52 protein-coding genes, 2 tRNA genes and 2 pseudogenes (1 of these 56 running past the window's edge) are annotated in these 55,443 nt (G+C 71.2%); 26 read left to right on the top strand and 30 right to left on the bottom strand.

Features of this window, described 5'->3' with window-relative positions; translation table 11 throughout:
• Nucleotides 1-114 precede the first annotated feature (114 nt).
• The 4 genes from AXA68_RS13120 to carB all read left to right on the top strand — a co-directional run bounded on the left by AXA68_RS13120 (nt 115) and on the right by carB (nt 6,768).
• Nucleotides 115-2,337 carry a CDC48 family AAA ATPase gene (locus tag AXA68_RS13120; RefSeq protein WP_066417625.1) on the top strand — a complete coding sequence of 741 codons (2,223 nt, stop codon included), beginning with the start codon at nt 115-117 and terminating at the stop codon, nt 2,335-2,337.
• A gap of 80 nt (nt 2,338-2,417) precedes the next feature.
• A complete protein-coding gene (locus AXA68_RS13115; RefSeq protein ID WP_066417623.1) occupies nt 2,418-2,951 on the top strand; it encodes a DUF5815 family protein in 534 nt (177 codons plus the stop codon).
• Nucleotides 2,952-3,073: 122 nt separating this feature from the next.
• Nucleotides 3,074-3,280: a hypothetical protein gene (locus AXA68_RS13110; protein WP_066417621.1), complete on the top strand. Its 207-nt coding sequence runs from the start codon at nt 3,074-3,076 to the stop codon at nt 3,278-3,280.
• A 263-nt stretch (nt 3,281-3,543) separates the two neighbouring features.
• Nucleotides 3,544-6,768 carry a carbamoyl-phosphate synthase large subunit gene (carB, locus tag AXA68_RS13105; RefSeq protein WP_066417618.1) on the top strand — a complete coding sequence of 1,075 codons (3,225 nt, stop codon included), beginning with the start codon at nt 3,544-3,546 and terminating at the stop codon, nt 6,766-6,768.
• Nucleotides 6,769-7,456: 688 nt separating this feature from the next.
• Here carB and AXA68_RS13100 read toward each other — a convergent pair.
• From AXA68_RS13100 to AXA68_RS13090, 3 genes are all read right to left on the bottom strand, one after another.
• The gene (locus AXA68_RS13100; RefSeq protein ID WP_066417615.1) at nt 7,457-7,870 is read right to left on the bottom strand and encodes a DUF7124 domain-containing protein; all 414 of its coding nucleotides are present in this window, start codon (nt 7,868-7,870) and stop codon (nt 7,457-7,459) included.
• Between the two features lie 399 nt (nt 7,871-8,269).
• Nucleotides 8,270-10,477, bottom strand: a complete 2,208-nt coding sequence (locus AXA68_RS13095) for a PAS domain S-box protein (RefSeq protein WP_066417612.1) — start codon at nt 10,475-10,477, stop codon at nt 8,270-8,272.
• 118 nt (nt 10,478-10,595) lie between these two features.
• Nucleotides 10,596-11,834 (bottom strand): NAD(P)/FAD-dependent oxidoreductase, encoded by a 1,239-nt coding sequence (locus AXA68_RS13090; RefSeq protein WP_066417610.1) that lies wholly within the window; start codon nt 11,832-11,834, stop codon nt 10,596-10,598.
• A 172-nt stretch (nt 11,835-12,006) separates the two neighbouring features.
• Here AXA68_RS13090 and AXA68_RS13085 point away from each other — a divergent pair, with 172 nt between their 5' ends.
• Nucleotides 12,007-12,603, top strand: coding sequence for a DUF6149 family protein (locus AXA68_RS13085; protein WP_066417607.1), 597 nt, complete (start codon nt 12,007-12,009; stop codon nt 12,601-12,603).
• Nucleotides 12,604-12,627: 24 nt separating this feature from the next.
• On the opposite strand, the gene AXA68_RS13080 is transcribed toward AXA68_RS13085, so the two are convergent.
• Both AXA68_RS13080 and AXA68_RS17610 read right to left on the bottom strand, forming a co-directional pair.
• Entirely contained in the window at nt 12,628-14,052 is a 1,425-nt protein-coding gene (locus AXA68_RS13080; protein WP_066417604.1) for an FAD-dependent oxidoreductase, read from the bottom strand.
• Between the two features lie 98 nt (nt 14,053-14,150).
• Nucleotides 14,151-14,788, bottom strand: a pseudogene (locus tag AXA68_RS17610) (GNAT family N-acetyltransferase); the annotation flags it as partial.
• Nucleotides 14,789-14,996: 208 nt separating this feature from the next.
• Here AXA68_RS17610 and AXA68_RS13070 point away from each other — a divergent pair.
• A complete protein-coding gene (locus tag AXA68_RS13070; protein ID WP_066417599.1) occupies nt 14,997-15,590 on the top strand; it encodes a class I SAM-dependent methyltransferase in 594 nt (197 codons plus the stop codon).
• 16 nt (nt 15,591-15,606) lie between these two features.
• Here the strand turns inward: AXA68_RS13070 and AXA68_RS13065 are convergent, their stop codons facing one another.
• Nucleotides 15,607-17,037, bottom strand: coding sequence for an ATP-binding protein (locus tag AXA68_RS13065; RefSeq protein ID WP_066417596.1), 1,431 nt, complete (start codon nt 17,035-17,037; stop codon nt 15,607-15,609).
• A 108-nt stretch (nt 17,038-17,145) separates the two neighbouring features.
• Here AXA68_RS13065 and idi point away from each other — a divergent pair, with 108 nt between their 5' ends.
• Both idi and AXA68_RS13055 read left to right on the top strand, forming a co-directional pair.
• The gene (gene idi, locus AXA68_RS13060; protein ID WP_066417592.1) at nt 17,146-17,742 is read left to right on the top strand and encodes an isopentenyl-diphosphate Delta-isomerase; all 597 of its coding nucleotides are present in this window, start codon (nt 17,146-17,148) and stop codon (nt 17,740-17,742) included.
• Nucleotides 17,743-17,771: 29 nt separating this feature from the next.
• Nucleotides 17,772-18,527 carry a DUF2064 domain-containing protein gene (locus AXA68_RS13055; RefSeq protein ID WP_066417589.1) on the top strand — a complete coding sequence of 252 codons (756 nt, stop codon included), beginning with the start codon at nt 17,772-17,774 and terminating at the stop codon, nt 18,525-18,527.
• A gap of 23 nt (nt 18,528-18,550) precedes the next feature.
• Here the strand turns inward: AXA68_RS13055 and AXA68_RS13050 are convergent, their stop codons facing one another.
• The 5 genes from AXA68_RS13050 to AXA68_RS13030 all read right to left on the bottom strand — a co-directional run bounded on the left by AXA68_RS13050 (nt 18,551) and on the right by AXA68_RS13030 (nt 24,115).
• Nucleotides 18,551-20,536 (bottom strand): molybdopterin biosynthesis protein, encoded by a 1,986-nt coding sequence (locus AXA68_RS13050; protein ID WP_066417587.1) that lies wholly within the window; start codon nt 20,534-20,536, stop codon nt 18,551-18,553.
• Nucleotides 20,533-21,798, bottom strand: a complete 1,266-nt coding sequence (locus AXA68_RS13045) for a molybdopterin molybdotransferase MoeA (RefSeq protein ID WP_066417585.1) — start codon at nt 21,796-21,798, stop codon at nt 20,533-20,535. Before AXA68_RS13045 ends, AXA68_RS13050 begins: the two co-directional genes overlap by 4 nt.
• A gap of 94 nt (nt 21,799-21,892) precedes the next feature.
• Nucleotides 21,893-22,789, bottom strand: a complete 897-nt coding sequence (locus tag AXA68_RS13040) for a CehA/McbA family metallohydrolase (RefSeq protein ID WP_066417583.1) — start codon at nt 22,787-22,789, stop codon at nt 21,893-21,895.
• Nucleotides 22,790-22,852: 63 nt separating this feature from the next.
• Entirely contained in the window at nt 22,853-23,779 is a 927-nt protein-coding gene (locus AXA68_RS13035; RefSeq protein WP_066417581.1) for a DUF7139 domain-containing protein, read from the bottom strand.
• Nucleotides 23,780-23,884: 105 nt separating this feature from the next.
• The gene (locus AXA68_RS13030) at nt 23,885-24,115 is read right to left on the bottom strand and encodes a hypothetical protein (RefSeq protein WP_066417580.1); all 231 of its coding nucleotides are present in this window, start codon (nt 24,113-24,115) and stop codon (nt 23,885-23,887) included.
• A gap of 184 nt (nt 24,116-24,299) precedes the next feature.
• On the opposite strand from AXA68_RS13030, the gene AXA68_RS13025 reads away from it, so the two are divergent.
• From AXA68_RS13025 to AXA68_RS13005, 5 genes are read left to right on the top strand one after another with little or no spacing between them, the layout of a single operon-like run.
• Nucleotides 24,300-24,518, top strand: a complete 219-nt coding sequence (locus AXA68_RS13025) for a zf-TFIIB domain-containing protein (protein ID WP_066417579.1) — start codon at nt 24,300-24,302, stop codon at nt 24,516-24,518.
• A gap of 3 nt (nt 24,519-24,521) precedes the next feature.
• Nucleotides 24,522-25,310, top strand: a complete 789-nt coding sequence (locus AXA68_RS16840; RefSeq protein WP_066417578.1) for a hypothetical protein — start codon at nt 24,522-24,524, stop codon at nt 25,308-25,310.
• Between the two features lie 3 nt (nt 25,311-25,313).
• Nucleotides 25,314-25,670 carry a hypothetical protein gene (locus AXA68_RS13015; protein ID WP_066417576.1) on the top strand — a complete coding sequence of 119 codons (357 nt, stop codon included), beginning with the start codon at nt 25,314-25,316 and terminating at the stop codon, nt 25,668-25,670.
• Nucleotides 25,671-25,694: 24 nt separating this feature from the next.
• On the top strand, nt 25,695-26,150 hold the full coding sequence (locus AXA68_RS13010) for a nucleoside deaminase (protein WP_066417572.1): 456 nt from the start codon (nt 25,695-25,697) through the stop codon (nt 26,148-26,150).
• Nucleotides 26,147-27,181, top strand: coding sequence for a carbohydrate kinase family protein (locus AXA68_RS13005; protein ID WP_066417565.1), 1,035 nt, complete (start codon nt 26,147-26,149; stop codon nt 27,179-27,181). The genes AXA68_RS13010 and AXA68_RS13005 overlap by 4 nt, the downstream gene beginning before the upstream one ends.
• A gap of 556 nt (nt 27,182-27,737) precedes the next feature.
• Here AXA68_RS13005 and AXA68_RS13000 read toward each other — a convergent pair.
• Nucleotides 27,738-28,565 carry a BtpA/SgcQ family protein gene (locus AXA68_RS13000; protein WP_066417563.1) on the bottom strand — a complete coding sequence of 276 codons (828 nt, stop codon included), beginning with the start codon at nt 28,563-28,565 and terminating at the stop codon, nt 27,738-27,740.
• Between the two features lie 129 nt (nt 28,566-28,694).
• Between AXA68_RS13000 and AXA68_RS12995 the strand changes: the two genes are divergently transcribed.
• From AXA68_RS12995 to AXA68_RS12975, 5 genes and pseudogenes are all read left to right on the top strand, one after another.
• Complete coding sequence (locus AXA68_RS12995) at nt 28,695-29,045, top strand: 4a-hydroxytetrahydrobiopterin dehydratase (RefSeq protein ID WP_066417561.1); 351 nt, start codon at nt 28,695-28,697, stop codon at nt 29,043-29,045.
• 76 nt (nt 29,046-29,121) lie between these two features.
• A complete protein-coding gene (locus AXA68_RS12990) occupies nt 29,122-29,610 on the top strand; it encodes a hypothetical protein (protein ID WP_066417558.1) in 489 nt (162 codons plus the stop codon).
• A gap of 122 nt (nt 29,611-29,732) precedes the next feature.
• A complete protein-coding gene (locus tag AXA68_RS12985; protein ID WP_232745118.1) occupies nt 29,733-30,467 on the top strand; it encodes a hypothetical protein in 735 nt (244 codons plus the stop codon).
• A gap of 242 nt (nt 30,468-30,709) precedes the next feature.
• A complete protein-coding gene (locus tag AXA68_RS12980; RefSeq protein ID WP_066417547.1) occupies nt 30,710-31,024 on the top strand; it encodes a hypothetical protein in 315 nt (104 codons plus the stop codon).
• A gap of 1 nt (nt 31,025) precedes the next feature.
• Nucleotides 31,026-31,746: pseudogene (locus AXA68_RS12975) on the top strand (DUF4382 domain-containing protein).
• Between the two features lie 532 nt (nt 31,747-32,278).
• Here AXA68_RS12975 and AXA68_RS12970 read toward each other — a convergent pair.
• The 3 genes from AXA68_RS12970 to AXA68_RS12960 form a co-directional block, all read right to left on the bottom strand.
• Entirely contained in the window at nt 32,279-32,953 is a 675-nt protein-coding gene (locus tag AXA68_RS12970) for a TVP38/TMEM64 family protein (protein ID WP_066417546.1), read from the bottom strand.
• A gap of 78 nt (nt 32,954-33,031) precedes the next feature.
• Nucleotides 33,032-33,574, bottom strand: coding sequence for a hypothetical protein (locus AXA68_RS12965; RefSeq protein ID WP_066417543.1), 543 nt, complete (start codon nt 33,572-33,574; stop codon nt 33,032-33,034).
• A 145-nt stretch (nt 33,575-33,719) separates the two neighbouring features.
• Nucleotides 33,720-34,541: an NAD(+)/NADH kinase gene (locus AXA68_RS12960; RefSeq protein ID WP_066417541.1), complete on the bottom strand. Its 822-nt coding sequence runs from the start codon at nt 34,539-34,541 to the stop codon at nt 33,720-33,722.
• A 117-nt stretch (nt 34,542-34,658) separates the two neighbouring features.
• Between AXA68_RS12960 and AXA68_RS12955 the strand changes: the two genes are divergently transcribed.
• A complete protein-coding gene (locus tag AXA68_RS12955; protein WP_066417539.1) occupies nt 34,659-36,038 on the top strand; it encodes a KaiC domain-containing protein in 1,380 nt (459 codons plus the stop codon).
• A gap of 604 nt (nt 36,039-36,642) precedes the next feature.
• Here the strand turns inward: AXA68_RS12955 and AXA68_RS12950 are convergent.
• Nucleotides 36,643-36,713 (bottom strand) — tRNA-Gly (locus tag AXA68_RS12950).
• Nucleotides 36,714-36,844: 131 nt separating this feature from the next.
• On the opposite strand from AXA68_RS12950, the gene AXA68_RS12945 reads away from it, so the two are divergent.
• Nucleotides 36,845-38,248 carry a M28 family metallopeptidase gene (locus tag AXA68_RS12945; RefSeq protein ID WP_066417537.1) on the top strand — a complete coding sequence of 468 codons (1,404 nt, stop codon included), beginning with the start codon at nt 36,845-36,847 and terminating at the stop codon, nt 38,246-38,248.
• Between the two features lie 82 nt (nt 38,249-38,330).
• Here AXA68_RS12945 and AXA68_RS12940 read toward each other — a convergent pair whose 3' ends face one another.
• Nucleotides 38,331-39,335: an NAD+ synthase gene (locus AXA68_RS12940; RefSeq protein WP_080505258.1), complete on the bottom strand. Its 1,005-nt coding sequence runs from the start codon at nt 39,333-39,335 to the stop codon at nt 38,331-38,333.
• A gap of 300 nt (nt 39,336-39,635) precedes the next feature.
• Between AXA68_RS12940 and AXA68_RS12935 the strand changes: the two genes are divergently transcribed.
• Nucleotides 39,636-40,205, top strand: a complete 570-nt coding sequence (locus tag AXA68_RS12935; RefSeq protein WP_066417535.1) for an Rrf2 family transcriptional regulator — start codon at nt 39,636-39,638, stop codon at nt 40,203-40,205.
• Here the strand turns inward: AXA68_RS12935 and truA are convergent.
• The gene (gene truA, locus AXA68_RS12930; RefSeq protein WP_066418618.1) at nt 40,202-41,092 is read right to left on the bottom strand and encodes a tRNA pseudouridine(38-40) synthase TruA; all 891 of its coding nucleotides are present in this window, start codon (nt 41,090-41,092) and stop codon (nt 40,202-40,204) included. The genes AXA68_RS12935 and truA overlap by 4 nt on opposite strands.
• The gene (locus tag AXA68_RS12925) at nt 41,092-41,529 is read right to left on the bottom strand and encodes a universal stress protein (RefSeq protein WP_066417532.1); all 438 of its coding nucleotides are present in this window, start codon (nt 41,527-41,529) and stop codon (nt 41,092-41,094) included. Before AXA68_RS12925 ends, truA begins: the two co-directional genes overlap by 1 nt.
• A gap of 80 nt (nt 41,530-41,609) precedes the next feature.
• On the opposite strand from AXA68_RS12925, the gene AXA68_RS12920 reads away from it, so the two are divergent.
• Nucleotides 41,610-42,176: a peptidylprolyl isomerase gene (locus tag AXA68_RS12920; protein WP_066417529.1), complete on the top strand. Its 567-nt coding sequence runs from the start codon at nt 41,610-41,612 to the stop codon at nt 42,174-42,176.
• Nucleotides 42,177-42,185: 9 nt separating this feature from the next.
• Here the strand turns inward: AXA68_RS12920 and AXA68_RS16835 are convergent, their stop codons facing one another.
• Both AXA68_RS16835 and AXA68_RS12915 read right to left on the bottom strand, forming a co-directional pair.
• Nucleotides 42,186-42,350 (bottom strand): hypothetical protein, encoded by a 165-nt coding sequence (locus AXA68_RS16835; protein WP_157884839.1) that lies wholly within the window; start codon nt 42,348-42,350, stop codon nt 42,186-42,188.
• A gap of 515 nt (nt 42,351-42,865) precedes the next feature.
• Nucleotides 42,866-43,315, bottom strand: a complete 450-nt coding sequence (locus AXA68_RS12915; RefSeq protein WP_066417526.1) for a universal stress protein — start codon at nt 43,313-43,315, stop codon at nt 42,866-42,868.
• A gap of 118 nt (nt 43,316-43,433) precedes the next feature.
• Here AXA68_RS12915 and AXA68_RS12910 point away from each other — a divergent pair, with 118 nt between their 5' ends.
• The gene (locus AXA68_RS12910; protein WP_066417523.1) at nt 43,434-45,050 is read left to right on the top strand and encodes an amidohydrolase; all 1,617 of its coding nucleotides are present in this window, start codon (nt 43,434-43,436) and stop codon (nt 45,048-45,050) included.
• A gap of 48 nt (nt 45,051-45,098) precedes the next feature.
• Here the strand turns inward: AXA68_RS12910 and AXA68_RS12905 are convergent, their stop codons facing one another.
• The 6 genes from AXA68_RS12905 to AXA68_RS12880 form a co-directional block, all read right to left on the bottom strand.
• A complete protein-coding gene (locus tag AXA68_RS12905; RefSeq protein ID WP_066417520.1) occupies nt 45,099-45,770 on the bottom strand; it encodes an aminodeoxychorismate/anthranilate synthase component II in 672 nt (223 codons plus the stop codon).
• Nucleotides 45,767-47,479 (bottom strand): anthranilate synthase component I, encoded by a 1,713-nt coding sequence (gene trpE, locus AXA68_RS12900; RefSeq protein WP_066417518.1) that lies wholly within the window; start codon nt 47,477-47,479, stop codon nt 45,767-45,769. The genes AXA68_RS12905 and trpE overlap by 4 nt, the downstream gene beginning before the upstream one ends.
• Nucleotides 47,476-48,120 carry a phosphoribosylanthranilate isomerase gene (locus AXA68_RS12895; RefSeq protein WP_066417513.1) on the bottom strand — a complete coding sequence of 215 codons (645 nt, stop codon included), beginning with the start codon at nt 48,118-48,120 and terminating at the stop codon, nt 47,476-47,478. The genes trpE and AXA68_RS12895 overlap by 4 nt, the downstream gene beginning before the upstream one ends.
• A complete protein-coding gene (gene trpD, locus AXA68_RS12890) occupies nt 48,120-49,202 on the bottom strand; it encodes an anthranilate phosphoribosyltransferase (protein ID WP_066417512.1) in 1,083 nt (360 codons plus the stop codon). Before trpD ends, AXA68_RS12895 begins: the two co-directional genes overlap by 1 nt.
• Before the next feature lie 135 nt (nt 49,203-49,337).
• The gene (locus AXA68_RS12885; protein WP_066417510.1) at nt 49,338-50,054 is read right to left on the bottom strand and encodes a universal stress protein; all 717 of its coding nucleotides are present in this window, start codon (nt 50,052-50,054) and stop codon (nt 49,338-49,340) included.
• Between the two features lie 96 nt (nt 50,055-50,150).
• Nucleotides 50,151-51,434: a tRNA pseudouridine(54/55) synthase Pus10 gene (locus AXA68_RS12880; RefSeq protein ID WP_066417508.1), complete on the bottom strand. Its 1,284-nt coding sequence runs from the start codon at nt 51,432-51,434 to the stop codon at nt 50,151-50,153.
• 127 nt (nt 51,435-51,561) lie between these two features.
• On the opposite strand from AXA68_RS12880, the gene AXA68_RS12875 reads away from it, so the two are divergent.
• Nucleotides 51,562-51,942, top strand: coding sequence for a DUF5830 family protein (locus AXA68_RS12875; RefSeq protein WP_066417505.1), 381 nt, complete (start codon nt 51,562-51,564; stop codon nt 51,940-51,942).
• Between the two features lie 23 nt (nt 51,943-51,965).
• On the opposite strand, the gene AXA68_RS12870 is transcribed toward AXA68_RS12875, so the two are convergent.
• Nucleotides 51,966-53,264 carry a DUF7115 domain-containing protein gene (locus AXA68_RS12870; RefSeq protein ID WP_066417503.1) on the bottom strand — a complete coding sequence of 433 codons (1,299 nt, stop codon included), beginning with the start codon at nt 53,262-53,264 and terminating at the stop codon, nt 51,966-51,968.
• A gap of 181 nt (nt 53,265-53,445) precedes the next feature.
• On the opposite strand from AXA68_RS12870, the gene AXA68_RS12865 reads away from it, so the two are divergent.
• Together AXA68_RS12865 and AXA68_RS12860 are read left to right on the top strand one after the other, a co-directional pair.
• A tRNA-Met gene (locus AXA68_RS12865) sits at nt 53,446-53,599 on the top strand.
• A 112-nt stretch (nt 53,600-53,711) separates the two neighbouring features.
• A complete protein-coding gene (locus AXA68_RS12860) occupies nt 53,712-54,692 on the top strand; it encodes an NAD-dependent epimerase/dehydratase family protein (RefSeq protein WP_066417501.1) in 981 nt (326 codons plus the stop codon).
• Between the two features lie 81 nt (nt 54,693-54,773).
• Here AXA68_RS12860 and AXA68_RS12855 read toward each other — a convergent pair whose 3' ends face one another.
• Together AXA68_RS12855 and glmU are read right to left on the bottom strand one after the other, a co-directional pair.
• Nucleotides 54,774-55,268: a metal-dependent hydrolase gene (locus AXA68_RS12855; RefSeq protein WP_066417494.1), complete on the bottom strand. Its 495-nt coding sequence runs from the start codon at nt 55,266-55,268 to the stop codon at nt 54,774-54,776.
• Between the two features lie 18 nt (nt 55,269-55,286).
• Nucleotides 55,287-55,443, bottom strand: partial view of a bifunctional sugar-1-phosphate nucleotidylyltransferase/acetyltransferase gene (gene glmU / locus AXA68_RS12850; RefSeq protein WP_066417488.1) — the end only. It continues 1,028 nt past the right edge of the window; the window shows 157 of its 1,185 coding nt (coding positions 1,029-1,185); the start codon falls outside the window, past its right edge; the stop codon is at nt 55,287-55,289.

Here is a 55,443-nt window from a genome sequence, read left to right as displayed (position 1 = left end):
GGCACACCTCATCGCGGACGGACCACGGACCGTCCGATCGACGGGAGGGACCCCTCGGAGCAACAGGCTTATTCCCGAACCGGGTGCAGGTACGGCTATCCCCCGCGAGGAACCATGAACGAAGTCCAACTCGAAGTGGCGAAGGCGTACCCGAACGACTCGGGGCGCGGCATCGCGCGGCTCGACCCCGACACCCTGCTCCACCTCAAGCTCTCGCCCGGCGACATCATCGAGATCGAGGGCGCGGAGACGACCGCCGCGAAGGTGTGGCGCGCCGACCGGCAGGACTGGAACACCGACACGGTCCGCGTCGACGGGTTCACCCGCCAGAACGCCGACGTGGGCATCGGCGAGCGCGTCACCATCCGGAAGGCCGAGGCGGAGAAGGCTGACAAGCTCGTTCTGGCCCCGCCCGAGGAGGCGTCCGTCCAGTTCGGCTCGGACGCCGCCGGCATGGTGAAACGGCAGATCCTCAAGCGCCCGGTCGTCGAGCGCGACATCGTCCCCGTGATGTCCTCGACGAACCACCCGTTCATGCGCTCGCCGGGCCAGGCGATCCCGCTCATCGCGGTCGAGACGGAGCCCGACGGCGTCTGTCTGATCACGGAGGACACCGAGGTCGAACTCCGCGAGGAGCCGATCTCCGGGTTCGAGAAGACCGGCAGCGGGATCACCTACGAGGACATCGGCGGACTCCAGTCGGAGATCCAGCGCGTCCGCGAGATGGTCGAGCTCCCGATGAAACACCCGCAGATCTTCTCGAAGCTCGGGATCGAGCCCCCGCAGGGCGTGCTCCTTCACGGCCCGCCGGGCACGGGGAAGACCCTGCTCGCGAAGGCGGTCGCCAACGAGACCAGCGCCTCGTTCTTCTCGATCGCCGGCCCGGAGATCATCTCGAAGTACTACGGCGAGTCCGAACAGCAGCTCCGCGAGATCTTCGAGGACGCGAAGGAGGAGTCGCCGTCGATCGTCTTCATCGACGAGCTCGACTCCATCGCGCCGAAACGCGAGGACGTGACGGGCGAGGTCGAGCGCCGCGTCGTCGCCCAGCTGTTGACGATGATGGACGGGCTCGAGACCCGCGGGCAGGTCGTCGTCATCGGCGCGACCAACCGCGTCGACAGCGTCGACCCGGCGCTCCGCCGCCCCGGCCGGTTCGACCGCGAGATCGAGATCGGCGTCCCCGACGAGGTCGGCCGCAAGGAGATCCTCCAGATCCACACCCGCGGCATGCCGCTGTCCGACGACGTCTCCTTAGACCACCTCGCCGACGAGACCCACGGCTTCGTCGGCGCGGACGTCGAGAGCCTCACCAAGGAGGCCGCGATGAAGGCGCTCCGGCGGTACCTCCCCGAGATCGACCTCGACGAGGAGGAGGTCCCGCCGAGCCTCATCGACCGGATGATCGTCAAACGCGACGACTTCGCGGGCGCGCTCACGGAGGTCGAACCCTCCGCGATGCGGGAGGTGCTCGTCGAGCTCCCGAAGGTCTCTTGGGAGGACGTCGGCGGGTTGACCGACGCGAAACAGCAGGTTCAAGAGTCCGTCGAGTGGCCGCTCACGACTCCGGAGAAGTTCGAGCGGATGGGCGTGGAGGCCCCGAAGGGCGTGCTGTTGTACGGCCCGCCGGGGACCGGCAAGACGCTGATGGCGAAGGCGGTCGCCAACGAGACGAACGCGAACTTCATCTCGGTCCGCGGACCGCAGCTGCTCTCGAAGTGGGTCGGCGAGTCGGAGAAGGCGATCCGGCAGACGTTCCGGAAGGCCCGGCAGGTGAGCCCGACCGTGATCTTCTTCGACGAGCTCGACAGCCTCGCGCCCTCCCGTGGCCAGGAGATGGGCAACAACGTCTCCGAGCGGGTCGTCAACCAGCTGCTGACGGAGCTCGACGGGTTGGAGGAGATGGGCGACGTGATGGTGATCGGCGCGACCAACCGCCCGGACATGATCGACCCCGCGCTGATCCGGTCGGGCCGGTTCGACCGGCTCGTGATGATCGGCCAGCCGGACCAGGAGGGTCGCGAGCGGATCCTCGAGATCCACACCGACGACACCCCGCTCGCGCCCGACGTCAGCCTCCGGGAGGTCGCGGAGATCACCGACGGTTACGTCGGCTCCGACCTCGAGGGGATCGCCCGCGAGGCCGCCATCGAGGCGCTTCGGGACGACGACGACGCGGAGGAGGTGGAGATGAAACACTTCCGTCGGGCGATGGAGTCGGTCCGGCCGACGATCACCGAGGACATCATGTCCTACTACGAGGAGGTCGAACGCGAGTTCAAGGGCGGCGGCCGCGACGCGCTCCGGGACACCGGCGGCCGCGTCGGGTTCCAGTAGGGGTCCCGGCCGTCCTCCCCTGTCAACGCGGCCCGTCCCGCTTCCGCGCCTTTTAACCGCCGCAGCGGCCAAGACGGGACATGGCCCAGCCGCGCGTTCCCGGCGACGACGACCACGCGCTCGAGCTCCCGTGTGGCGAGACCGTCGGTCTCGGCGAGTTGGACCTCGGGATGCGGGAGTTCGAGTGCGCCTGCGGCGAGACGCACGCGGTCGTGATGGACGTCCACCCGCCGGAGCGCTTCCTCCCCGAGTTCCTCGTCGACGTCCTCCGGGAGGCGATAGAGACGACCAGCGAGGAGATGCCCGAGTTCGACACGCCGCACCTCCTCGGGGTCGTCCTGGAGGAGTTCCCCGAGTCGGTCGTCACACACGACGCCAGCGGCGACGGCGAGGTCGGCTACGCGATGGTGTGGGTGTCGGACTTCGACTCCCGTCGGCTCCACGAGGTGATCGTCGAACTCGTCGTCGAGCTGATGGAACACGCCGTGAGCCACGCCGAGGACGACGACGCCCTCTCGGAGTTCGAGCGGGAGATGATGGAGTTCGACGTGAGCGAGTTCGTCGAGCAGTATCGCGCGGAACGCGACCTCGAAGCCGAGGACCCGTACGCTTGATCCGCCTCGGAGCCGGCGGCAGCGAACCGAACGGATTCCGCGGTAGCGAGTCCCTGTGTCGGACGTGCGTCCGACTCCTGTCTCACTGAAACCTATACCCTCGGCGGCCGTACGTAAGACACATGCACACCCACGAGTACGAGCGGATCCGCGGTGTGCTCGCCGACGCCGAGGAGCCGTTGACGGCGCGGGAGATCCTGGCGCTCTTGGAGGAGACCGAGGGGATCGACAGCCCGCATCGGGTCGCGACCGTGTTGGGACGGTGGGCGAAACGCGGCGAAGTGGACGTGATAGCCGGGCAGCCGTACCGCTACGAGCTGAACACGTAGCGGTCGGCTCGCCCCACGGACGATCCCGGACGACTCCACACGACTCCGGACGACTCCACACGACCGGGAGCGGCGGCCACGGGAGTTCCGCGTGTCCGTCGCTCACTCGTCAAACGGCCCGTCCGCGCCCGATCGACTCGCCGGCACCGATCGAGACGATACCATGGAGTATGTGGACGCGTGTCTTGCGAAAATCGCAGATCACCTGCGAGATTCGTACTTTATCGTCGGCCTTATTACGATGAGCGTACTCGGTCGCGATAATGAGCGAGGACCGGACCATACTGCTCATCGGTAGCGGACCGATCCAGATCGGACAGGCGGCGGAGTTCGACTACTCCGGGGCGCAGGCGTGTCGCGCGCTCCAGGAGGAGGGGGCGCGAGTCGTCCTCGTGAACTCGAACCCGGCGACGATCATGACCGATCCCGAGACCGCCGACCGGGTGTACATCGAACCCATCACCCCCGAGGCGATCGCGGAGGTCGTCCGGATCGAGGAGCCCGACGGCGTCATCGCCGGCCTCGGCGGACAGACCGGCCTCAACGTCACCGCCGAGCTCGCGGAACAGGGCATCCTGGAGGAGTACGACGTCGACGTGATGGGGACGCCGCTCGACACCATCTACGCGACGGAGGACCGCGACCTCTTCCGCCGGCGGATGGAGGACCTCGGCCAGCCCGTCCCGAAGTCGACGACCATCTCGCTCGACGAGGGCGAGTCGGTCGCCGCGCTGACCGAGGCGGACCTCGTCGACCGCGTCGAGGAGGCCGTCGACGCGGTGGGCGGCCTCCCCGTCATCGCCCGGACCACTTACACCCTCGGCGGCTCCGGCTCCGGGGTCGTCGACGAGTTCGACGAACTCGTCGAGCGCGTCCGCAAGGGGCTCCGGCTCTCGCGGAACAGCGAGGTGCTGGTCACCGAATCGATCTCCGGGTGGGTCGAGCTGGAGTACGAGGTGATGCGCGACGCGGACGACTCGTGTATCATCATCTGTAACATGGAGAACATCGACCCGATGGGAATCCACACCGGCGAGTCGACGGTCGTCACCCCCTCGCAGGTCATCCCGGACGACGGCCACCAGGAGATGCGCGACGCGGCGCTCGAAGTGATCCGGGATCTCGGCATCCAGGGCGGCTGTAACATCCAGTTCGCCTGGCACGACGACGGCACGCCCGGCGGCGAATATCGCGTCGTCGAGGTGAACCCGCGCGTCTCCCGCTCCTCCGCGCTGGCCTCGAAGGCGACCGGCTACCCGATCGCCCGCGTCACCGCGAAGGTCGCCTTGGGCAAGCGGCTCCACGAGATCGACAACGAGATCACCGGCGAGACGACGGCCGCCTTCGAGCCCGCCATCGACTACGTGGTGACGAAGGTGCCGCGGTGGCCCATCGACAAGTTCGACGACGTCGACTTCGAGCTCGGCACGGCGATGAAGTCGACCGGCGAGGCGATGTCGATCGGCCGGACGTTCGAGGAGAGCCTCACGAAGGCGCTCCGCTCCTCGGAGTACGATCCCGCCGTCGACTTCGCGAAGGTCTCCGACGAGGAACTGGAGACGGAGTACCTCGAGCGGCCGAGCCCGGACCGCCCGTACGCGATGTTCGAGGCCTTCGACCGCGGCTACGGCGTCGACGACGTGGTCGAACTCACCGACATCCACCGCTGGTACGTCGAGCGCTTCGAGAACGTCGCCGACGCGACCGCGGCGGCCGCGGAGGGCGATTTCACCGCGGCCGCGATGGCCGGCCGGACGAACGCCGAGATCGCCGCGGTCGCGGGCGACGGCGGGACGGCGGCCGAGATCGGCGACGTCGAATCGACGGTCCCCGATCGCACGTTCAAGCAGGTCGACACCTGCGCGGGCGAGTTCGAGGCGTCGACGCCGTACTACTACTCCGCCCGGCTCCCGGAGTTCCTCGCCGGAGCGGACACGGCCGGGGCTGCGAACGAGGTCCGCGTCGACCCCGACGTCGAGAGCGTCGTCGTCGTCGGCGGCGGCCCGATCCGGATCGGACAGGGCGTGGAGTTCGACTACTGCGCGGTCCACGCGGTCCGGGCGCTCCGCGAACTGGGCATCGACGCCCACGTCGTCAACAACAACCCGGAGACGGTCTCGACGGACTACGACACCTCCGACGGGCTCTTCTTCGAGCCCATCTCCGCGGAGGAGATCGCCGACGTGATCGAGACCACGGGCGCGGACGGCGTGATGGTCCAGTTCGGGGGACAGACCTCCGTCAACGTGGGCGAACCCCTCAAAGCGGAGATCGAGCGTCGCGGGCTCGACTGTTCGATCCTGGGCACGAGCGTCGAGGCGATGGATCTGGCCGAGGACCGCGACCGCTTCAACGTCCTGATGGACGAGATCGGCGTCGCCCAGCCGGACGGCGGCACCGCGACGAGCCGCGAGGAGGCGCTCGATCTCGCCCATCGGATCGGCTATCCGGTGTTGGTGCGCCCCTCCTACGTGCTCGGCGGCCGCGCGATGCGGGTCGTGGAGGACGACGCGGAGCTGGAGGAGTACATCGAGGAGGCGGTCCGCGTCAGCCCGGACAAGCCGATCCTGATCGACCAGTTCCTCGCGGACGCGGTGGAACTCGACGTCGACGCGGTCGCGGACGGCGAGGACGTGCTGATCGGCGGCGTGATGGAGCACGTCGAGAGCGCCGGCGTCCACTCCGGCGACTCCGCGTGTATGATCCCGCCGCGCTCGCTCGCGGACGACACCCTCGAACGGGTCCGCGAGGTGACCGAGGACATCGCCCGCGCGCTCGACACCGCCGGGCTGCTCAACGTCCAGCTCGCGGTGACGGGGGTTCACGATCCCGAATCGGACGCCGAGGTGTACGTCCTCGAGGCGAACCCCCGCTCCTCGCGGACGGTGCCGTTCGTCTCGAAGGCCACCGGCGTCCCGATCGCCAAGCTCGCGGCGAAGGTGATGACCGACGACGTGACCCTCGCCGACCTCGACGTCGACGAGCAGATCCCGGAACACCTGAGCGTGAAGGAGGTCGTCCTGCCGTTCGACCGCCTGCCGGGCTCGGACCCGCGTCTCGGCCCCGAGATGAAGTCGACCGGCGAGGTGATGGGCACGGCTCGCTCGTTCGGGAAGGCGTACGACAAGGCGCAGGACGCGACCGGCAAGCCGATCCCCGAGTCGGGCACCGCCGTCGTCGACCTCTCCGCGGAAGAGTTCCCGGACCCGGACACGACGGAGGGAGAGGCCCTCGTCGACGGCTTCTCCGAGCACTTCCAGCTGTCGACGGCGACGGACCTCATCGAGGCGGCGCGTCGCGGCGAGATCGACCTCATCGTCTCGCGCCAGCGGGACCTCCTCGAGGTCGCTGTCGAGGAGGAGATCACCTACTTCTCGACGCACGCGAGCGCGAGAGCGGCGCTCGAGGCGATCGACCACGCGGGCGACGACCTCGACGTGATGGCGGTGTCGGACCGGCCGAAGCGCGTCGAGAACTGGGGGAAGTAGCGTCGCTGGCGAGGGTCGCGTCGCTGGCGCGGTGACGGACCGGTTGGCGAACAGGCGGCGCGGTTCCGATCCCGTGGCGGGTCGCCACACACCCGTCTCGACCGCCGCGGGGCGGCTCTCAGGTCACGTCGGGTGTTGACGCGTCATCCCGTTTGAATCGTCGTCCAGGCTCCGTCGACCGGATCCGATCGAGAGTCCCTCGGGCACGGACGCTTCCGAAACGGCTGCGCTATCTCGCGTGCCAGTGATACGGATGTTTCGATGGAGACTGGGACGAGTAGAAGGGGATCGTTGCTGGGGCGGTGAACTCGAGTGCGGAGAACGTCTCCAAAGCCCCAGTCGCGAGGGCTCGCGCGGCTCGCTGTGCGCTTCAGTCGCTCGTTTCACTCGCTCCTTCCAGTGCTTGCTTCGCCGGGCTTCGCCCTCGCGACTGCCCCTTTGAGTCCCACTCCGCACAGCCCCGCACCTCACGCCTCCCCAGCCTCGCGGTTCGCACTCTCCGAGTGCTCACCGCGTCCCTCGCGGGCGGTTCGCGGGTGCTGTCGCACCCACTCACCGGCGCGCCACCGCTCGGGCGATCGCTCACTCCTTCGCCTGTATTGAGCGACTCCTCCGTACGCGTGAAAGGCCCTCCGCGATGCTCTGCCCGTCGCGGTCGGCACTGGCCCTCCTGACGGAGAAAAGCGATTCAGGGCCAGTCGTCTCGGGAGGGTTCCTCGGGCTCTTTGGCCTCCTCCGGCGTCGCGAGGGTCCATCCGGCGGCCTCCGCGGCGTCCTCGACGTGGAGGAACTCCCAGCCCGTCGCCTCCGCGACCGCGACGTCCTCGTCGTCGACGCCGACGAAGACGTGCCGGTCGGTATCGAACTGGCTCTTGATGTTCTCCAGGCTCTCCTCGACGCCGCGCGGCCCGGAGAAGAAGTCCTGGCGCACGCGGTGTTTCCGGGTGAAGTTCGTGACGACGTACGTGGGCTTCTCGCTTACGACCCCGACGTACTCCGTCCACTGCCGAGCGCCGCTGAACACGGCGTTCGGGTCGGCGAGTGCCTTCAGCGCCTCCAGTTCGAACGCCAACGTCATGTCGCTTGATCCGCCGCTGTCCATGCGTGACGTTTCGCGTCGCGGGCGAAAACGACTTCGCTTCTCACGCGAACCGCGGGCGGCGGGCGGCGGGTGGCGGGCGGCGAGGCGACGAGGAGGACAGCGAGGCGACCGCCGAGTCAGCGGGCGCGGATCCGGTAGTAGTCGGTGAACTTCACCACGTCACCGTCCTCGAGGTCCGCCGACTCCGGGGCGGTCCGCGGCCGACCCGCCAGCTCGGCGACGGCGGTCTGCGTCGCCTCGTCGAGTTCGTCGTAGTGACGGACCCGCGCGTCGGGGGGTATCGGCCGGTGCGACGCAGCCGCATCCGTCGTCCTTCCTCTCGAAGCGCCATATGTTATTATTTAACATGGTATTTGTTAACTCTTTCGAGCGGCTCCCGCGGGGATCACGATCGGCGGGTCACGGGGCGGCCGTGCGGTCCGCGGGACGCGGCAGCGTGACCGTCACGACGGTGCCGCGGGGCTCGGCGTCCGCGACCGTCGCGGAGCCGCCGGACTGCTGGAGCACCCAGTACACCAGCCACAGCCCCAGTCCGCTGCCGTGATACAGGGCGTCGACCGCGCGCCCGGTCTCCAACACGTCGCGGTTCATCCCGGTCAACCCGGGACCGTCGTCGACGACCGAGATCGTCACCGTCTCCGGCGACGTCTCCACGGAGACCTCGACCGACGGCCGGTCGCGGTCGTGATGGACGACCGCGTTGTGGATCAGCTCCTCTATCGCCCGGTCGATCCACTCCGTCGCGGACGCGACCGCCTCGCCCGTCGCCGGCGTCGACGCCGAGATCGCCGCCTCCGGGAACTCCGCGGCGGTCGCCGCGACGATCCGGTCGACCGTCCGGCCGACGTCGACCGGCTCCGTGTTCGGCGGATCGCCCAAGACCTCGGTGATGTGGTGGGCCTTCTCGCTCGTCGTCAGGAGCTCGTCCGCGCGCGAGACGATGTAGGAGGCGGCCTCGGCGAGGTCGTCGCCGTCGCCGTCGATGTCTGCGGCCCTCCCCGCGTCTCTCTCGACGATCTGTTCCGCCCGTCCCCGGATCACGGTCACGGCGTTCCGGAGGTTGTGCTGGAGCACCCGGTCGACGACCCGCAGCTGCGTCGCCCGGTTCTCGCTGTCGGTCACGTCCCGGAGGACGCCGACGACCCCGGCCACCCCGCCCTCCTCCTCGGTGGCCTCGAGCGGGTAGTAGCGCACGTCGAACGTGCGGGTTCCCCGATCCGGGTGGGTCCGCGTCGTCCGGTACTCGACCGGCTCCCCCCGGAGCGCTCGGTCGATGTGGCGTTTCACCTCCGGGTACCGCTCGTCGTCGACGACGTCGCCGACCGTGAGCCCGTTCACGTCCGCCTCGTCGATGCCGTGGTACGTCCGGTACTGCCGGTTGGCGAACAGGAACCGTCCCTCCCGGTCGACGGCGGCGATCAGGTCCGTCGCGCCGTCGATGGCGTGCTCGAACCGCTCCAACTCCCGCTCGCGGGCCTTGATCTCCGTCACGTCCCGACAGATCGCGAACGTCCCCGCGAGCTCGCCGTCCTCGTCGTAGTAGGGGTACCGCCGCGTGCTGAAGGTCGCCTCGCGCCCGCTCGGCTCGAACGTGGGGGAGACCTCGTACTCCGCGGGCTCCTCCGTCTCGAGCACCTCCTCCCGGTGCTCGTCGATCGTCGCCGCCGTCTCCGGGTCCATGAACGCGAACTCGTCGGTTCCGTACAGCTCCGCGCGCGGCACGCCCGCGAACTCGCTTACCGCCTCGTTGAGCAGCTCGAACTCGCCGTCGCGGTTCTGTAACAGGATCGGCTCGTCGAGCCGCTCGACGATGTCCCGGTACTGTTTCAGTCTGCCGACGGCCGCCTTCCGCTCCGTGACGTCCGTCTGGATGGCGACGAACCGCGAGACGGCTCCCGTCTCGTCCAGTACCGGCGCGATGGTCTGATGGGCGTGGTACGGCTCGCCGTCCTTGCGTCGGTCGACGATCTCCTCTTCCCACACCTCGCCCGCCCGGATCGTCTCCCACAGCGACGCGAAGTAGTCCTCGGACATCTCCCCGGAGTTGAGGATCGCCGGCGTCTCCCCGACCGCCTCCTCGGCGTCGTAGCCGGTGTGTTCCGTGAACGCCGGGTTGACGTACTCGATCGTTCCGTCGGTGTCGGTGACGTAGATCGCGTGACCCGCCTGTTCGACCAGGTTCCGGAACGTCCGGAGCTCCCGTCCCCCGCTACCTTCGCTGTGCTCCCGGAAGCTGCCGGTGTAGACGCGCCGATCCCCGCTCTCGTGGTCGTGAAACCGTACCGAGAAGGTGTGTTCGTCGCCGTCGGCGGCCGCGAGCGGGACCGTGACGTCTCCCTGGCCGACGAGCCGTTCCGGACGTTCGAGACGGGCACGGAGGGACCGCGCGCGCTTCTCGACGACCGTCGCCGGGATCAGAGACGAGAGCCGGCGACCGACGAGGTCCTCCGGGGCGTACCCCAGCGTCGATTCGACCGCCGGGTTCGCGTAGACGACCGTCCCCTCGGCGTCGAGCGAGATCACCGGATCCGCGCTGCCCTCCACGAACGACGCGAGAAACCCGTCGTCGGGGGGGTTCGGCGGCTCGTCGACGGGGTCGCGTGACATTACTGATCCGTCAAGCGAGGGCGACGTGAAAAGGTACTGGCTCCTCCGGACCGCTAGGAAGGCGGCGTCGGGGGAGACGGGATCGGGATCGGGGGTCGGTGTCGGGACGACCGGCCGGTCAGTGCTCGGTCGAGGCGGCGAGGTCGTCGACGGAGAAGCCGGGCTCCATGAGGAGTTCCGTCTGGCCGCTCACGTCGCGCTTCTCGCGCATCAGCTGTTTGAACGCCGACTGCGGCGAGAGGTCGCCGATGAGCACGCCGCCGACGACCCGCCCGTCCTTCAGCGCGACGCGCCGCCACTCGCCGTCGGCGGTGGTGGCCTCCACCGAGTCGTCGCCGAGCGTCGGGTGGCCGAAGGAGAGGAAGGGGAAATCGAAGTGCGTGATCGAGTACGAGGAGACCCACTCGAAGGGTTCGCTGCCGTGGTCGATCATGTTGTGTGCGGCGATCGTCCCCTGCTCTTTGGCCGATCCCCACGCGCCGTTCTGGGCGCGCTCGCCGAGGACCGTGTCGTGGAACTCCGTGATGTCGCCGGCGGCGAACACGTTGTCGACGTTCGTCCGCATGTACTCGTCGACGATCACCCCGTCGTCGGTCTCGATCGGTGTGTCCTCGAGTATCTCCGTGTTGAAGTCCAGCCCGATCGCCACGCCCGCGAAGTCGCACTCGTACCGCTCGCCGTTGGGGTCGACGGCCGCCTCCACGTGGCCGTCGTCGTCGACCTCGAAGCGGTCCACGCCGGAGTCGAAGACGGGTTCGACGCCGCGCTCGCGCATCGCCTCGTGCATGATCTCCGCGCCCTCGTTCGAGAGGGCGTAGCGCCACCAGGAGTCGCCGCGCATCAGGTACTTCGCCTCCACGTCCTGTTCGCCGCAGATCGCCGCGAAGTCGATGCCGAGCAGCCCCGCGCCGACGATGACGCCGCGGTCGGCGTCCTCAACGCTCTCCTTGATCTTCCGGGCGTCCTGGAACGTCCAGAAGTGGTGGATCCCCTCGGCGTCGGCGTTCTCGACGGGGAGCTGTTGGGGCGTCCCGCCGATCGCCAGAAGCAGAGAGTCGTACTCGATCGTCTCTTCCTCGTGGGTCCGGATCGCGTCGTTCTCGACGTCGACGTCGACGACCAGCGTGTTCAATCGGAGGTCGACGTCGTGGTCGTCGTACCAGGACTCGTCGTGGATCGAGATGGGCGCTTCCGGGAGCTTCCCCTTCGCGAACTCCTTTATCAGGATCCGGTTGTAGAGGGACTCCCCCTCGTCGGTGATGACCGTGATCTCGGCGTCAGGCGCTTCCTCGCGGAGGGTCTCGGCGGCTGAGGCCCCCGCGATCCCGTCCCCGACGATCACGTACGAATCGCTCATGGGCGGCGTTTCGGATTGGGGGTTAATGTGGATTGTCATCCGCGTTCAGAACCGTGATAGTCTCTCGCTACCCCGCCGCTTCGACGTTCCCGACCGGCCGATCCGGCGGATCGACCGTCGGATCGCCCCGTCGCCGCCACAGATTCAAGGCCGTCGCCGCCCAACGATGCGTATGAAGATCCGGCAGAACATCCGCCACTGGGCCGCGAAAAAGGCGCTTACGACCCCGGTGGTCGGTGACGTCGCCAACGACAAGCTCGTCGACCTCCACACGAGCATCTTCCTCAACAAGGCCGACGAGGAGCGCCGAGAGGAGCGCAGAGGCCACCTCGACGACTTCTTCGACGCGACGATGGACGCGTACGTCGCCGCCCTCGAGGCCGGCTTCCCGGAGGCCGAGGCCCGCGAGATCACCCACGTCCAGGCCAACTTCGACTTCTTCAACCACGGCTGGACGGAGATGATGGAGATCCCCGGCGACGAGCTCGAGGAGCACTACCGGCGGTACGAGTCGTTCTTTTCGGACCACGGGATCACGATCGACGACCCGCTCGGCGAGTTCCGCCCGGTAGGTGGGATCGCGGACGCGCCCGAGACCCTGGAGCGACTCGAGACGGCGGAGTACGAGAACGCGCTCGCCGGGTTCGCCGACGACGTCTACGTGGAGACCGACGACGGCGAGACGGTCGTCGGCGGCGACACCGAGGAGCCCGAGGAGGTCGATCCCGCCGCCGCGCCCGGTCTCGACGAGGACGAGGCCAGCGCCTGACGGGCGGAAACGGTTCCGCCGCCTTCACCCCCACTCGAATCCGGATCCCTCTCCGAACGCTCCCGTCCCGGCGTCCGCCACCGCCTCCGCGGCCGCGACCCCCGCGGCGACCCGCGCCCCCGGCGAACCTCCGAACCGGTCGAGCCGGCTTCCGGGCCCGGCGTACGCGACGCCCGGAAGCCCCGCTTCGCCGAGGTCGATCGGGACGCGCTCGCCGGGACGCGCCGCGACGGTCGCGGCGGGATCGCGTGCGATCCGGAACGACCGAACCGCCTCCGGGGAGAACGCCGGAAACAGATCCTCGAGCGCAGACAGCCATCGATCTCGGACCGTCCCCTCGCTTCCGTCCTCCGCGCCGTCCACGTCGCCGACCGATCCCCCGCGACCGACCAGATACGTCAGGTGATCGCCCCCGTACCGGTCGGGCGGGACCAGGTTCGTGTGCGCGAACAGCGTCCCGAACGGGGCGTCCTCGCCCGTCGAGAGTTCCCCGGGTTCGACCGTCACCCGCCACGCGTCGACGATCGGCTCGTCCGTCGCGACGAGCGCGCACGTTCCGGGGACGGCGTCGACGCCGGGGTCGACCCCCGTCACGTTCCGAAGCGTCGCCGGGCCGGCGGCGACGACGACCCCCTCGCAGTCGACGACCCGGCGATCGTCGGGCGTCTCGGGCGTCTCGAATGTCTCGACCGTCACCGAGACACCGTCGCCGTCCCCGTCGCGGTCGACGCGGGAACTCACGTCGGCCACGCGGCTCCTCGTCCGGATCGCCTCCTCTCCGATCGCCTCGACGAGCGCGTCCGCGAGACGGGACATCGAGCCGTCGAGGTAGCCGACCGCGGCCCCGCGGCGGTCGCGGTCCTCCCGCGAGCGAAGCCACTCCGCGAGCCACGCCGCGGAGACGCCGTCGGCGCGGTCACCGAACTCGGCGCGGAGGACCGGCTCGACGTATCCCTCGTAGGTCGCCCGCGACGCGCGCTCCGTGACGAACGCCTCGACGGTCACCGCGTCGAGGTCGGCGGCGGCGTCGGTTCCGGCATCGTGCCCGTCAGCGTCGTCGTGGCCCTCGTCAGCGTCGTCGAGGCGGCGAACCGCGCGGACGAGACGCCCGGCTCGAGCCGCGTCGACGAGGCCGGTTCCCGGATACGCCAGCCGCTCCCACGGGGCGTCGAGCGGGTGGACGACCCCGTCGCGGTAGCGGGCGGTTCGGCCGCGTCGCCACGCGATCCGACCGTCGAGCCCGTGATCGGCCGCGAGCGACGCCAGGGCGTCGTCGCCGCGCGAGAGGTAGTGCGGGAACCGCTCCACCGGGTCGCCGGCGGTGTCGACCGCGCGCGCCCGCCCGCCGACCGCGTCCGTCGCCTCGAACAGCCGCACCGGGCGGCCCGCCTCGCGGAGCCGGGCGGCCGCCGCGAGTCCCGCGAGCCCGCCGCCGACGACGCCGTACATACGGGCTAGGAGGGGTCCTCGTCGGTAAGTGTGTTGCGGGGATCGGACGCGTCGACGGGATCGGACGGATCTGCGGGGTCGGACGCGTCGACGGGATCGGGCGAGTCCGGCGGATGAGGCGGGTCGGCGGGGCCGTCTCCCCCGTCCCCGAGGCGATCCGCGAGGAACCGGCGAACCGCCTCCGGGGGTCGTCCTCGCGGTCGCGGAAGACGGCCAGCCCGGCGCGGTACCGCTCGGCGTCGTCGCGGGTCGGCGCGGGCGCGTCGGCGGGTCGCTCGAGTTCCAGTTCCGCGAGTCCCGTTTGCTGCCCGGTGTAGGCGAACCCGCACTTGTAGAGCGCCTCGTAGGCGAACGGGTTGTTGACGGCGATCCGGACGCGCTCGTACCCCGCGTCGGCGAGCCACGAGACGGTCCGCCGGACCAGGTCGGGACCGAGCCCCTCGCCGCGGCGCGCGGCGTGGACGGTGACGTAGCGGAGCCGACAGCACGCGGGGTCGGTGCGGTCCGGCGAGAAGGAGACCGCCGCGAGCACGTCCGTCTCGAACGCGTCCGGGTCGACGGTCTCGGGGAGCGGCTCCGCGGGCTCCCACTCGGGCACCGCGTCGGCGCCGTCGACGGTCCGCAGGAGCGCCTTGCCCGTGTCGCCGACGACGAACTTCCCGGCGTACGCGAACGCCCGGTAGTCGAGCCGGCAGGTCGCCCCCTCGCCCGGCGCGCCCGCGACCGTGAACTCGATTCGATCCGACGCCATGGGCGTCGCTACGGGCGGAGAGACGTAAACGGTCCGGGCGGTCGCGGCGGGACGCGGACGGGGGCGATCGCGGCGGGACACGGACGGGAGCGATCGCGGCGGGACGCGAACGGGAACGTCCGCGACGACGACCGGGAGCCGCCGGCGGCCGTATGATCCGGACCTATAACTCCGCGCCGGCCGCAGGGCCGCCATGTACGGCCTCGGCGACGTTCGCTTCTTCGACCGGATCGCGCCGCTGTACGACCTCGTCATGCCGCCCGCGAGCGGCGCGGCGCTCGCGGCGGGGTTCGACCGCGCGGAGCGACCGATCGACCGACTGCTCGACGTCGGCGGCGGCTCCGGGCGCGCGGCGGCCGCGCTGACGGGACCCGAGGTCACGGTCGTCGACGCCTCCCTCGGCATGCTCCGGCGCGCTCGCGAGGCCCGCGGGCTGTCGGCGGTCGCCGGCGACGCGGGTCGCCTCCCGTTTCGGGACGGAAGCGTCGACGCCGCCATGGTCGTCGACGCGTTCCACCACCTGCCGGACCGGCAGGCCGCCCTGCGGGAGGTCGCGCGAGCCCTCGCGCCCGGCGGCGTCCTCGTCGTTCGCGAGTTCGACCCCGCACACCCGCTCGGGCGGCTGCTCGTCGCCGGCGAGCACGCGATCGGCATGGGATCGCGGTTCTCGACGCCCGACGCGCTCGCGACCGACATGGAGGCGGTCGGACTCGACCCGGCGGTCGTCGACCGCGGCTTCGGCTACACCGTCGCTGGAGTGCGCCTCGATCGGGACGAGACGGCCTAATTCCGGACGGGACGGCCTAGTCCTGGGGATGTCCGTGTGCGTGGTCGCTCTCCTCGCCGTGATCGTGGGCGTGATCGTCGCCCTCGCCGTGGTCGTGACCGCCGCCGTGGTCGGCCCCGCTGTCGTCCGTCTGGCCGAGCACCTCCGCGCCCTCGCCGTCGATCATGTCCATGTTCTTGAGGTTGTCCCGCTCCTCGAAATCGGCGACGGCCTCCATCACGTCGGCCTGGGTGATGGTCATGCGGTCCTCCGTCAGCGCGCCGAGCACGGCCTCCCGAAGCACCATCCGGAGGTCCGAGCCCGTGAGCCCGGTGGTCCGGTCGGCGACCTCCGCGGGGTCGAAGTCGGCGATCTGCATCTCGCGGGTGACGACCCGGAGGATGTCCGCGCGCATGTCGCGGTCGGGCTTGGGGAAGTTGACGATCTCGTCGAACCGACGCCAGGCAGCGGCGTCGAGCTGGTCGGGGTGGTTCGTCGCGCCGATGAGGAGCACCTCGTCGCGGACGAGCGACACCTCGTCGATCGACTTGAGCAGCGTGTTGACGGCGCGTTTCAGGGCGGCGTGTTCGTCGGACCGGCGCGTCTTCGCGACGGAGTCGAACTCGTCGATGAAGAGGATGCACGGCGAGAGCCGCTTTGCGACCTCGAAGGTCTTCTCGACGTTCTTCGCCGTCTCGCCGAGGTACTGGCTCGTGATCATCGACATCTTCACCTCGACGAGCGGGATGCCGAGCTGGTGGGCGAGCGCCCGCGAGACGGTGGTCTTGCCGGTGCCCGGCGGGCCGACGAACAGCAGCTTCCCGATCTCGCGGAGCCCGATGCTCGCGAGGTACTCCCGGTGTTCGATCGCCTTCACGATCTTCTGGATCTCCTCCTCCTGATCGCCCGTCAACACGAGGTCTTCGAGCGTGGTCTCGATCTCCTCGGGCGCGCGGACGTTGACGAGGTCGAGCATCTCGCCGTCCTCGTCCTCGTCGAAGTACTCCTCGAGGAGCGCGTCGATCCAGACGCGGTCGGCCTGGATCGGCCGCACGTCCTCGCGCGCCTCCTCGCGGGAGACGGGGGCCTCGAGGCCGTCGGCGGCCTCGAGCGCCGCGACGAGCGTCGGGTTCGAGGCGATCCGGTCGGCGTCGGCGTGGTCGCGGTACCACTCCAGTCCCATCTCGGGCTGGGTGAGCGTGATCTCGCCGGAGAACTCGGTGTGTTGGGTGAACAGGAGGTCCGAGACCGCGTCCCAGGGCCGCTCGACGCCGGTCGCCGTTCGGGTGCTGGCGTCGGTCGCCTTCAACGGGCGCTCGACGCCGCCGGGAGCGTCCTCCGCGGCGTCGGCCGACCAGAACACCCGCCTGAACCGGGGCGGGAGGTCGTTCTCGTCGAGGTCGCGGTTCTCGCTGTAGAAGTGGGTGGTCAGAACGAACTCGACAACGTCGAGCGCCGGGTCACTCATCCCCGTTAGGTAGCCGTGGCACGCGTTTAAGCGCGTCGAACCGTGATCGGCTTCGACCTCCTCGCGCCGTATCGAACCCTTATTAGTCTCGGTGTGAGACGGGGAGGTATGAGTTCCGAGGACGCCGAGGCCCCCGATCCCGCCGGCGGGGGCGCGGACGCCGACATCGACCACGAGAACGCCACCCAGGACGTCGTCGCCGTCGACCCCGACGACGCCCCGCAGGGCACCGTCAACCGGCTCGACGCCCACACCGGAGACGGGATCCGCCACCGGGCGTTCACCTGCCTCGTCTTCGACGGCGACGGCCGGATCCTGCTGGCGCAGCGCGCCCCGACCAAGCGGCTGTGGGACGGCCACTGGGACGGAACCGTCGCCTCTCACCCCGTCGAGGGGCAGTCCCAGGAGGACGCCACCGAGACGAGACTCGAGGAGGAGCTGGGAATTACGCCCGACCAGTACGACGACCTCCGGGTCACGGACCGCTTCGAGTACAAGCGCTACTACCCCAACGAGGGCGTCGAGTGGGAGGTGTGTGCGGTGTTGAAGGTCACGCTCTCCGACACCGACCTCGACCCCGACCCCGCGGAGATCGGCGGCCGGATGTGGGTCGACTACGAACACCTCCACGAGAACCCGGCGCTGTACCGCCAGCTCCGCCTCTGTCCCTGGTTCGAGATCGCGATGCGGCGCGACTTCGCTTAGTTGAAGGCGGAGCCGCGACTCCCTCCGGTATGACCGTCGTCGTCGTGTTTGCGAACCCGCCCCGCGAGGGGCTCGTCGCGACCGGGCTGGCGGAGTCGACCCCGCTCTCGACCGCCGAGGCGGCAGATCTGTACGAGGCCGCCTTCCGGGACGCCGTGCTCGCCGTCGACCGCTCCGGCGGCGACCTGCTCGTCAACTACCCCGACGAGGAAGCGATCCCCGAACCGCACCGGACCGACACGCCGCCGGAGGCCGAGCTCCGCACGATCGTCGCCGACACGCTCGGCGGGACCGGCGACGTCCGGTTCGAGCGGCAGGTCGGCTCGTCGTTCGGCGCGCGCGCCGGCAACACCGTCACGCACCTGCTGCGCGAGGAGAACGCCGATTCGGTCGCGGTCGTGACGCCGACCGCGCCGCTGCTCTCGCGGACGGTCGTCGACTCCGCGGCGATGAAGCTCCGGACGAACGAGGTCGTGATCGGCCCCTCGACCCGCGGCCGGGCGTACTACGCCGGCTTCGCCGAGCCGATCGACTTCGAGGGCGCGTTCGACGCCCCCACGCTCCCGACGCTCGCCGCCCGCGGACGCGACGCCGGGCTCGACGTGGAGTTCGTCGGGTCGCTTCCATCCCTCGAGACCCGCGCTGACCTCCTCGACACGGTCCCGCTGCTGCGGGCGCGCTTCTCCGCCGAGCGGATCGTCCCCGACTACACCGCCGCGTTCGTCCACGAGCACGGCCTCGACGTCGTCGTCGAGGACGGCGAGGAGCGGATCGTTCGGGACTGAGTCGGGAGTCTTTCGCCGTCCCGTCAGGCCGAGTAGCCCGCGAGCCCCGCGAGCAGCCGATCGATCCCGTCGCCGTCGAGTTCCGCCGCGAGCGACGCGACAGACTCGCGGTCGACGCGGTCGGCCGCCGCGCGGACGGCGACCCGCTGGTCGCCGAGCGGAACGAACGCACAGCCCAGCCGCTCGGCGGTCTCCCGGAGTCCCACGCCGACGTCGGCGTCGCCCGCGAGCACCCGCCGGACCGGGCTCTCGAACGCCCGGAGCGTCAGCCCGTAGCCGTCGATCCGCTCGGTCAGATCGGCCCTGGCGGCCGAGCGCTCGTCGGCCAGCTCCGCCAGCGCGTCGTCGAGGCTCCGGCGGAGCCCCGTGCCGGTCGGCCGGTTGACGAACCGGAGGTCGCGGTCGACGAGGTCCACGAGCCCCTCGACGCCCTCCGGGTTCGCGTCGGGCACGACGAGGCCCCACTCGCGGTCCCACCCGCCGAGGACGACGTCGTCGACGTCCCGGTCGGTCGGGCCGGCGACGACGGCGACGTCCGGGACGCCGTCGCGGAGTCGCCGGTAGCCCTCGCGGGAGCCCACCGGGAGGTACCGCGGGTTCGCGAGCCGGTCGAGCAGTCGGTTGACCGCCGGATCGTCCTCGCCGACGCCGAGCAGGGTCGGCGGGCGGACGTCCGGCGAGAACAGTTGAACCGTGACGGGTTCGCCCGCTTCCAGATACTCGGTGTCCGGGTCGACGGCGACGACGCCGTCGGCCTCGACGAGGCTCGTCGTCGCGCCGGAGCCCTTGTCGACCGGGTAGACGATGGGGGCCGTCGAGTCCCCCGCCGGCCCGTCCGCGGCCGCCTCGTCCGCGACCCTCCTGTCGGCCGCGCCGGCGTCGCCCAGATCGAGTAAGCCGACCGGCATCAGCCGGAGCCGCCCCTCGGCGTAGCGCTCGCGGACGGCCATCCGTCCCTCGACGGTCGCGGTTCGCGGCTCCGGGAGCCCGGCGGCCTCGCGGACCGCCGGCGCGACGAACGTCCGGAAGATCGTCAGCGCCGAGACGGGATAGCCGGGGAGCCCGACGTAGGCGGACTCGCCGCCGTCGGCGCGGTCGAGCCGCCCGATCAGCATCGGCTTGCCGGGCTTGACGGCGACGCCGTGGAGGAGGAGGTCGCCGCGCTCCTCGATCACGCGGTAGATCACGTCGACCGCGCTCGCGGAGGTCGACCCCGACGAGAGCACCAGGTCGCACTCGTCGGCTGCCTCCCGGAGCAGCCGCTCCATCTCCGCGTAGTCGTCGCCGGCGTGGGGGTAGAGGACGGGCTCGCCGCCTGCCTCCGTCACCCCCGCCGCGATCGTCGTCGAGTTCACGTCGTATATCTCGCCGCGGGAGGGGTCGAGGTCGTCGCCGGGGCGGACCAGCTCGTCGCCGGTGGAGACGATCCCGACCGTGGGTCGTCCGCGGACGGGGACCTCGTCGACGCCGAGCGCCGAGAGCAGCCCGATCTCGCGGGGCGTCAGCCGGGTTCCCGGCCCGAGCGCCCGGGCTCCTGCGGCGATGTCCGCGCCCGCGGCCATCACGTGGTCGCCCGGCGCGACCGACGTGCGGAACGCGATCCGGTCCGATTCGTCCCCTTTCGCCGGCCGCTCGTCGGTGCGCTCGACCATCACCACCGCGTCCGCGCCGTCCGGCATCACCGCCCCGGTCGACACCTCCGCGCAGGTGCCGGGGTCGACCGTCACCTCCGGGGTCTCCCCGGCGTGAACCCCGCCGACGAGATCCAGCTCGACCGGGTCGGCCTCGTCGGCCCCGAACGTGTCGCGGGCGCGGACGGCGTAGCCGTCCATCGACGCGCGGTCGAACCCGGGGACGTCGATCCCGGCGTCGACCCGCTCGGCGAGCACCCGCCCGCGGGCCTCGCTCAGGGGGACGGACTCCGGCTCCGGAGAGAGGTCCAGCGACGCGATGGCGTCGCGGGCGGCGTCGGGCTCGGCCAGGTCGCGGAACTCCTTGCGCTCCGTCATTCCGTCACCTCCCAGAGCTCGACGTCGACGACGTCGCCGGCGTCGAGCCCCTCCCGCGGCTCCGGCACGACGACCCAGCCGTCCGCGAGCGCGACGCTGGAGAGGACGCCGGAACCGCTCGCGCGGGTGGGCGTCGCGACGAAGGGCGCGTCGTCGTCGGCGTCGACTCCGTCGCCATCCTCGGTGTCGTCCGCCCGCGACAGCCTCACCCGGGCGAACGTCCGGGTGCCGGGCTCGCTCGCCACCTTCCGGTCGAGGCGCGCGCGCCGGGTCGGGAGCGGGTCGGCGGTCGTTCCTCCCGCCAGTTTCTGGACGGGTCGGAGGAACTGGACCGCGTTGACGATACAGGCCACGGGGTAGCCGGGCAGCGAGACCACGGGCGTCCCCTCGACCCGCCCGAGACACACCGGATGGCCGGGCTTGAGCGCCACGCCGTGGACGAGCACCTCGCCGAGGTCGTCGACGACCTCCGGGAGGAGGTCGCGCTCGCCGACGGAGGAGCCGCCGGTGGTGACGACCACGTCGGCGTCGAGGTCCCGCTCGATCGCGGCCGCGAGCGCCTCCTCGTCGTCGGTGACGACCTCGCGGTACCGCGGCTCGCCGCCCCAGCGCTCCACGAGCCGGGAGACGGTGAGTCCGTTCGTCTCGATCACCTCACCGGGGTCGGGGTCGGCCTGGACCAGCTCCTCGCCGGTCGGAATCACGGCGACCGCGGGGCGCTCGCGGACGACGACCTCCTCGAGGCCGACCGACTTACACAGCCCCAGGTCGGACGGGCGGAGCGTCTCGCCCGCCTCGTAGAGCCGCTGGCCCTCCGCCACGTCCTCGCCGGCCGCGCCGACGTTCTCGCCGGCGGCGACCGCGTCGAACGTCTCGACCTCGTCGCCGACCGCCTCGACGTGTTCGATCATCACGACCGCGTCCGCGCCCTCCGGGAGCGCGCTCCCCGTGTGGACGCGGACCGCCTCGCCGGGCGCGACCGACCCATCCTCGTGCTCTCGCTCCCGCAGGACGGTCGGCGACCGGTCGGACGCGCCGAAGGTGTCCTCCGCGCGGACCGCGTAGCCGTCCATCGCCGCCCGGTCGTAGCCCGGCACCGGCGCGGGCGCGTCGATCGGCTCGGCGAGGACGCGCCCGTCGGCGTCGGCGAGGGGGACCGTCTCGGTCCGGCCGTGGGGCTCGACGGCGTCGAGCAGCGTCGCGCGCGCCTCGGCGACGCGGGTCCGCCGTTTGAACCCGGCCTCGTGTCTGTCGTGGCTCATGGCCGGTCGTTTCGCCTCCGCGGCCAAAAACCCCGCCTCCCCGGCGGCGTCGCCGACTCCGCACCGCGCCGGCCGCCCTCCCGGAGCGCCGGATCTACCGGAACCACGAGAGCGCCCGCCCGAACCGGTGGACCCCCTGTGAGAGGCCGACCCGCGTCATCGAGACGGCCTCGCTCGCGGCGCGAACCGCGGCGGTCGTCCCCCGGTCCGCGCCCGTCCGGGCGTAGTAGCCGGACTTCCGGCCGGCGGCGATCAGGTAGTGTCTCGCCGCCATCGGAACCGGCGCGCGCTTCCCGCTCGCGCTCGTCGTCCCCTCGCGGATCGCGGCGAGCACGTCCTCGGCGGTCACGTCGTCGACCGACGAGCGGCCCCGGACCGTCAGCTCCGTGAACGCCCGGCCGACGTAGTTCAGGTGGTGGGCGTCGCTGGCGGCGACGCCGGGATAGCCGTGGAGCGCCGCGAACCGCCTCGCGCGTCGGTTGCGGTAGCCGGTGAACAGCCAGGCGTTGAACACCTCGATGGCGTCGACCTCGTCGACGGCGTCGCCGCCCGCGGCTGAGTCGCCGCTCGCGGCTGGGTCGCCGCCAGCGTCCTCGCGGTCGTCGGACTCGGGGAGGGGGATGTCGCGTCTGCGGACGCCGTGACGCGACCGCTGGAAGGGGTGGGGAACGATCGCGACCCCGCCGCGGTCGTGGATCCACGACACGGTCGCCGCGTACGACTCCCCGCGCGGCGGCATCCGGTCGACGCCGATCGCGAGCAGGTGGCCGTCCGCGGTCGACACCTCGACGCCGGGGATCCCGACCAGCCCGTACTCGGGGGCGAGTTCGGCCGCCCGCTTCGACTCGCCCATCGTGTCGTGGTCGGTGATCACGACCGCGTCGAGGCCGATGTCCGCGGTGTGTTCCAGGATCAGCTCGACCGGCTCGTGGCCGTCGTAACTGTCCTCGGAATGGACGTGCGGGTCGATCCTCACGGTGACGCTGGACACGCCCCCGGATAGGCGGCCGACGATATATAAGGATCCGATGCGGGGACGCGACCCGCCCGGGGTCTATTCGAACAGCCCGCGGATCCGGTCGACGACCGACGACTCCTCGGCCTCGGCCTGCTCCTCCGCTCGCTGCTGCTCGCGGAGCTCGCGCAGCGCGGCGGCCTGGTCGTCGGTCCCCTCGCCGCTCGCGGTCTTGGTCTCGCCGCCCTGGAGCCCCTTGAGCTGGGAGACCGCGTCGTCGACGGTGCCCGAGGTGGTCCGCGTCTCGGTCGCCGATCCCGAGAGCGCACCGCTGTCGACGTCGGCCTCGTCGACGGCGGTGGTGTTCAGCTCCAGCCGGCGGCCCGTCGGACGCTCGACGCCGCCCCAGGTGAGCTCCGCGTCGTCGAGCTCGCGCTCGATGTCGGCGCGGACCTGCTCGTCGGTGACGGTTTCGGCTCCCGATCCGCCGTCTCCGCCCGAACCGGCGTCGTCGGACGCGGAGCCGGCTCCGCCGGCGGCCGCCGCGCCCGACGCCTGTTCGACGCGGTGGGCGACGAGCGCCGCACCGGTCGCGCCGATGACGGCGACGAGGCCGACGCTGTACAGCGCCACGACCTGCGCGCTGTAGTCCGGCGGCTCGGCGACGTTCCAGTCGTGCGGGTACACGCGAACGAACCACGCGACGGCGACGAGACACACCGCGGCTCCGCCGCTCCCGAGGTACAGCATGCGGCGGTCGACCGGGAGGAGGACGACGACGCCGAGGAGCAGCCCCGGAAGCCCGAGCGCGGCGGCGACGGCGGCCACCTGCCGGACCGAGTACGTCGAGAGGGTGTTCGGCGGCAGCGTCGCGCTGTAGAGGAACACGGCGATGCCGACGACGCCCAGGCCGAGCCCCACGAAGAAGAGCCCGAACCCGGCGTACACGTCGACCGCGCGGTCGGGGTCGCCGACGTAGCGGCGGTAGTAGTCGAAAAGCGGGTTCGACTCGGTCGAGTCGCTCATGTCTCGACGTTTCCGCCGAGTCTAATGATTGTTGCCCCCGATCCGCCGAGTTGCTGAGTCGCCGATCCGCCGAGTCGCCGAGTCGGTTCCCCTCCCGACCGCGGTCTAACTCGCCGGCTCCATCTCCTCCCAGCCGGCGGCGTCGCCGCGCAGCAGCGACCCGACGATCCAGACCACCTCGTCGACGCCGCGGTCCGCCTCGAGGTCCCCCCGATCGACGCTCTCCACGAATCGATCCAGGTCCTCGAGGTCGATCCGCCCGGTCGCCACCGCGTTCGTGATCGTGTCCGTGTCGCTTTCCAGCACGCCGAGAAGGTCGACCCCGTTCGCTCCCATTACAAACACAACTACAGAACGAGTTAATATATTAGTATCGGTTCGTTCGACCGATAGGTCCGTGAGGAATACTTCCGATACAACGTTCGTGACGAACTCCCCGGGCGGCGTCTCTCGCGATCCTCGGGATCCCCGCGACCCCCGTATTTTTCACGGCCGGCGTCCACCACTCACCAGAGAGACCGTGTCGAGCGAGTGCCCGCGCTGTGGATCCGCGCTGACGACGTTCACGCTCGGCGGGGCCGAGGCCGTCGGCTGTGACGCCTGCGGCTACGCCGGCGTCGAGGTCGACCACTCCGGCGAGCCCCGCCTCGTCGAGAGCTGGGAGGAGGCGCTCGAACGCTTCGGCAGAGGCGTCGAGGACGGGGAAACGGACCGGGAGAACGCGGACCGAGAGGAGTAACGAATGCCACCGCTCGAGATCACCGACGACCAGAGAGAACGCATCGAGGCCCTGCGCGAGGAGCTGGCCGACCGACACGCCGGCCCGTACGCGACGGTCGGCACCGAGGAGGTGCTCGCGTACCTGCTCGACCTCGCCGAGGCCGTCGACGACCCGGACCGCTCTGCCGACCCCGACCGACCGGCCGGCGGACCGGACGGATCGAACGCGGACGACGACGGCGACGTGGCTCGATCCCCGTTCGACCGCGAGGCTGCCCGAGAGGTGCTCGACGAGCGCAACCGGAGACACGGCGACCCCGAGGACGCGGACCGCTCGGACCTGTACTCGATCGCCGCCGCGTTCGACGTCACCGGCCGCAGCGAGATGACCAAGGAGAAGCTCGTGGAGGCGATCCTCGACGCGGCCGAGGAGCTGGCCGCCGACCCCTTCGCCCGCGTCGACGTGGAGGTCCCCGACGCCGACGCCGCGGACCCCGAGGAGGCGGACGACGAGAGCGAGAGCGCCGCCGGCGACGAGCCCGGAGACGGTGACGGCCGCGGGGACGACGCCGCCGACGATACGGCCGACGACACCGCCGACGACGACGATGCCACCGACGACACGGCCGACGACGCCGACGACGGCGGAGCCGGCCAGCTGAACGCGATGATGAGCCTGCTCGACACCCACGACGACAAGTGGCGGGAGGGCGACGGCGACGCGCGCTACGAGGTGGAACTGCCCGACGGAAGCGTCGAAACGGCCCGCACCAAGGACGACGTGCGGGCGCTGCTGTTCCGGAACTACTGACTCATGGGACTGCTCACCGAGATCCGCGAGCGAATCGGCGGCCTCCTCGGCGGTTCGGAGGAGGCGGACACGGACGAGGGACCCGACGAGGAGACAGAGTCGGAACCGGCGGAACCGGACGACGACCGGCTCGATCCCGCGGCCGCGACCGAGACCCGATCGGCCGCGACCGACGACGCGGTCGACAAGCTCCGGGAGGTTCGAGCGGCCGCGTCCGCGGAGGAAACGGAGTCGGATGACGAGGGATCGGACGACGAGGGATCGGACGACGAGGGCGCTCCGCTTGCGGCGAGCGACGACCCGCCGGGGGAGGCGGCCGACACCTCGACCGACCCCGCCGCCGGCGACGGGAAACGTTAGGTTCCGAGGGCCGAAGGCAGTGACATGACCACGGACCGGGAACACGTCCTGCGGACGATCGAACTCGCCGAGGAGGCGGTCGAGGCCGGGAACACCCCGTTCGGCGCGCTGTTGGTCGTCGACGGCGAAGTGCGGCGGGAGGCGAGGAACACGACCCGGACCGACGACGACGTCTCCGCGCACCCGGAGCTGAAACTGGCGCGGTGGGCCGGTCGCGAGCTCTCCCCGGAGGAGCTCGCCGACTGTACGATGTACGCGAGCACCGAGCCGTGCCCGATGTGTACCGCCGCGATCCACTACGCCGGGATCGGCCGCGTCGTCTTCGGAGTCGCGGGCGAGACGCTCCACGAGCTCACCGGCGGAGCGATCCCCATCCCCGCCGACGAGGTGATCCGACGAGCCGACGGCGACACCGTCGTCGAGGGACCGATCGCGACCGAGGCCGCGATGGCGGTCCACGAGTCCTTCTTCGGAGCGTGACGGGCTCTTCAGGAGGCGCGTCCGAACCCGACCCGCCCCGCGTCACCGCCGTCGGCGCGGCCGCGGTCGACGAGTGGTACGCCGTCTCGAACCTCCCGGAGCCGGACGGCGGCGCGTACGCCAGCGAGGTCGAGACCGCGCCGGGCGGCGTCGGCGCGAACGTCGCGGTCGGCCTCGACCGGCTCGGCCGCGAGGTCGGGCTCGTCAGCCGCGTCGGCGACGACGAGTACGGCCGCCTGGCGCGCTCCTGGCTGGCGGAGAGCGGCGTCGACGGCTCGCGCGTCACCGTCGGCGACGATCCGACGACGCGCTCCGTGATCCTCAGCGCGCCGGACGGGGAGCGCGCCATCGTCACCGCCGGCGAGAGCTTCCGCGAGCTCCGGCTCGATCCGGCGACGCTCGACTCGATCGTCGCGAGCGAGGTCGTCTTCCTCACGGCGTACACGCCCGACCGGGTCGCGCGGGCGGTGCTCGACCGCGTTCTCGACGTGCCCGAGCCCGACCGGCCCGCGCTCGTCTTCGACCTCTCCGGGCCGGTCGAGGAGCTCACCGGGCGCGGGACCGAGCCGGAGACGGTCCACGGCTACCTCCACCGCGCGGACCTCTTCGTCGCCGGCGGCGTCGCCGCGCCGGCCTACTTCGGCGGTCGCGAGGCGGCCGTCGACCGGCTTCGGGCGGTCCGGGACCCGTCGGTCGGTCCCGCGGTCCTCACCCACGGCGCGGACGGGATGACCGCCATCGCCGAGGGCGAGGCGACCCGGGTCGACGGGTTCGAGGTCGACGTCGTCGACACGACCGGAGCGGGCGATGCGTTCCTCGCCGGCCTGATCGACCGGTGGTTCCTGGCGGATGGCAGGGCGGCGGGTCGCGGGTCGGCAGGGGGACGAAGTCGGGACGCCCTCGTCGACGCCGTCCGGTTCGCGGCCGCGGTCGCCGCGATCAACTGTACGGAGCGGTTCACGCAGACGGGGCTGCCGACCCGCGAGGAGGTCGAGTCGTTCCTCGCGGCGCGCGGCGTGGAACTTCGGTGACGAGCGAGACTACCCTTCGGCGATGAGTCCCGTCGAAATCCACAGCGGATGACACGTGTCCAACCGGTTCCGGCCAGTGTAGTCGAAGGAACGAGTGATCGCTGGAGCGGTGGCGCGCCGGTGAGCGGGCCGGAGGCCCGCGAACCGTCCGCGAGGGACGCGGCGAGCGTGGCGAGGTACGAACGAAGTGAGTACCTCGATAAGCGAGCGGCGAAGCCGCGAGCCGCGAGGCTGGGGAGGCGTGAGGTGCGGGGCGGTGCTGGGCGGGTGGGGCTCAAAGGGGCAGTCGCGAGGACGAAGCCCGGCGACGCAAGGACCGCAAGGAGTGAGCAGAGCGAACGACTGAGGACCACAGCGAGCCGCGCGAGTCCTCGCGACTGGGGCTTTGGCGGTGTTCACCGCGCCAGCAACGATCCTGTTCTACTCACCTCAATCTCCATCGAAACACCCGCTCTATAAGCACGCTTCAGCGACTAGCCGTTTCGGCGTAGTTCGTGTCCGAACGATGGGATCTCAACGGAGCCAGTGATGAAAGCGGGGAGAGACGATCCCGTGCTCACCGAACCTCGTCCGCCCGCGCCACGAGTTCCTCGACCCGTTTGGGATCGACCGGTGCGGTCGTCTCGCCGCCCTCCTTCAGCGCGGTTCCGACGATGACGCCGTCGGCGACGTCGAGGAGGTCGCCGACCGTGTCGGGCCGGACGCCGCTGCCGACGAACACCGGCGTGTCGAGGCCGTGGCGCTCGCGCTCCTCGACGACCGCCTCCAGCGCGCCGTCGTCGACCGCGTGACCGGTACCGGACCCGGAGGCGATCACGGCGTCGGCGAGGCCGCGCTCGGCGGTGTCGGCGAACGACTCCGCGGAGTACTCCGCCGGCGTGAGCGGCGCGGAGTGTTTCACGTCGGTATCGGCGAGGATCCCGACGTCGACGCCGAGGCGCTCGCGGAGCCGGACCGTCTCGTGGGCGCGCCCCTCGACGATCCCCTGGTCGGTGACGCGCGCCCCCGTGTGGACGTTCACCCGGACGTACGCCGCCCCGACCGCGGCGGCGACGGAGACGGCCGCCTCGGCGTCGTTCCGGAGGACGTTGATCCCGATCGGCAACTCCACCGCCGAGGCGACGGCCGTCGCGGCGCGAGTCGTCGCCGCGACGGTGTGTTTCGGCACGTCGTCGGGGTGGAAGGGGGCGTCGCCGAAGTTCTCGATCATCAGCCCGTCGACGCCGCCGGCCTCGAGTTTCCTCGCGTCGTCCACGGCGCGCTCGACGGCCGCGTCCATCGCGACCGCCCCGTCGTCGGGCGCGCCCGGCGCGCCGGGGAGCGCGGGCAGGTGTATCATGCCGATCACCGGCGCGTCCGTGCCGAACGTGGAGTCGAGGTTCATGGTCCCATCGAGAACCGGGTGCGGTTTAACCGACTCGTTGCCTGCGGGTCGCTCCCGCCGACCGGGTCGCCCGACCGGCATCGGTTCCGGCGCGGAAGGTACAAACCCCTCCGAGACCAACGGGAGCACATGACATCCTCGCTCGCCGACGAGCCCGTGGAGCCGTCCGCGGAGGACGACGAGCCGCTGACGCCGGCAGAGTACGCGGACCACCTCGCCGAACTCGGCGACGCCTGGGAGGTGATCGAGGAGCACCACTTGGAGGCGACGTACGCCTTTCCGGACTTCGCGACCGCGCTCGCGTTCACGAACGACGTGGGGGAACTCGCCGAGGCGGAGTGGCACCACCCCGACATCCACCTCTCGTGGGGAGAGGTCGGCATCGAGATGTGGAGCCACGACATCGACGGCCTCCACCGGTCCGACTTCGTGATGGCCGCGCGGATGGACCGGATCTACGACGAGTACGACGAGGAGTGAGCGGGAGCGGTCCATACCGGCGGATCGCGGTCGGTCAACGAACGCTTTTAAATCCCTCCCGGCGAAACGGGGGGCAATGAGCGACAACGTCTTTCTCGTCCCGGTCGATCCGGAGAACTTCGATCGAACGGTCCGGTCCGCGGTCGACCTCTCCGAGTACCCCGACCGGCCGGAGCCGCTCGCGGACGTCGAGGAGGCGCGGCTGTGGGCCGTCGACGACGACAGCGGGAACGGCTCGACGTTCGACCGCATGGAGTCCGGCGACCTCCTCCTGTTCTATCACGACGGCGAGTACGTCGCCACCGGGCGGATCGGCGAGACGTTCGCCGACGAGGACCGCTGGGTCAGCGGCACGTTTTGGACCGCGTTCCCGACCACGCGAGTGTACACGGTCGAGTCGTTCACCCCGGTCTCGGTGCCCAAACGCGGCGTCAACCGGATATTCGACTACTCCGCGTCGTACACGCCGGGGTTCATGCGCGTCGCCGACGGCCGCGTCACCCGCGATCTGTCCACGATCGAGACCGCGCTCGACGCCTACACCAAGCGGAACGCCGAGGCGTAGACCGCTCGGACCGGGGCGTAGGACGCTCCGGCTGAGGTGTGAGCTGTCCGACCGAGGGGAGGACCACCTGACCGACCCGTGTCGTCAATAGAACTATACGATATCGGGCGGTAGCCCGGCGCATGTCTCTCGCGGAGACGCCGGTGGTGTTCGCGTTGCTCTGTGTCAACACGCTCGTCGGGGCCGTGTTGGTGACCGCCGCCTACGACCTCACGGACCGCGTCCTCGGCTGGACCGGGTGGATAGCCGGCGCGGTCGGCGGCGGCGTGGTCGGCTGGGTCGTCGTCCCGCGGGTCGCCTCCGGGACCGTCTCGACCGGCGGCCGGATCGGGTTCGCCGCGTCGCTCGTGCTGATCGGCGCGTTCCTCGGTCGCGGGCTGATTCCGTTCGTCGCCCGGTTCGCCGTGGCGATCTCGGCGTTCCTCTTCTCGACGCTCGCGACCCTCGTGTTGACGGTCGGCGAGTCGGTCCTCGATCGGGTGTACGACCCGGCGGGATCCGACGCGCCGGTCGTCGAGGCGATCGATCCGGCGGCACTCGCCGGCTCCGGCCTGTTCGCGCAACCCGCGTTCCGGCGGTTCCTCCTCGCTTCGCTTCTCGTCGGCATCGTCGCCGGGATCCTGGCGATGCGGTACGCCGATCCGATCATCTCGCTGGCGCTGACCGGACTCGGTGCCGGCGTCCTCGCGACGGCGTACCCGGTGTGGCGGGCCGTCCTCGCCGGCGAGGCGCTGGCGATCTCCCAGCAGGCCGCCCCCGCGATCCCGGCGTTCCTCGCGTTCCTGGTCGGCGGGGCCGCGATCCAGTACCTCCGTCACGGCGGCGGCGGGGACTCGGCGCTTCCGGCAGCCGGGTAGGTACCTCCCGGCGCGTGCGGATCGTCTACACACGGGTCGTCTCGCCGCGCGCGGATCGTCTACTGCCACCGCGCGCCGGCCGTCCCGCCCGCCGAACGCGTCGCCGATCGCGTCGAACGGCGGATCGTTCGGTATCGACCGCCTCACGGGCGCTCGAATCGAATTAATTCGGATTAATCCGGACCGAACCGGCCGAAGCGAGTGGGTCATTGAAGTCGATAGCGGCTCGAGCGGGAGTCGCGATGAACGCCATTCGAACCGCGCTCCTCGGAGCGCTCGCCGCGGTCGTACTGATCGGAACCGGCGTAGCGGCCGGCGGGGTCGCCGCCGCCGGACCGAACGCGGCCGCCGACGTCGGCCCGGACGGGAACGCCAGCGACGACGCCGGGCCGCCGAGCGACCTGCCGGACCCGGTTCCGGAGTTCGTCGGTGACCTCCTGAGCGAGATCGACGGCTTCCTCTCCGGCGAGATCGGAGACCTCGGTGACGCGGTGAGCGACCTCGCCGGAAACGATCTCGGCGGAAACGACCTCGCCGGCGGTTCCGGGGGTGTCTGACGTGAGCGGGACGCGAGATCGGCTCTACGCGCTCGGCCGCCGCGACTACCTCCGGGCGACCGGTGCCGCGGCGCTCGGGACCGTCGGCCTCGCCGGCTGCGTCGGCCGCGCGACCGGCACGCTCGCGACCTCGGTCACCGATCAGCCGGCCGACATCGGCGACTTCGAGTCGCTCGTCGTCACGATCGACGGGATCTGGCTCGGACCGGAGGGCGGCGACGGGGACGGCGACGAGGAGGACGACGGGGACGCCGGAGACGGGAACGACGGAGGCGACGACGCGGGCGGCAACGAGACCGATCCCGACGGCGGAGGGAGGCGACGCCGACGGAAGCGACGAGACGGACGACGGAGGTGACGAAGACGACCCGCAGGGACGCGAGTACCACGAGTTCGACGAGCCCCAAGAAGCCGACCTCGTCCAGCTACAGGGCGAGGAGACCCAGCTGATCGACGAGCGCGAACTGACCGTCGGGACCTACCCGTATCTCCAGCTAGACGTCTCCGGAACCGACGCGACGCTCGCGGACGGCGGCGAGGCGACCGTCGAACTGCCCGGAAACGCGCCGATCACGTTCAATCGGGAGTTCGAGATCAGGGAGGACGCCGTCACGAGCTTCACCGCCGACTTCGCGCCGGTCGAGCGCGGGAACGGGACGTACCTCCTCCGTCCGGTGCCGCGTGGCATCGAGGTCAGCTACGAGGAGAACGAAAGCGAGTAGCGCGATATCGGAGCCGGTGGCTCCGGTCGAGTCCGTTCTTCAGAGGCACCGTGGCATGAAATCGGGCGTCGTTGGAGCGTGCTTATAGAACGGGTATTTCATCAGTGATCGAGATGATAAAAAATGGATCGTTGCTGGGGCGGTGAACTTTTTCAAAGCCCCAGCCGGCTCCGGTCGAGGGCCTCGCTGCGCTCCTCGCTCACTTCGTTCGCTGCGGTGTCGCCGGCGGCTTCGCCGCCGGCTGCCCGTGGCGCGTAGCGCCACGCTGCTTGCGTCGGCCGTCTTCCCGGAGCCGGCTGCCCCTTTGAGTCCCACCCGACCGCGACCGCCCCGCACCTCACGCCTCCCCAGCCTCGCGGTTCGCGCTTTCCGAGCGCTCACCGCGTCCCTCGCGGGCGGTTCGCGGTCGCCTACGGCGACCACTCACCGGCGCGCCACCGCGATCGCTCACTCCGTCACCTGCCTATACCGAACCGTCCGAGCCGAAACGCACCGCTTCCTTGAGGAAATTCGGCAAGAACGGTCCCGCGTCTCAGGTCCGGGGCACGTCGTCCGCGGTCGCCCGATCGTCCCGCCAGGCGCGATACAGCGGTCGCGCGAGCAGGAGCGCGCCGGCGAGCGCGAGCGCGACGAACAGGGCGGGATCGGCGACGGACAACTCGTCGCTCGCGAGTCGATCTGCGGAGACGCCGACGGCGACGCCGGCGACCACCCAGGGGAACTCGCCGACTGCGGTCCCGGCGAGGAACGGCCGCGGGGCCACCCCCGACACGCCGGCGGTCACCGAGACGGCGTCGGCGGGGACGGGCAGGAACCGGCACCCCGCGACCGCCCGGAGACCCCCGGCGTCGGCGACGAGCCGGGAGCCAGCCGCGGAGACGCGCTCGACGGCTCGAGAGTCGCTCGTAAGACGGGCGCGTCCGGCACGTGCGAGCCAGTAGGGCGGGACCGCCGTCGCCGTGAGGAGAACGACGCCGACCGGGACGCCGGCCCAGCCGTAGCCGAAGCCGGCGACGACCGCGAGCAGCGTCGTCGGCCACGCTAGGAGCGGCCGGACCGCCGCCAGCGCGACGAGCGCGACTCCGAACCGAATCGGGTCGGCGGCGAGCCACTCGAGGGTCGCGAGCGCGGCCGCCGGCGACGCGGCCCACGCGAGGAGGACCGCGAGCGCGACGACCGCGCCCCCGAGAACGTGGCGACGGTTCACGCCGGGGGGACGGGAGCCCGCAGTAAACGCCTTGCGGGACCGGACGGCGGACGGCCGTGAACCGTTCCGGTCGGACCGTCACTCCTCGAAGTCGGCCTCCTCGACGAAGGCCTCGCGGAACGCCGCGGAGAGGTGTCGCCGCTGCCACTCGCGGATCTCCGCCTCGCCGAGCCGGCTCGCCCACAGCGTGAGCAGGGACGCACAGAGCGCGACGCCGGGAACGACGAGGACGGCCGCGTCGACGAGGAGGTCGGGTCGGAAGAGGAAGAACCCGAGCCGGTCGCGAAGCGCTGCCCACGCCGGTCCGAAGAGGATCCAGCGCGTCGCGACGGGAACGACCGTCACCGTCGCGATCGGGTACGCGAGCACGTCCGTCACCGGGCCGCCCGCCCCGCGCACGAACGCGACCGTGTACGCGGCCCAGCAGGCCAGCGAGGCGAAGACGGCCGCCACTCGACGCGGGCCCGCCGGTCCGCCGCCGTCGAGCGCGCCCACCCCGAAGAACAGGGCCGCGGACCCGACGTACCCGACGAGACACGCGAGCGCCCCGACGAGGAGCACGAGCGCGTGATCGCGGGGGGACTGATCGACGAACGGTTCGAGCCCGAGCGGGACGTTCATCGCTCTCGAGTCGGGTCGGCGGCGGGTTGAACGTTGCGCGTCGGTCCCGGCTCTGTCCGGACGGTAGGTACGGGTTGGACGGGTGGGAGGGTCGAGACGATCGGGACGGCCAGGACGGCCGAGACGATCGAGACGGGTGGGACGGTCAGGACAGCTTCTTCAGCGCCTCGAAGAAGTCGGACTCCGGGCCCGCGATCCGCATCGGCGGCGAGGTCCGCTCGATCGTCACCTCGACCGGTTCGTCGAGCTCCCGCGCGTTCCGCCCGTCGCTGACGACCACCGCCCCGTCGGGATCCGACACCGACACCGTGACCGTCGCGTCGACGTCGACCACGAGCGGGGCCATCCCCTCCTCGGGGGCCATCTCGTTGACGATCAGGCCGGCGACGTCGGGGTGGACGAGCGGTCCCCGCTCGGAGAGGTTGTACGCGGTGGAGCCGGTCGGCGTCGCCACGAGGACGCCGTCGGCGTGGCCGCTCGCGTACGGCGAGCCGTCCACGCGCAGTTCGTAGTCGACGCCGCCGCCGGGACCGCGCCGCCCGCCCTGAACGACGATCTCGTTGGCCGCGGGGACCGACTCCCAGCCGTCCGCGCGCGCGGCGAGTCGGGGGACCTCCCGGACGGCCATCGAGCCGTCGCGGAACCCCTCGACCGCCGTGAGCACCGCCTCCTGGGCGGCTGCCGGCGGGACGGCGTTGAGGAACCCGACCTCCCCGAGGTTTACTCCGAGTATCGGCGTGTCGCCGGCGTTGCGCGCGACGAACAGGAACGTCCCGTCGCCGCCGACCGCGACCGCCAGGTCGCAGTCGTCGAGCGCGCCGACGGGTCGTCCCTCGACGTCGAGGTCGCTCGCGGTCTCCTCGTCGATCCAGACCGCCTCCCCGGCGTCGCGAACGGCGTCGCGTATCCCGGCGGCGACCGACGCGGCCTCCGGGTTTCCCTTCCGCGCCACGATCCCGACTTCCATGTCCGCGGGTTTCGCCCCGCCGAGTAAAAGCGTGTGGACCTCGCTGCCGCCGGAAAGGTTCAAGCCGGCGGCCCTCGTTCCCCGGTACATGGCGATCCCGAACGGACGCCTCGAACCATGAGCGACGAGGAGGACTGGTTCGAACGCGCGCTGCGGGAACTCGACGAGGAGAGCGACCGCGATGGCGACGAGGAGGATGGCGGCGAAGGGGACGCCGACGAGCGCGATCGCGACGGCGAGAGGGACGCGGACGAAGGGGACACGGCCCGGAACAAGGACGAGGAGCCGACCTCCGGAGTCGAAGACGGCCTCGACCTCGACGACGGGACGACCGGAGACGACGAGACGACCGGAGACGACGGCGGAATCGGGCGCGGCGGCGCTCCGAGCGGCGGCGATCCAGCGCCCGAGTCGGACGCCGAGACGGCGGACGAGGCCGACCCCGAGGCCGAGGAGGATCCCTTCGGTGGCGGTAGCGGCGGGGACGGTGACAGGGACGCCACCGCCGACCGTGACCCGTTCGGCGGGGGTGGCGACGAGAGCGACGAGGGATCCTTCGGCGACGACGACCCCTTCGGTGGCGGCGGCGGTAGCGGCGGCGGATCCTTCGGCGAGGGGGATCCGTTCGGCAGCGGTAGCGGCGGTGGCGGCGGTGGCGAGTCCTTCGGCGCTGGCGATCCCTTCGGCAGCGGCGGCGGCTCCTTCGGCGAGGGGGACCCGTTCGGCGGCGGCGGCGAGAGCGGTGCTGCGGACGGACCGATCGGCTTCGACGAGGCGGACGCCGAGGAGTTCGAGTCGGACATCGATCGGACGGACGTCGGGATCGACGGCCTCGACGAGATGATCCTCGGCGGGGTTCCGAGCCGGTCGCTCCTGACGGTCATCGGCGGCGCCGGGACCGGGAAGACCACGTTCTCGTTACAGTTCCTCAACGAGGCGCTCGAGTCCGACGAGCGGGGGGTGTACATCACGCTCGAACAGAGCCGGGAGTCGATCGTCGCGACCGCCGAGGAGAAGGGGTGGCCGTTCCGGGAGTACGTCGAGGAGGGGCAACTCGCGGTCGTCTCGCTCGACCCCATCGAGATGGCGAACTCGCTCGCGTCGATCCGCAACGACCTCACGCGGCTCATCGCGGAGTTCGGCGCCGATCGACTGGTGCTCGACTCCGTCTCGCTGCTCGAGATGATGTACGACCACCCCGCCAAGCGGCGCTCGGAGGTGTTCGGGTTCACCCGCCTGCTGAAGGAGGCGGGCGTGACGACGCTTCTCACCTCCGAGGCGAGCGAGGAGACGCCGTACGCCTCGCGGTACGGCCTCGTCGAGTACCTGACGGACGGGGTGTTCGTCCTCCAGTACGTCCGCGGCTCCGACTTCCGAGAGACGCGTCTCGCCGTCGAGATCCAGAAGATCCGCGACGCCAACCACTCCCGCGAGACGAAACCCTACGAGATCACGGACAGCGGGATCTCCGTCTACCGGCAGGCGAACATCTTCTGAGGTGGAAGGTCCGTTGAACTCCCGTTCTCTACTGGAACGGACTTAGAATTTGACTGCTAATAGTACGGGTGTTACAAGTGGTCTTACTCTGATATAAACGCGATCGTTGCTGGCGCGGTGAACATCTCCAAAGCCCCAGCCGCCCCGCACAGCACCGCACCTCACGCCTCCCCAGCCTCGTCGCTGGCGCAGTTCCGCGCCAGCGACTCCCTCGCGGGCTCCTCGTGCCCCTCCGGGGCACTCGGATGCGCGCCACCGCAATCGATCGCTCACTCTCTCGTACTGAGCGATCCTCCGTGTGGAGTGATGATTCAGCGTTCGAATGTACCGTCCGAGAACTGAACCGGAATCAGACGTACTCGCTCGCTTGGCGAAGTGTTCGCTTCGCTCACACATCGCACCGTTCGCTGTACACGACTGAGAGGGTTCGCTTCATCCGGCATACCCGCGGCTCGCGGCGTTTCTCGCCGAAGGAATGCACCGTCCGGGAATTGAACCAGAGGAAGACGGTCCGGGCTTGCGGTCTCGCTTCGCTCGACCGTTCCGGGCTGCGACTTCCAGGGTTCAATCCCGTCCGGTGATTTCTCTCACTGCGTTCGAGAAATGCACCGTCCGGGAATTGAACCCGGGCTATTAGCTTGGGAAGCTAATGTCCTACCACTGGACCAACGGTGCTCGATTCGGAGTACCCGACGGCGTCACTTTAACGTAGCGTTTCGCGGGTCGTCCGTCGGCCGCGTCGACCGCGTCCGACCGCCCGACGCCGATTTCCACAGGGTTAACCCGGCCGCCCGGTAGGGGCTCGCATGGACGACGCAGCCTCCACCGACCCGGACGCGGTCGAGCGGGTGAGAGACCGGCATGCCGACCTCGCGCCCGCGCTCGCTCGAACCTGGGCATCCGAGGAGCCGTGGCGGTTCCTCACCGACCTCACCGCGATCGGGAGCCGAATGGCCGGAAGCGACGGGGAGCGGCGGGCGGCCGAGCTCGTCGCCGACGCCTTCGAGCGCGCCGGCCTCCGCGAGGTCCGGACCGACCCGTTCGAACTGACCGCGTGGGAGCGCGGCGGGGCCGACCTCCGGGTCACGGTTCCCGGCCGGGACGGCACCGAGCGGACCCGCGAGTTCGAGGCGCTCGCGCTCCCGTACTCGCCGGCGGAGACGGTCGAGGGCGAGCTCGTCGACGTGGGGTACGGCACCCCCGACGAGATCGACGACGCCGACGTGACGGGCCGGATCGCGGTCGCGTCGACGACGACGCCCTCGGAGTCCCGGTTCGTCCACCGCATGGAGACGTTCGGGCACGCGCTCGCCGCGGGCGCGGTCGGGTTCGTCTTCGTCAACCACCTCGAGGGGCAACTCCCTCCGACCGGATCGCTCACGTTCGGCGAGCCGGCGTCGGCCCCGGCGGTCGGCGTCTCCGCGGAGACCGGCGGCTGGCTCCGCGAGTACGCCGCGAACGCCGAGGGCCCGGTCGCGAGCGTCGAACTCGGCGTCGAGGCGTCGTTCCGGCCCGCGGAGTCGCGGAACGTGTTCGGGCGGGCCGGCCCCGACACCGACGAGCGGCTCCTCCTCCTCGCTCACTACGACGGCCACGACATCGCGGAGGCGGCGCTCGACAACGGCTGCGGGATCGCCACGGTCGTGACCGCCGCGGGAGTGCTGGCGGAGGCCGACCTCCCGATCGGCGTCGACGTCGTCGCGGTCGGCTGCGAGGAGGTCGGGCTGCTCGGCGCGGAGCGGCTGGCGGAGACGACCGACCTCGACGCGATCCGCGCCGTGATAAACGTCGACGGCGCGGGGCGGTTCCGCGACCTGCGGGCGCTGACGCACACCTCCGAGGCGGCCCGGTCGGTCGCGGCGGCGGTATCGACCGCGACCCGCCAGCCGATCGAGGTGAAGCCGGAGCCGCACCCGTTCTCCGACCAGTGGCCGTTCGTTCGGCGGGGCGTGCCCGCGCTCCAGCTCCACAGCGACTCCGGCGAGCGCGGCCGGGGCTGGGGGCACACCCACGCGGACACGCGCGACAAGGTCGACGACCGAAACCTCCGGGAACACGGGATGTTGACGGCGCTGCTCGTCGCCGAGTTCGCGGCCGAAGGCCGGGATCCGGAGCGGCTCGAGGCGGACGCGCTCGTCGACGCGTTCCGCGAGACCGACTTCGAGACGGGGATGCGCGCGGCCGATCTCTGGCCGGCGGCGTGGGAGTGAGCGGCGGTGTGGGAGTGTCGAGAGCGAACGATGGAGCGAGAGCGAACGAGGAAGCAGAGGTGGGCGTGAACGACGGGACGCGTCACTCCGATCCGGGGCGGTCCGGCATCGGCGGCGTGGTCCGCTTGTGTTCGGTCGCCCGGTGGCGCTCGAGCAGGTCGTCGATCGTCCCGCGGTCGAGACCGAGCCGCGAGGCGACCTCGTCGGCCGACAGTCCCTCGTCTATCGCGAGCCGCAGCGCGGGATCGACGGCGTCGTAGTCGGCTCCGAGGTCGTCGGCATCGCGCTGCCCCGCGAGCAGCCCGGCGGTCGGCGGCTTCTCGAGGACGAACCCCGGGACCTCGAGCGTCTCGGCGAGCGCCCGGACCTCGGTCTTGTAGAGGTGTCCGATCGGGAGGAGGTCCGCCGCCCCGTCGCCGTGTTTCGTCAGGTAGCCGAGCAGGCGCTCGCTCCGGTTGGTCGTCCCGCAGACGAGTCGGCCGGTCGCGTTGGCGGCGAGGTACGCCAGCGTCATGCGCAGGCGCGCGATCGCGTTCCCGACGAGCGTCGGTTCGTCGTGGAGGCCGAACCGATCGGGCGCGACGCTCCCGAACTGCGCGAGGAGCGGCTGGAGGTGGACCGTGTCGTGGTCGATCCCCAGCGCCTCCGCGAGCCCCTCGGCGTCCCGCGCGTGGTGAGCGCCGATCTTGTTACACGGGAGGATCAGCCCGTAGACGCGGTCGGAGCCGAGTGCCTCGACCGCGATCGCGGCGGCCACCGTCGAGTCGAGGCCGCCGCTCATGTTGATCACGACGCCGTCGGCCCCCGCCGACGACACCGTCTCGCGTACGAACGAGACGGACCGTTCCAGCTCCGTCTCCGGGTCGGTGACATCAACGGGAGCGGCGGCGTCGGTCGCGTCGGTCGCGTCGGCCGCGTCGACTGTATCGACGGACGCGGAGTCGGCCTTCCCGCCCTCCCGACCGGGATCCGGATCGTGACCGGACGACTCCGAGTCGTGACCGGTCCCGACTCGGGTGGACGCGTACGGTCCGTCGCCGTCGTCCGCCGGTTCCGTCCCCGGGTCGCTGCGTGTGGAGGTGTCCATGGCGTCTCGCCGTCCCGAGCGGACGCGTAAATACGCTCCGTGGGTATTGTTTAAGGTCGTTCCCCGGCGGAGAGAGGGGGCCGACGCGGCGGAGCCACCCGCCGTCGGTCGATCACGGGGCGATGAGTCGTCCCCGGACCTCGGTGGAACCCGCCCGGCAGAGCGGCGAAAACCACACGTTCGTCCCTCTCCTCGGATTTGACGGTGATCGTAAAGAATAATCCGAGTAGAAGGCGCGTCACAAGTGTATTAGGTGTTTATAACCGAACGTTTATACAAGAATATCTCCTCCGACCGCACATGTCAACAATACAGTTGAGTTCGAGTCAGAAACGGATCCTCACGTCGCTCGTGAACCTCGTCGACGACGAGGACGGCGTCGTCTGCGGGCGGGAGATCGCCGAGGACATCGACCGGAACCCCGGGACCGTTCGCAACCGGATGCGGAGCCTCCGCTCGCTCCAGTTGGTCGAGGGCGTCCCCGGCCCGGACGGCGGATACACGCCCACTCAGAGGGCCTACGAGACGCTCGATCTGGACCGGATGGAGGAGGCCGAGCCGGTGCCCGTCGTTCACGACGGGTCGCCGGTCGACGGGGTCACCGTCCGCGAGATCGAGCTCTCGAGCGTCAACAACCCCGAACTCTGCCGCGCGGAGGTCGTGTTGTCCGGGTCCGCCCGGCCCTTCGAGCGCGGCGACCGGGTGACCGTGGGGCCGACGCCGGCCTCGGGGCTCCGCGTCTCCGGAATCGTCGACGCCGCCGACGTCGACGGCGACACCCTCATGGTACGAGTCGAGTCGATGGAGACGGTCGCCGACCCGACCGAGGCGACCGCGGGTTCGATGGGCGGGCGGTCGGCGAGCGACTAGCGCTCCATCGATCCCGCCGTCGACCCGTCCGCGGATCCGCCGATCCCGTCGCGGATCGCGCCGGTCGTCGCGGCGACCCGCTGGGCATCGCGGTGGCGCTCGCCGAACGCGGCGACCGCGCTCGCGGCCGCCTCCTCGTCGGTCGCGAACTCGACGCCCTCGTACGCGACGTCCCACAACACGAGCGGCTCCGGTGCGGCGGGACCGACGCCGTGCTCGCCGGGGATCGGCTCGTCGGTGAGGAGCCGGTCGACGAGTTCCGGGGTCGCGGTCCCCCGTCCGACGGCCTCGACCGCGCCGACGACCCGGCGGACGAGCGCCCGCGGGAACCCGCCGGCGGCCGCCTCGACGACGAGGAACTCGCCCTCCCGGGTCGCGGTCGCCCGGAGCTTTCGGACCGTTCCGCCGTCGTCGGTGGTGAGGTTGTGGAAGTCGTGCTCGCCCGAGAGCCGCGCGAGCGCGTCGCGAACCGCGTCGTCGTCGATCGCCCCGTCGGTCGAGCGAGCGGATCCTTCAGATTTCGCCGGCGCGTACAGGAAGTACCGGTACGTCCGCCGGACCGCGTCGTGGGTGGCGTGAAACCCCGGACCGACGTCGGCGGCCGCCCAGACCCGGACCGACCCGGGCAGCCGCCCGTTGAACGCGCGGGGGGTGAGCCACGCGGGGGCCTCGAACGCGACGGTCTGTCTCAGGGCGGAGACGCCGGCGTCCGTCCGGCCCGCCGCGGCGTACCCCGGCGGCGTCGCGTGGGTCGGCCCGTCGCCGCGCGCGAGGAGGCCGTGCTTCGAGAGCGCGGCGAGCAGCGTTCCCTCGACGGTGTCCGCGTGCGGCTGTCGCTGGAACCCGGCGTACGCCCGGCCGTCGTACGCCACCCGGAACGCCCGGATCACGCCTCGCTTTCGGCCATCGGGACGGTGACGACCGGCACCGACGAGGTCCGCACGACCTTCTCCGTGACGCTCCCGAGGAGGACGCGTCGGAGCCCGGTCCGCGTGTGCGTCGGCATCACCACGACGTCCGCGCCGGTGTCCTCGATCGCGTTCTCGATCACCTGAAGCGGGTCGCCGTGGATCACGCTGCCGACGGCGTCGATCCCGGCCGCCTCGAGCTCCTCGGTCACCGTCTCGACGCGTCGCTCCGCGCTCTTCTCGACCCGCTCCGAGAACGCGCCGGCCCGCGGTCCCGCGAGCGTGTGTTCGAGCGTGTCGACCGCGCTCACGACGTGGACCGTCGCGCCGTAGCGCTCCGCGAGGCTCCGGGCGTGCGGCACCGCGTCGTTCGCGGCGCTGCCCGGCGCGACCGGCAGGAGGATGTCGTCGTACATGCGTGGAGGTGGAGTCGCCGGGCGCAAAACGCTACCGGCGGATGGGTAGCGTTTTCCGACCGGACGACCTTCCTCGGGGCATGGCACGAGACGTCCACGACCCGGACAACCCGCAGGTGACGCTTCACACGAACCACGGCGACGTCGTGATCGAGCTGTTCGCCGACCGCGCGCCGAAGACGGTCGAGAACTTCCTCGGGCTGGCCCGCCACGACCCCGCCGCCGACGCCGATCCCGCCCGCGACACCAACACGTGGGAGGACCCCGAGACCGGCGAGGTCCGCGGCGACTCGCTGTACGAGGGGAACGTCTTCCACCGGGTCATCGACGACTTCATGATCCAGGGCGGCGACCCGCTGGAGTCCGGCCGCGGCGGCCCCGGCTACCAGTTCGACGACGAGTTCCACGACGAGTTGACCCACGACGGCCCCGGCATCCTCTCGATGGCCAACTCCGGGCCGAACACCAACGGCTCGCAGTTCTTCATCACGCTCGACGCCACCCCGCACCTCGACGGCAAACACGCCGTCTTCGGCCAGGTGATAGAGGGGATGGACGTCGTCGAGGAGATCGGCTCGGTCCCGACCGGCCGCAACGACGAGCCGCGCGACACGGTCTCGATCGACCGCGTCACCGTCGAGGAGTAACGAGCGCGGTCAGTACAGGTTCACGGCAGCGATCCCCGTCCCTACGGTCGCGAAGGCGACGCTGGCTCCGGAGAGGATACCTCCAGGACTCCCCACGACCGCGAGATAGATCGCGATAAGCGTCGCTTGAATGCCGACTAACACCGCCGCCAGGTTTAGCTCCGTATCGCTCATAGGGTGACCGTCTTCTCCGTTCCCGTAATTCGTTGTGTTCCATCTGTCGTCGCGACCAATACAGGGAAGGAACGAGCGATCGCCCGAGCGGTGGCGCGCCGGTGAGCGGGCCGAAGGCCCGCGAACCGCTCGCGAGGGACGCCGCGAGCGAAGCGAGCGGCGAGGCTGGGGAGGCGTGAGGTGCGGGGGCTGTGCTGTCGGGTGGGACTCAAAGGGGCAGTCGGCTCCGGGAAGACGGCCGACGTAAGGACCGCAGGAGCGAACACAGTGAGCGACGAGGACCGCAGCGAGGCCCTCGACCGGAGCCGGCTGGGGCTTTGGAGATGTTCTCCGTGATCGTGATCACCGCCCCAGCAACGATCTCATTCTTATCATCCCGCTCTCCCGCAAAACAACCATCGTATAAGCACGCTTCAACGACCGACTGATTCCGGCGATCTCGTCTCGAACGCGAGACTCGAAAAGAGCCCGGATTCAACCGATCCGACCGCGACGCCGCCGCCTGCGACTCGATCTCAGCCCGAGACGGTGGTCTTCACGATGCTCACGGGCGCGGGCGACTGCCGAGAGACGCGCTCCGTGACGGAGCCGAGCATCCGCCGGTACTCGCCCGGCCGCGTCTTCGACCCCATCACCGTGAGGTCGATGTCCTCCTCGTCGATGTACCGGAGGATCGCCTCGTCGGGCGTCCCGTACACGAGGTCGGTCACGACCTCGACGCCGGCGCTCTCCGCGCGCTCCTCGACCGCCGCCAGCGCCTCGCGGCCGTTCTCCTCGAGGGTCTCCTCCGCCCCCTCGGAGCCGTCGACGTACTCGTCGCCCGGGTAGGCGTTGACGATGTCGGTGTCGACGACGTAGAGCACGTGGAGGACCGCGCCGTACCGGTCGGCCGCGTCGATGGCGTGGTCGGTCGCGCGGTCGACGCCCTTCGTGCCGTCCGTCGGGAACAGTATCCGGTCGTACATGCGCGAGGGTTCGTCCGACGACCGAATAAAACGTGTGCCCGGTTCCCGGGTCGGGAGAGCGTCACGACGGACCGGGTCCGCCCCAAACGGTTAATCCGTCCCGCGCGGGAGGACGTTCATGAGCGAAGCCGCGGACCGGGTCTTCCTGAACGGGGAGGTCCACACGCTAGCCGAGCCCGACGAGACCCACGAGGCGGTCGCCGTCCGCGACGGCGAGGTCGTGCGACTCGGCCGGACGTACGACGTCGAGTTCCTCGCCGGCGTCGACACCGACGTCGTCGACCTCGACGGCCGGACGCTCCTGCCGGGGTTCATCGACGCGCACACCCACCTGACGACCGTGGGTCGCTCGCTCGTCCACGCGGACCTCTCGGCGGCCGACTCGCCGGCGGACGCGGTCGAACTGCTGGCGGAACGGGCCGAGGAGGTCGAGGGGACGGCCGCCGGCGACGGAGCGGACGCCGGCGATTCCGGCTCCGCCGACGCCGACCCGACGAGCGAGTGGGTGATCGGCTACGGCTACGACGAGTCGACGTGGACGGAGAAGCGGTACCTGACACGGGACGACCTCGACCGCGTCTCGACCGACCGGCCGGTCGTCGCCTTCCGCGAGGACCTCCACGTCGCCGCGGTCAACGGGGTCGCGCTCGACCGGTTCGCCGACGCGCTCGAGGACGCCCCCGACGAGACGGTCCCGACCGACGACGCGGGCGAGCCGACCGGCGTCCTCCTCGAGGCCGCGATCGACCCGATCCGCGAGGCGGTCGAGCCCGGCGTCGCGGGGACGCGCGCGGCCGTCGAGGCGGGACTCGAACTCTGCGCCGAGCGGGGGATCACGGGCTTTCACGACATGGTCCGGGACTCACACGCCCCGCGGGTCTACCGCGACCTGGACGCGGCCGGCGAGCTGACCGCGCGCGTCCGGATCAACTACTGGACCGACCACCTGGACGCGCTCCGGGAGGTCGGATTGACGACGAACGCCGGCTCCGCGTTCGTCGAGACGGGCGCGATCAAGTCGTTCACCGACGGGAGCTTCGGCGGCCGGACCGCCAAGCTCTCCGAGCCGTACGCCGACGCCGACGACGAGACCGGCCAGTGGGTGATCGCGCCCGACGAGCTCGACGAGTGGGTGCGCGAGGCCACCGAGGCCGGCTATCAGTTCACGGCCCACGCCATCGGCGACGAGGCGATCCGGGCGACCCTCGACGCCTACGAGGGAGCGGCCGCGGGCGACCCCGGCGAGGACCGCCACCGGATCGAGCACGTCGAACTCGCCGACGACGGGATCGTCGACCGGCTCGCGGAGACCGGCGTCGTCGCGAGCGTCCAGCCGAACTTCCTGAAGTGGGCGCAAGCCGACGGGCTCTACGAGGCGCGCCTCGGCGAGGAGCGCACCGCCGAGACCAACCGCTACCGCGAGCTGCTCGACGCGGGCGTCCGGCTCGCGTTCGGCTCCGACGGGATGCCGATGGGACCCCTCCTCGGGATCCACCACGCCGTCAACGCCCCCGCAGAGGGACAGCGGCTCTCCGTGACCGAGGCGCTCCGCGCGTACACCCGCGGCGCGGCGTACGCCGGATTCGACGAGGACCGGCTGGGCACCGTCGAGCCCGGAAAGCGCGCGGACTTCGTCGTCTTAGCGGAGTCGCCGTGGGAGAACCCGGAGGCGATCCGGGATCTCGACGTGGCGATGACGGTCGTCGACGGCGAAATCGTCCACGACGCGCGCTGAGAAGGGAGTGATCGGGGGTCGTGCTGGGAGAGGGTGAGGGTACGCGACCTACGCGACCGACTCGAGGAAGTTGCGGATCACGTCGTGGCCGACCGCGGTGAGGACGCTCTCGGGGTGGAACTGGACCGCCTCGATCGGGTGGTCGCGGTGCCGGATCCCCATGACGACCGGCTCGCCCGCGTGGTCGGTCGTCGCGGTGACCGCGAACGCGTCCGGGACCTCGGTCGCGACGAGCGAGTGGTACCGCCCGGCCCGGAAGCCCTGGTCGAGCCCGGCGAAGACGCCCTCGCCGTCGTGGTCGACCGGGAACGCCTTGCCGTGGACCGGCTCCGGCGCGTGTCCGACGGTCCCGCCGTACTCGTGGACGGCCTCCTCCAGCCCGAGACACACGCCGAGGGTGGGAACCTCGGGCGACAGCTCCCGCAGAACCGACGCCGAGACGCCCACGTCGCGCTCGTTCTTCGGATGCCCCGGTCCGGGGCTGATCACGACGGCGTCCGGATCCTCGGCCTCGACCGCCGACAGCGACGCGGTGTTCTTGAGCACCGCGATGTCGACGTCCTCGCGTGTGTCCTCATCGCCACCGTCCTCGTCGCCGCCGGTATCGCCACCCTCGTCGCTGCCTTCCCCCTCTCCGCCGCCGCCGATCGATAGCTCCGAGACGTACTCGACGAGGTTGTAGGTGAACGAGTCGAAGTTGTCGACGACGACCACCTTCATCGCCCCACCCCCTCCAGCGCCGGTTCGTCCTCGCGGACGCGGTCGATCGCGGCGAGGACGCCCTCCATCTTGCGCTCGGTCTCCTCGTACTCCGCGGTCGGGTCGGAGTCGGCGACGAGCCCCGCGCCGGCGCGGACCGTGATCTCGTCCGTGGTGCCGCCCTCGCCGGCACCGCTCCCCGCGTCGGCGTCGATCCCCTCCCGGATCGTCGCCGTCCGGATCACGATCGCGAAGTCCGCGTCGCCGGTCCACGAGTAGTAGCCGACGCCGCCGCCGTACGCCTCCCGCGGCGTCGTCTCGAGGTCGTCGATGACCTCCATCGCGCGCACCTTCGGCGCGCCGGTGAGCGTCCCCGCGGGGAACGCCGCCCGCGTGGCGTCGAACGGGTCGCAGTCGGCCGCGAGCGTCCCCGTCACGGTCGACTCGATGTGCTGGACGTGGCTGTACTTCAACACGTTCATGAACTCCTCGACGCGGACCGACCCCGGCTCCGACACCCGGCGAACGTCGTTGCGCGCGAGGTCGACGAGCATCGTGTGTTCGGCGCGCTCCTTCCCGTCCGCGAGCATCTCGCCGGCGAGCCGGCGGTCCTCGACCGGGCTCGTCCCGCGCGGACAGGTGCCCGCGATCGGGTTCGAGACCACCCGGTCGCCCTTCACCGAGACGAGCGTCTCCGGGCTCGCGCCGACCACCGTCCGGTCGTCGTGGCTGAGGACGTACATGTACGGTGAGGGATTGATCTCCCGCAAGGCCGCGTACAGGCCGAGCGGGTCGACGTCGCCGCGGAGCCGCCGGCTTCGTGAGATCACGCCCTGGTAGATGTCGCCGTCCAGGACGTGGCGTTTCGCGGTCCGAACGGCCTCCTCGTAGTCGTCCTGCGGATCGGCCTCCTCCTCGCGCACGCGGACGCCGCCGGGGTCGGGCGGGCCGGCCGCCGCGAGGTCGGCGGCGACGCGGTCGGCCTCCGCGGCGAGCTCGTCGTACACCTCGCCGGGGTCGTCGTCGACGTCGACGATCGGCGTGAACACCAGATCGACGGTTCCCTCCTTCTCGTCGAAGACCACGGTCCGAGTCGTCAACAGGAACTCGGCGTCGGGGAACTCGGTCTCGGGGCGGTCGACGCCGACCTCCTCGAGCCAGAGGTCGTACACCGCCTCGTACGCGAGGAAGCCGACGAAGCCGCCCGAGAGGATCTGCCGGTCGGTCTCCGGGAAGCCGCGGCGGCTCACGTCGGGAAAGGCCGCGCGGATCCGGTCGATGGCGTCGCCGTCGGCGTCGCCGCCGGTGCCCTCGCTTTCGTCTTCGCCGTCCTCGCCGGCCGCGTCCCCGTCTACGTCGCCGACGAACGTCGCGGCGGGCCCGAGCTCGGTCACCTCGGTGCGGTCGGGGTGGACCGAGACGACCGCCTCCGGGTCGTAGCCGACGAACGAGTAGCGGGCGTGTCTGTCGGCCTTCCCGCCCGCCGTGAACGCGCCGTCGGGGTCGCTCGAGGCCACCTTCTCGCCGGACTCGAGGAGGAACCCGTACGGTTCGTCGCCGATGAGCGTGGCGTACGCCGACAGCGGGGTGATCTCGGGGTCGAGCGACGCGGCCGCGCGGACGACGACCGGGCGCTCGGCGTCCGCGACCAGCTCGACGAACTCGGCCCTCGATCGGTCGAGCGCGGTCGACGGGGCGTCCTCGGCCGTGCGGTCCGCGTCTCCGGTCATGCGACCTCCATCTCGCGGCCCGCGTTGGCGACGAAGCGGGCGACCGCGTTGTGGTCCTTGCGACCCTCGATCCGCTCCACCCCGGAGGCGACGTCGACCGCGTACGGGTCGGCGACCCGCACCGCCTCGGCGACGTTCTCCGCGGTGAGCCCGCCGGCGAGCACGACCGGGACGGTCAGCCGGTCGGCCAGCTCGCCGGTCGCCGCCCAGTCGTGGGTCTCGCCGGTGCCGCCCGCGCCGGATTCCCGCGTCGAGTCGACGACGAGCGCGTCGGCGACGCGGTCGAACTCCTCGGCGCGCGCCGGGTCCGTCGCGTCGATCGCGACGAGCACCTTTCGCTCGGTCTCCGCGCGGATGAACCGGATCTCGTCGGGGGTCCACTCGCCGTGTAGCTGGAGCGCGTCGGGACCGATGGTCCGGACCAGCTCGACCGCGCGCTCGGCCGAGGTCGGCATCGTGACGAGCGTCGCCGTGACGAACGGGGGCACGTCGGCGAGCAGGTCCGCCGCGCGCGCCGGGTCGACCTCGCGAGGGGTGTCGACCGGCACCTCGGTTATCACCCCGACCGCGTCGGAACCCGCCTCGACGGCCGCCCGGAGGTCCGCGTCGTCGGTGAGCCCGCACACCTTCACCCGCGCCATCACTCGCCCTCCGACCCGGAACCGGTCGCCGCGCCCGACCCGGCCGTCGCACCCGATCCGGCCGCCGCCGGCTCCGTGACCTCCTCGCCGCAGAGCGCCGCGAACTTCTCGGCGGCCGCGCCCGAGTCGATCGCCGCCGCGGCGCGCTCGACGCCCGCCGAAAGCGAGTCGGCCTCGCCGGCGACGTAGATCGCCGCGCCCGCGTTCGCGAGGATCAGGTCGCGTTTCGCTCCCGTCACGGAGCCGTCGACGATGCCGCGGAGGTCCGTCGCGTTCTCCTCGGGCGTCCCGCCCGCGACCGCCTCGATCGGCGCTCGCTCCACGCCGAGATCCTCCGGCGTGATCGTGAACTCGCGGACCGCGTCGCCGTCGACCTCGGCGGCGACCGTCTCGTCGTGGATCCCGATCTCGTCCATCCCCGCGCCGTGGACGACGAGGGCGCGCTCCACGGGCATGTGAGCGAGCGCGCGAGCGATCGGTCCGACGAGGTCGGGGTCGTAGACGCCGAGCAGCTGGGCGTCCGCCCCGGCGGGGTTCGTCAGCGGGCCGAGGACGTTGAAGATCGTCCGCATCCCGAGCTCCTTGCGCGGGCCGATGACGGCCTTCATCGCGGGGTGGAAGACGGGCGCGAGCATGAACCCGATCCCGTCCGCCTCGATGGCGGCCTCGACCGCGGCGGGCTCGGCCTCGACGTCCGCGCCGGCGACCTCGAGCACGTCGGCGCTGCCGGACGACGAGGAGACGGAGTAGTTGCCGTGTTTGGCGATCGGCACGCCCGCGCCCGCGGCGACGATCGCCGCGGTCGTCGAGACGTTGATCGTGTCGTAGTCGTCGCCGCCGGTCCCGCAGGTGTCGACGAGCGGCGACCGGTCGGGCTCGATCGTCCGGGCGGCGTCGCGCATCCCCTGCGCGAAGCCCGCGATCTCCGCCTCGGTCTCGCCCTTCGCGCGCAACGCGGCGAGCAGCGCCCCGATCTGCGCCTCGGTCATCTCCTCGAAGACGAGCCGCGCGGCCTCGCGCGCCTCCTCGAGCGACAGGTCCTCCCCGTTCGTCACGCGTTCGACCGTGTGCTGAATATCCATGGTGTTCACCGATGTATGAGTCCGTGTTGTAATGTACAAGTATGTACACCGATTTAACGCTGTCGCCGGCGCTGTACGGTCGACGGCGCGCTCGCGGCACGGCGTTGGAGGATCAGGGAGGAACGCGGAGTCAGGTTACTCCTCGAGTATCGGCGCCTCACCGTCCGCCTCGACGACGACGACGGGAACCGCGGACTCGTCGACGACGGTGTCGGTCGTCGACCCGAAGACGAACCGACCGACCGTCCCCGTGGTCGGCGTCCCGACGACGACGAGGTCGTAGTACGGCGACTGCTCGACGATCGCGCCGGCGGCGGTCCGATCCTCGACGAGCCAGCGGTCGACCCGCTCGAAGTCGGCGAGGCGGTCGCGCGCGGCCGCGAGCAGCGGGTCGCCGGTCGTCGCGGCGTCGGCGTCGGCCCCGACCGCGGTGGCGTCGGCCGCCGCCGCGTCCGACGCGGTTCGATCGGCGGACTCGAGGTTCGCTGGCTCTCCCGTGTCCGCCCGGTCCCTCTCCTCGCCGCTTTCGTCGCCGTCGCCGAGCGCGGCCTCGGACGGGACCACGTGGAACAGCTCCAGCCACGCGTCGGTCGCCTCGGCGAGCCCCCGCGCGAGGTCGACGGCCGCCCCCGAGTGCGGGCCGGGGCCGACCGCGACGAGGATCGAGGCGATCCGGTCGGGTCGGTCCGCCCGGTCTACACCCTCAAGCCGCGCGTCCGCGGCCGTCCCGGTCGCCGCGAGCGCCTCCGCGACGGCCGGCTCGACGACCGGTTCGCCGAGATCCGCCGACTCGACGGCCGAGTTGCCGGCCGTCTCGTCCGCGCCCGCGTCGTCGGCGTCGCTCCCGTACATGCCCTACGCGTCAGACGTGCGCATGATAAATCCCGATGATCCGACGCGTCTCACCGACCGGCGCTCGGCGATCGTCGTCCCGAGGAACGCCGCCGGCTACTCCCGGAAGAACGCCTCGTCCTCGAACGGCTCCGCTTCGCCCTCCACGGCGATCACGTCGAGGGCGGTGACCTCGGCACCGACGCCGAGGAGGCCGGCGAGGCTCGGCTCGGTCCGCCCCCCGTCGCCGGAGATCAGCTCCTTGACGTAGAGTCCGCCCGCGCCGTGGATCTCGACGACCGCGTGGCGCGCGTCCTCGAGTTCCGCGGTCGCCGCGTACACGTCGCGCTCGCGAGTCAGGCTCGCCCGCCGGTGGTCGACCCGGTTCGGGGTGTACTGCTCCACCGTCGTCCCCTCCAACTCGTCGACCGCGGCCGCCAGCGCGTCGGCGTCGACGTCGGCGTCGAAGGCCACCTGCGCGCGGTAGCGCTTCGAGGCGCCGTGTTCCTTGACGCGCTCGACCATGTCGTAGGTCGCGAGCCGGAGGCCCTCGACCTCGACCGCGCCCTCGGCGAAGGCGTTGATGTCGGCCTCGAGCCGGTCGGTGTCGACGCGGCGGCGGCGGGGCTCCGCGACCTCGACCACGAACGGGCGGCCGGTGCCGAGCATGAGTGCGTCGACGTCCTCGCGGCCCGCGCCGTGGAACGTCGCCTCCGTGCCGTCCATCACGTCCTCGACGATCGGCGCGGTGTACTCCTCGACGCTGTCGTCGTAGAGGTAGCCCGACCCGCCGCAGTGGTCACAGGGATCCGCCCCCTGACGTCCCGACCCGTTACACTCCCGGCAGGGCCACTCGGTCTGGGGGATGTCGCGCTCCAGCTTCCGGTAGCGCCCGTAGACGAACGCGGAGTTCACCTTCGCGTCGACGGCGTCCTCGGCGAGATCGATCGTGAACTGGACGTCCGGGCGGTCGAAGGAGACCTCCGCGCCCGTGAGCCGCCCGACCCGCTTGCCGACCTCGCGATTGAACTCGGACTTGAACGGCTCGCCGGCGTCGGTCTCCAGTCCGGCCTCCTCGCGGAGCAGCGCCTCGTTCTCCTCGATCAGCGGCGGCGGCCGCGTCCCGACGTTGTAGGTCGAGAACTCGACCTCCTCGACCGCCTCCGCGGCGCGCTCGGCCCACGCGTCGAACTCGGCACAGCGCCCCTCACACACCCAGCAGTCCGCGGTCGCGACCGGCTCGTGGTCGTCGTCCTCGCGCAACGCGAGCGAGACCCGCAGCGCCGACCCGCGCTCGTCGTTCGAGAGGCCGAAGCTCCGGTCGGCGACGAGCCGACCGAGGCAGGCGTCACACACCGGCCCCGTCGCGGTCGCGCGCGCGGCGACTTCCAGTACGTCCATACGGGGGGAAACCGGCCGCGGGGTAACTGTCTTGCCCTTGGCTCCGCGCTCGCCCGCTCGCTAGCTCCCGCCGGTCTCTCCGTCCGCTCCCGACCGACTTATGTCCGTCACGGCCGTCGCCTCGGGCGTGAGCGAGCCGGCGACGCGCGCGGAGAAGGTGGATCTCGGCGTCGAGCTCCTCGCACACCTCGAACGCGAGGAGCTCCCGCTGTCCGAGGCGGTGGACCGGATCGAGACGGTGACCACGAACCCCGCGATCACGCGCGAAATCCTCGACACGGCGGAGAAACGCGGCGTGATCGACCGCGAGAACGCCCGACTGCGCGTCCTGCGGGGCGGCACCTACGTGGAGTACGACAGCCAGGTGGTCGCCCGCGAGGGCGAGTTCGAGTGTAAGCGGTGCGGCGCGGGGATCACGACCGGACACTTCGTGCGATTCGAGGCCGGCGAGCTCGGACCGTTCGGCTCCTCGTGCGTGCGGAAGGTGACCGGCCGGGACGCCGAGTGAGGTCGCTATCGGTCCTGTCGGAGTTATCGGCCCTGCCGCAGCTCCTCGATGAGCCGCTCGATGAGCTCCGACTGTCGCTCGAGCTTCGCCGACTGCGCCTCGACGGTCTGTCGGAGCGCCGCGACCTCGGCGGCGAGGTCGTCGTCCTCGACGCCCGCGCTCTCGAAGGGCGACCCCTCGAAGCCGTCCGATCCCGCCGACGCCTCCGACTCCGTGGGGGTCGTCGGGTCCGCGGGGTCCGACGCCGTCGTCGGGTCCGCGGGGTCCGACGCTGTCGTCGGATCCGCCGAGTTCCCCGTTCGGCCGGAACCCGCGTCGGTCGCGTCCGCCGAGCCCCCGTCGAACTCGTCTGAGAGGGGGTCGCTCCCGGCGGTCGTGTCGGCGTCGGTCGTCCCCGCGGCGGCGTCGGTCGCCTCGGCGGAGCCGGTGCCGCCGCGGTCGAAGCCGGTCCCCGTCGAGACGCCGGCCTCGGTCGAGCCATCGGCGTCCGTTTCGGCGCTCGGTTCGGAGACCGCCGTCGGATCGGCGTCCGTCCCGCGATCGGCGTTCGGATCGGGTTCGAACGGGGACTCCATCTCGGCCGCCGCCTCCGCGTCGGCCGCCGGCGACGCCGAAAGCGGGTCGGGGCCCTCGCCGAAGTCGGTCGTGCCGGTCGACGCCGCGGCTCCCCCGTCCTCGTCGTCGTCCGCGACGGCCACTCGGAGCTCCTCGAGGCTCCCGACCCCGTGGAACGCACACACCGCTTCGACGAGGCTCTCCTTGACGGCTCGTGCCGACTCGTTGGGGGCTTTGAACCGCTCGGAGCGCCCGTCGTGTGTGAGCACGACCGCGGTCGCGACGGTCCCCTCCTCGAAGTCGAGGTCGGTCAGATCGGCGTACGGGAACTCCTCGAACTCCTCGTCCCAGACGGCCGAGCCGACGTGTTTCACGAGCCGGCTGTCGGTGACGACGAGGGTGAGCTCCGAGAAGCGGAACGTGCGCTCGACCGACTCGCCGGCGTCGGTCACGCCGCGCGCGGAGAGCACCCCGGCGAGAACGGGGTGGACCACGTCGTCGAGGCGCTTGGACGGGACCGTCAGCGTCTCCTCGCCGTCGAGACCGTAGCCGAAGACGACCTTCGACTTCCGGCGGCCGGTCGAGACCGCGATCCGCTCGGCGTCGTGCGGGTACTCCTCGACGGTCTCGTCGGAGAGCAGGCCGTCGGCGCGGTACACGAGCGTTCGCGTGGGCGTGACCGCGAGGAGGTCGTCCCCCCCGAGCGGGACCCGCGCGACGACCTCCTCGTCGCCGGCGGCCCCCGACAGTAGGTCCGGAAGGCTCATACGCCGAACGTCCGCGGCGTCCGGCATAAATCCGCGGGGTCCGGTTCTCGGTCATGGATCCGCCTCTCGGTCGCCGATCCGCCCGCCCGAACGTCCCGCGGATGGCCGGGGCGTGCGCACCCCTCACAGACCCCCGACGGATGGGAAGGTTAAAGGGTGTCATCGCGATACGTAAGCGTGAGGCCGGGTGGCTTAGCTGGACATAGCGCCGCACTCATAGGGTTCAGAGATTCGGTGCGGTGACGCCTTGGAAGCGTCCGCGTCCTTCCCGTGGCTCCGCCGAGCCTCGGACCTGGGACATGCGGAGATCGTGGGTTCGGAGCCCACCCCGGCCATACTTCTCCCGTCGACGATACGCATCGACAGTCCCGAGTTCCGTCCGACGATCCCGGCTCCCGATACTGCCGGGACCGGTACACCCAACCGGCGTCGGACGCCGATCAGGCCGTGACTACCTCCGACACCGACGCGGGAACCGAGACGGTACTGGTGACCGGCGGCACGGGCTTCATCGGGTCACACCTCGCCCGGCTGCTGGTCGACGACGGCCACGAGGTCGTCGCCTTCGACGCCGCGCCCGACGCCGCGCTCCTCGAACGGCTCGGCGTCGCGGAAGCGGTCGAGGTCCGACGCGGCGACGTGACGGACGTCGCCTCGCTCGCCCGGGCGGTCCGCGAGACGGGAGCCACGCGGCTCGTCCACCTGGCCGCCCTCTTGAGCGAGGACGTTCGAACGGACGAGCTCGCGGCCACGCGGGTGAACGCGCTCGGCGCGAACCACGTGCTCGAGGCCGCCCGGCTCTTCGGCGACCGGATCGACCGCGTCGTGATGACGTCGAGCGAGACGGTGTACGGCCCCGGATCGGCGTACGACGGGCCCGTCGCCGAGGACGCGCTGTTGTCGCCCGACTCGCCGTACGCCGCCGCGAAGCGCCACGCCGAGTGCCTCTCGCGACGCTACCGGGAGGACCACGGCGTCCCCGCGGTCGCGCTCCGACCGACCGGCGTCTTCGGGCCGTTCAGACGGAGTTTCACGGCGTTCTCAGAGCTCTTCGAGCGGCCGGCGGTCGGCGACCCCGTTCGCGTCGAGGGCGGCGGGACCGCCGTGAGCTGGCTCTCCGTGCGGGACGCCGCCGACGCGTTCCGGCGCGCCGCGCTGGCACCCGCGAGCGACCTCGAACGCGGCGTCTACAACGTCCGCGGCGAGGTCGCGACCGTCGCGGAGGCCGCCGAGGCGGTCCGCCGGCTCCTCCCGGACGCCGACGTGACCGTGACCGACGACGCCGACCGCGACTGGTCGGCACAGGGGCTCTCGCTCGCACGCGCCCGGTCCGACCTCGGCTACGAGGTCGATCACGGGCTCGGGGAACTCACGCGCGAGTACGTCGACGCGGTTCGACGCGACGTCGGGCTGGACCCGATCGACTGAGTCCGGACGACCGCCTCACCCGCTGCTCGCCGTCTCCTCGGCTCACCCGCCGTCGCCCCGGCTGATCGTCGCCGACCCGTCTCACCCGCCGACGGCCGTCCCGGCGAGCACCGCGATCCCGGCGACCGCGCCGCCGCCGACGAGCAGGACGTAGTTCGCGACCGGGTTCGCCGCCGTCACCAGATCGAGGGTGTAGTGGTCGTCCCTGACGGGCGCGTACGGCCGGATCCCCATCGGCGTGATCGCGTCGGCGAGGAGGTGCGAGCCGATCGTCCCCGCGCCGAGGACGAACCCGAGCGCGGCGAGCGCGAGGGCCGCGACCGCCCCGCTCCCGAGTCCGACGATCCCGCCGACGAGACCGAACGCGACGCCGACCGCGAGCGCGAACCAGACGGTGTGGGTGATCCCGCGGTGTTTCACGAACGGGACCTGCGTGTCCAGGTCGGGAACCATCGCCGTCCAGGCGACGACCACGGCCCCGACCGCCGCGAGTTCGAGCCCGGCGAGCGCGGCGAGGCCGAACCCGACCGGCGCGTACGCCGCGAGCGCGGCCCCGACGTGGCCCTTCCTGTACACGGCCGATCTCGCCTCCTCTCACCGGTCCCGCAGCACCGTCTCGCCCGGCGCGACGGTCGCGCCGGAGGAGAGGACGATCCCGACGTTGATCGTACAGTTGATCCCGGTGCGGACGCCGTCGCCGCAGACGATCCCGAACTTCCGGCGGCCCGTGCTCACCCGGTCGCCCTTCACC

This window comes from Halorubrum aethiopicum (assembly GCF_001542905.1).
GTDB lineage: Archaea > Halobacteriota > Halobacteria > Halobacteriales > Haloferacaceae > Halorubrum > Halorubrum aethiopicum.
The sequence above is the reverse complement of the archived record's forward strand: the minus strand, read 5'-3'. Positions and strand labels throughout refer to the sequence as shown.

What these genes read in the sequence shown, in the direction of transcription:
- AXA68_RS12885 (WP_066417510.1), bottom strand. Translation starts at nt 50,054, where the DNA reads ATGTACGGGAGCGACGCCGACGACGCGGGCGCGGACGAGACGGCCGGC.
- AXA68_RS13045 (WP_066417585.1), bottom strand. Translation starts at nt 21,798, where the DNA reads ATGAGCCACGACAGACACGAGGCCGGGTTCAAACGGCGGACCCGCGTC.
- AXA68_RS12905 (WP_066417520.1), bottom strand. Translation starts at nt 45,770, where the DNA reads ATGAAGGTGGTCGTCGTCGACAACTTCGACTCGTTCACCTACAACCTC.
- AXA68_RS13070 (WP_066417599.1), top strand. Translation starts at nt 14,997, where the DNA reads ATGTACGGCCTCGGCGACGTTCGCTTCTTCGACCGGATCGCGCCGCTG.
- AXA68_RS12870 (WP_066417503.1), bottom strand. Translation starts at nt 53,264, where the DNA reads ATGAGCCTTCCGGACCTACTGTCGGGGGCCGCCGGCGACGAGGAGGTC.
- AXA68_RS12925 (WP_066417532.1), bottom strand. Translation starts at nt 41,529, where the DNA reads ATGTACGACGACATCCTCCTGCCGGTCGCGCCGGGCAGCGCCGCGAAC.
- AXA68_RS12935 (WP_066417535.1), top strand. Translation starts at nt 39,636, where the DNA reads ATGTCAACAATACAGTTGAGTTCGAGTCAGAAACGGATCCTCACGTCG.
- AXA68_RS12880 (WP_066417508.1), bottom strand. Translation starts at nt 51,434, where the DNA reads ATGGACGTACTGGAAGTCGCCGCGCGCGCGACCGCGACGGGGCCGGTG.
- AXA68_RS16835 (WP_157884839.1), bottom strand. Translation starts at nt 42,350, where the DNA reads ATGAGCGATACGGAGCTAAACCTGGCGGCGGTGTTAGTCGGCATTCAA.
- idi (WP_066417592.1), top strand. Translation starts at nt 17,146, where the DNA reads ATGAGTTCCGAGGACGCCGAGGCCCCCGATCCCGCCGGCGGGGGCGCG.
- AXA68_RS12920 (WP_066417529.1), top strand. Translation starts at nt 41,610, where the DNA reads ATGGCACGAGACGTCCACGACCCGGACAACCCGCAGGTGACGCTTCAC.
- AXA68_RS12955 (WP_066417539.1), top strand. Translation starts at nt 34,659, where the DNA reads ATGAGCGACGAGGAGGACTGGTTCGAACGCGCGCTGCGGGAACTCGAC.
- AXA68_RS12980 (WP_066417547.1), top strand. Translation starts at nt 30,710, where the DNA reads ATGAACGCCATTCGAACCGCGCTCCTCGGAGCGCTCGCCGCGGTCGTA.
- AXA68_RS12910 (WP_066417523.1), top strand. Translation starts at nt 43,434, where the DNA reads ATGAGCGAAGCCGCGGACCGGGTCTTCCTGAACGGGGAGGTCCACACG.
- trpD (WP_066417512.1), bottom strand. Translation starts at nt 49,202, where the DNA reads ATGGATATTCAGCACACGGTCGAACGCGTGACGAACGGGGAGGACCTG.
- AXA68_RS12945 (WP_066417537.1), top strand. Translation starts at nt 36,845, where the DNA reads ATGGACGACGCAGCCTCCACCGACCCGGACGCGGTCGAGCGGGTGAGA.
- carB (WP_066417618.1), top strand. Translation starts at nt 3,544, where the DNA reads ATGAGCGAGGACCGGACCATACTGCTCATCGGTAGCGGACCGATCCAG.
- AXA68_RS12990 (WP_066417558.1), top strand. Translation starts at nt 29,122, where the DNA reads ATGAGCGACAACGTCTTTCTCGTCCCGGTCGATCCGGAGAACTTCGAT.
- AXA68_RS13115 (WP_066417623.1), top strand. Translation starts at nt 2,418, where the DNA reads ATGGCCCAGCCGCGCGTTCCCGGCGACGACGACCACGCGCTCGAGCTC.
- AXA68_RS13055 (WP_066417589.1), top strand. Translation starts at nt 17,772, where the DNA reads ATGACCGTCGTCGTCGTGTTTGCGAACCCGCCCCGCGAGGGGCTCGTC.
- AXA68_RS13030 (WP_066417580.1), bottom strand. Translation starts at nt 24,115, where the DNA reads ATGGGAGCGAACGGGGTCGACCTTCTCGGCGTGCTGGAAAGCGACACG.
- AXA68_RS13090 (WP_066417610.1), bottom strand. Translation starts at nt 11,834, where the DNA reads ATGAGCGATTCGTACGTGATCGTCGGGGACGGGATCGCGGGGGCCTCA.
- AXA68_RS13050 (WP_066417587.1), bottom strand. Translation starts at nt 20,536, where the DNA reads ATGACGGAGCGCAAGGAGTTCCGCGACCTGGCCGAGCCCGACGCCGCC.
- AXA68_RS13110 (WP_066417621.1), top strand. Translation starts at nt 3,074, where the DNA reads ATGCACACCCACGAGTACGAGCGGATCCGCGGTGTGCTCGCCGACGCC.
- AXA68_RS12995 (WP_066417561.1), top strand. Translation starts at nt 28,695, where the DNA reads ATGACATCCTCGCTCGCCGACGAGCCCGTGGAGCCGTCCGCGGAGGAC.
- AXA68_RS13080 (WP_066417604.1), bottom strand. Translation starts at nt 14,052, where the DNA reads ATGTACGGCGTCGTCGGCGGCGGGCTCGCGGGACTCGCGGCGGCCGCC.
- AXA68_RS13000 (WP_066417563.1), bottom strand. Translation starts at nt 28,565, where the DNA reads ATGAACCTCGACTCCACGTTCGGCACGGACGCGCCGGTGATCGGCATG.
- AXA68_RS12960 (WP_066417541.1), bottom strand. Translation starts at nt 34,541, where the DNA reads ATGGAAGTCGGGATCGTGGCGCGGAAGGGAAACCCGGAGGCCGCGTCG.
- AXA68_RS13035 (WP_066417581.1), bottom strand. Translation starts at nt 23,779, where the DNA reads ATGAGCGACTCGACCGAGTCGAACCCGCTTTTCGACTACTACCGCCGC.
- AXA68_RS13010 (WP_066417572.1), top strand. Translation starts at nt 25,695, where the DNA reads ATGACCACGGACCGGGAACACGTCCTGCGGACGATCGAACTCGCCGAG.
- AXA68_RS13120 (WP_066417625.1), top strand. Translation starts at nt 115, where the DNA reads ATGAACGAAGTCCAACTCGAAGTGGCGAAGGCGTACCCGAACGACTCG.
- AXA68_RS12895 (WP_066417513.1), bottom strand. Translation starts at nt 48,120, where the DNA reads ATGGCGCGGGTGAAGGTGTGCGGGCTCACCGACGACGCGGACCTCCGG.
- AXA68_RS12985 (WP_232745118.1), top strand. Translation starts at nt 29,733, where the DNA reads ATGTCTCTCGCGGAGACGCCGGTGGTGTTCGCGTTGCTCTGTGTCAAC.
- AXA68_RS12915 (WP_066417526.1), bottom strand. Translation starts at nt 43,315, where the DNA reads ATGTACGACCGGATACTGTTCCCGACGGACGGCACGAAGGGCGTCGAC.
- AXA68_RS13100 (WP_066417615.1), bottom strand. Translation starts at nt 7,870, where the DNA reads ATGGACAGCGGCGGATCAAGCGACATGACGTTGGCGTTCGAACTGGAG.
- AXA68_RS13095 (WP_066417612.1), bottom strand. Translation starts at nt 10,477, where the DNA reads ATGTCACGCGACCCCGTCGACGAGCCGCCGAACCCCCCCGACGACGGG.
- trpE (WP_066417518.1), bottom strand. Translation starts at nt 47,479, where the DNA reads ATGACCGGAGACGCGGACCGCACGGCCGAGGACGCCCCGTCGACCGCG.
- AXA68_RS13015 (WP_066417576.1), top strand. Translation starts at nt 25,314, where the DNA reads ATGGGACTGCTCACCGAGATCCGCGAGCGAATCGGCGGCCTCCTCGGC.
- AXA68_RS12965 (WP_066417543.1), bottom strand. Translation starts at nt 33,574, where the DNA reads ATGAACGTCCCGCTCGGGCTCGAACCGTTCGTCGATCAGTCCCCCCGC.
- AXA68_RS13085 (WP_066417607.1), top strand. Translation starts at nt 12,007, where the DNA reads ATGAAGATCCGGCAGAACATCCGCCACTGGGCCGCGAAAAAGGCGCTT.
- AXA68_RS13065 (WP_066417596.1), bottom strand. Translation starts at nt 17,037, where the DNA reads ATGAGTGACCCGGCGCTCGACGTTGTCGAGTTCGTTCTGACCACCCAC.
- AXA68_RS16840 (WP_066417578.1), top strand. Translation starts at nt 24,522, where the DNA reads ATGCCACCGCTCGAGATCACCGACGACCAGAGAGAACGCATCGAGGCC.
- AXA68_RS12940 (WP_080505258.1), bottom strand. Translation starts at nt 39,335, where the DNA reads ATGGACACCTCCACACGCAGCGACCCGGGGACGGAACCGGCGGACGAC.